Origin of the sequence: Brucella sp. MAB-22, from assembly GCF_025908475.1 — a bacterium.
Taxonomy (GTDB): Bacteria; Pseudomonadota; Alphaproteobacteria; order Rhizobiales; family Rhizobiaceae; genus Brucella; species Brucella anthropi.
This window is the reverse complement of the sequence record NZ_CP109782.1, coordinates 1,828,074-1,884,309: the sequence shown is the minus strand read 5'-3', so window position 1 is coordinate 1,884,309 and position 56,236 is coordinate 1,828,074. Positions and strand designations below refer to the sequence as shown.

Sequence of the window (56,236 nt, the reverse complement as noted above, 5' to 3'; positions counted from 1 at the left end):
GTGGTTGGATTCTCCGGTTACAACGGCCGTGGCATCGCGCCGGGCACGGTCTTCGGAAAACTGCTTTCGCAGCTTGTTTCAGGCGAGATCAACGAAGACGATCTGCCGCTGCCGGTCAGCGATCCGAAGGAACAGAATTTCCGCGGTCTGCGTGAAGCCTATTATGAGGCGGGTGCGCAGGTTGCGCATGTCGCCGAGATTGTTATCTGATCTGTTGATCTTTTTACCGAGAATGCGTTTGCGGTTGTCATAAAACCGCATTGCAATTCCTCTAATGCCATCCGCATCTTCTCCATACTTGGAGATACGGATGGCTGTTCGGCAAAACATTCAATGTCTTACAAGCCTTCCGATGGTTATGATTCCGCCGGGAGGCTTTTGCTTTTCCGGGTTCACGTTGCAGGATGTTTGACAGGTGCACCATGAATGGAAATGATCGTGCCTATCGCCATGGCAGTATCTGCGCGCTATCACTTCGCACGCGTCAGGATTGTACCGGCATCGCTGGTCATGCTGGCGAACATTATACAGAAATTCGAGGAGCGAATCCCATGAACAAGATGCTGAAGCGGGCTGCCGTCGTACCTGCGCTTCTTGCTCTTTCCATTGCCGTGGCACAGGCTGATACACTGACGCTCTATACGTCACAGCCGGAAGCGGATGCGACAAAGACGGTTGAAGCTTTCCGCAAGGCCAATCCGGACACCGATGTGCAGATTTTCCGCTCTGGTACGAGCGAACTCCTCACCAAGCTTGCCGCCGAGTTTTCGGCTGGCGCGCCGCAGCCTGACGTTCTGCTGATCGCTGATGCGGTGACGATGGAAGGTCTCAAGAAGGACAAGCGCCTGCTCGCCTATCCGGAAGCCAAGGTTGATGGTTTTGCTGCGGATAGCTATGACGCCGACAAGACCTATTTCGGCTCCAAACTGATCACCACCGGCATCGCCTACAACACGGGTGCCGCACAGAAGCCGGAACATTGGGCCGATCTCGCCAAGGCCGATTACAAAGGCCAGGTGGTCATGCCAAGCCCGCTTTATTCGGGCGCTGCCGCCTATCTCCTGAGCGGCTTTGCACTCAATAAGGATATTGGCTGGGATTACTTCAAGAACCTCAAGACCAATGAGCTGGCAAGCGTTAAAGGCAATGGCGCCGTGCTGAAGTCGGTTGCGAGCGGCGAAAAGCCATATGGCATCCTCGTTGACTTCATGGCGCTCAATGCCAAGGCCAAGGGTTCGCCGATCGAGTTCGTCTTCCCGTCGGAAGGTGTGCCTGCCGTGACCGAACCGGTTGCGATCATGGCAACCGCCAAGAACGTCGACGGTGCCAAGAAGTTCGTCGATTTCATCCTGTCGGATGATGGCCAGAAGCTGGCATTGGAGCAGGGCTATCTGCCTGCCAAGGAAGGCGTTGGTCGCCCGGCATGGCTGCCGGAAGGCACCAAGATCAATATCATGTCTATCGACACCCAGAAGGTTCTCGATCAGACTGATGCCGACAAGAAGCAGTTCTCCGAGCTGTTCGGCGGATAAGGCATTTTAATGCACATGTTTCGAGATCTTCAGGGCCGTGATGCGGCCCTGATTATTGGTGTAACGCTTATTGTTGCAGTGCTGTCGCTTCTGCCAATGGGCAGGCTGCTGGTCGAACTGGTCGCGCCGCAGGGGCAGTTTTCGACCTCGGCGCTGGTGGAAACGCTTGGCAGCCAGTCGACATGGGTTGCCACATGGCATTCCCTGCAGATTGGCATTGGCGGCGCGCTGCTGGCGCTTGTGTTCGGCATTGTTGCGGCGTTGCTCGTCGGTCTCACCAACATGCGCGGGCGCAATGTCTTTGTGCTTTTCTACGTCACCCCCCTGCTGATTGCCCCGCAGGTAACAGCGCTGGCGTGGCTCCAGCTATTCGGGCCTTCCAGCCAGTTCCTCAAGATCATCGGCATGGCGCCGCCGCTTGGCAGCCGCAATCCGCTCTATTCTGTCTGGGGCATTATTTTTCTGCTTGGCGTGCAATATGGACCGCTGGTCTTTCTGATCGTGCGGGCAGGACTGCGCAAACTCCCACGCGAACTGGTGGAAGCGGGCTTGAGTGCCGGTGCCAGCAAATGGACCGTTCTGCGCACCATCATTCTGCCGCTGATGACGCCATCGATCATCGGTGCTGCTGCCTTGGCTTTCGTGTCGTGTGTCGGCAATTTTGGCATCCCGGCGTTTCTGGGGATTCCATCGAATTACCTCGTTTTGCCAACGCTGATTTATCAGCGTCTTGCGGGCGGCGGTCCAGCTGTGCTGTCCAGCGTCGCCGTGCTGTCGGTTCTGATCGGGCTGATTGCAATGGCAGGCATCGCCGCGCAGGAATATGCCTCGCGCCGCCGCGATTTTCGCATTGTTTCGACGTCGCTGCCTGCTGCACCCTTCGCGCTTGGCCGCTGGCGCGTGTTGGTGGAAGCCGCGGCATGGCTCCTGATTGTTATCGTGCTGTTTCTGCCGTTGATCGGTCTTACGTTGTCCGCTCTGGTTCCGGCCTATGGTGTGCCGCTGACATTTGCGACGGCAACAGCCGAGAATTTCCGTTTCGTGCTGCTTGAACATGCTGGTGCTGCGCGCGCTTTCCGCAACAGTGCGGTTCTGTCGCTGGCGGCAGCATTCTTTGCGGTGCTGATAGCAGTTCCGCTTGCCTATATGCTGGCATGGCGTAAACGGCGCTGGACGCCGATCCTCAATTTCGCAGCCGAGATGCCCTATGCGTTACCGGGCGTAGTTCTCGCGATTGCCTGTCTGCTGATGTTCTTGAAGCCGCTGCCAGTGGTTGGTGTCAGCCTCTACAACACGCTCTGGATCATCCTCTTTGCCTATCTTGCACGCTTCTTCGTGCTGGCATTGCGGCCAACGGTTGCTGGCCTCCACCAGATCGACCGTGCTTTGGAAGAAGCAGCGCGCGTTGCGGGGGCGGGGCTTTTCTATCGGCTGCGGACCATTATATTCCCTCTGGTCGCCCCGGCGACGCTTGCAGGCGGCGTGCTCATTTTCATGACCGCCTTCTGTGAGCTGACGGTTTCAGCGCTTCTTTGGGCGTCGGGATCGGAAACGCTGGGCGTAGTGATGTTTTCTTTCGAACAGGCGGGCGATTCCGCCTATGCGGCTGCCATATCCATTCTGGCCGTTGCGGTGACATTCATGCTGATGCTTGCAACAAATCTGTTTGCGCGGCGTCTTCCAAACGGAGTGCTGCCATGGCGCGACTGAAAATCGCTTCTGTTTCCAAGGCCTTCAACGAGTTTCAGGCCCTGTCTGAAGTGTCGCTCGATGTGAAGGACGGCGAGTTTGTTGCTATTCTCGGACCATCCGGCTGCGGCAAGACCACGCTTCTGCGGATGATTGCCGGTTTTGAAGATGTTGATGGCGGCGAAATCCATATCGGCGACAGCCGCGTTTCCCATGTTGATGGTAACGTACCACCTGAGAAGCGGCAGGTCGGTATCGTCTTCCAGAACTATGCGCTCTGGCCGCATATGACGGTCGCAGAAAATGTCGGCTATAGTCTGCGGGTGGCCAAAGTTGCCAAAGCCGAGCGCGAGGCTCGTGTGAAGCAAGCGCTCGCGCTGGTCGATCTCGACGGTTTCGGTGATCGCCGCCCGGCCAATCTTTCGGGTGGTCAGCGGCAGCGCGTGGCATTGGCCCGCTGTCTGGTGGCTGCGCCTTCGCTGGTATTGTTTGACGAGCCACTCGCCAATCTCGACGTGCATTTGCGTGCTTCGATGGAAGACGAGTTTGCGGCTTTCCATAAGCGTACCGGTACGACGATTATCTACATCACGCATGATCAGGCCGAGGCCATGGCGCTTGCTGACCGGATTGCTGTGCTTGATCATGGCAAGCTTCAGCAGTTCGATACGCCGCGCAAGCTTTACGAAGAACCGGCTAGCGAAATGGTCGCGTCCTTCATCGCGCATGGCATGGTTCTGCCTGCTGAGGTCGTGTCCTTTGCGCAAGCGGGACAGTGCGAGGCGCTGGTGCTTGGAAGCCGTGCGCAGGTGCGCTGTTCTGGCATTGAAATGCCGCGTGCCAATGCGCAGCTCTGCGTTCGCGCAGAAGATCTGGCATTGACCGAAACCGGCGGCATCCCTGTGCGGGTCAAGCGTTCGGTCTATCGCGGTGGCGGTTCGCGCATCGAGGCACATCCGCTCACCAAGCCAGATATTCATCTGCATTTTGAAGTGCGCGATCCAGTGCGACTGGAAGAAGGCGATGAGGTTCGCATCGCTATTCGCGGTGGTTGGATCATTCCAACCGATGAAATGCCGGTGAGAAAAGTCTCAACCGGCTTTCCAATCGGCAACAAGATTTAGCTTATTTTTTCTTCATCGCTTCCAAAAGTGCTGCACCGAAACCACCGGTTGATGGCTGCTCCTGTTTGCGCTGTGGAGTGAAGTTTTTGGCAGGCCGCTGGTCGCGGCTTGCAGGATCACGCGGGGCAGGAGCTTCGCCACCGTCCTTGCGCATTGTGAGGCCAATGCGCTTGCGCGGCACATCCACTTCCGTCACGCGCACCTTCACCACATCGCCCGCCTTGACCACTTCATGCGGGTCTTTGACGAAGCGGTCGGCGAGCTGCGAAACATGGACAAGTCCGTCCTGATGCACACCGATATCGACAAAGGCACCAAAAGCCGCAACATTTGTTACCGTGCCTTCGAGCACCATGCCGGGCTTCAGGTCTTTGATGTCATCGATGCCATCGGCAAAGGTTGCGGTCTTAAATTCAGGGCGCGGATCGCGGCCTGGCTTATCAAGCTCGGCGATGATGTCGCGCACGGTTGGCAGTCCAAAACGCTCATCGACAAAGACGCGCGGATCGAGCGCCTTGAGTGCTGCGCTATCCCCCATGAGGCTGCGCACATCGCGACCGCAAGCGGAAACGATCTTCTTGGCAACGCCATAGGCTTCCGGGTGAACGGAGGACGCGTCAAGCGGCTCGGTGCCGTTCGCAATACGCAGAAAGCCTGCGCATTGTTCAAAAGCGCGGTTGCCGAGACGGGCGACTTTCAGCAGTTCCTTGCGGTTCTTGAAGGCTCCGGCTGCATCACGATGCGCGACGATTGCTTCGGCGAGAGACTTTCCGAGACCGGATACGCGCGCGAGCAGTGGCGCGGATGCCATGTTGAGATCGACGCCAACAGCATTCACCGCATCTTCGACCACCGCATCGAGCGAACGCGCCAGACGGGACTGATCGACATCATGCTGATACTGGCCAACACCGATGGATTTCGGCTCGATCTTGACGAGCTCTGCCAGAGGGTCCTGCAAGCGGCGGGCGATGGAAACGGCACCGCGCAGCGATACGTCGAGCTGCGGGAATTCGGCGGCTGCGGCTTCGGATGCCGAATAGACCGACGCACCTGCTTCCGACACGATGACTTTGAGCGGCTTTGGCGCTGGAAGCTCGTTGAGCATATCCACGACAAGACGTTCGGTTTCGCGGCTGCCTGTGCCGTTGCCAATCGCTATCAGCTCGATCTTATGTTTGCGGATCAGGCTTGCAAGCTCCGCCTGGGTGCCGCGCACATCGTTTTTCGGCGGGAAGGGATAGACCGTCGTTGTGTCGAGTAGCTTGCCGGTATCATCAACGATTGCGACCTTAACACCAGTGCGGATGCCCGGATCAAGACCCATGGTGGCGCGCGATCCGGCAGGGGCGGCCAACAGCAGGTCTTTGAGGTTGCGGGCGAAGACGTTGATGGCTTCTTCCTCGGCGCGCTCACGCAGGTCTCGCATGAGATCGAGCGACAAGGACAGCGAAAGTTTGACGCGCCATGCCCAGCCTGCAACTTCCATCAGCCAGCGGTCGCCGGGCAGGGTTGCGCCGATATTGTAAGCGGCTGTGATTTTGCGTTCGACAGGCTTTACCGGTGAAGTGTCGTCGGCGTCGATTTCGATATCGAGCGACAGAAAATCCTCGTTGCGGCCGCGCAGCATAGCCAGAGCCCGGTGGCCTGCAACATTTGCCCAGCGCTCGAAATGGTCGAAATAATCCGAGAATTTTGCGCCTGCATCCTGTTTGCCATCGACCACACGTGAGCGCAGAACAGCGCGTTCCTTGAGATAGTTGCGCAAATTGCCGATCAGTTCGGCGTTTTCGGCAAAGCCTTCTGCGATGATATCGCGCGCACCATCCAGTGCTGCCTTCACATCGGCAACTTCACCGGTGACATATTGCGCAGCAATCTCGGTGGGGACCAGCCTGCGGTCGGTCAGAATGGCTTCGGCAAGCGGCCCAAGACCGCGTTCGCGGGCGATTTCCGCTTTGGTGCGGCGCTTGGGCTTATAGGGAAGATACAGGTCTTCAAGCTCGGCCTTGGTCTGAACGCCTGCGATTTTCAGTTCGAGTTCCGGCGTCAGCTTTTCCTGGCCGCGGATCGATTCCAGAATGGACGAGCGCCGCGCCTCAAGTTCGCGCAAGTAAGCGAGGCGCTCTGAAAGCTGGCGCAGCTGCGTGTCATCAAGGCCGCCGGTGACTTCCTTGCGGTAACGGGCGACGAAAGGCACGGTCGCGCCTTCGTCCAGCAAGCCAATGGCGGCGATTGCCTGTTCGGGCTTTGCATTGATCTCCGCCGCTATAATCCCAGCAATGCGCTTAATATCGTTGGCCATATTCATTCCAATCTCAAATCTTTACGGCAACATAGTCGGATGTGGGTTCGGCGCAATCAAGGCAGTAACGACGTTCCACAGGAAAGGCGTCGGTTTCCTGTTCACGGCGATGTGAACGAACGGCCTCTTTATAAATCGGATTTACTCAATACTTATATCGGGAAATGACGATACGTATCAAAGGATCAGCGAGGTGACTGCGATGTCGGATGTTCAGTCTATACCCTTGGACGAGATACTCAAGGCGCTCGCCAATCCGGTGCGTCTCGACATTTTGAGCTGGCTCAAGGAACCGGAGAACCATTTCTCCGATCAGCACATGCCTCTGGAGATGGGCGTGTGCGCGGGCCAGTTCGAACGGTGCGGTCTCTCCCAGTCGTCCGTTTCTGCTCATTTGTCCGTGCTGACAAAGGCGGGGCTGATCATGCCCCACCGCGTTGGCCAATGGACGTTCTACAAGCGTGATGAGGAGGCGATAGCCGCCTTCATCAAAGCTGTATCCGATCTTTAATTCACCAGTCCAATCTTTCCCATTTGCCCAATCTTTCCCATTTGAAGGAATGTATCCATGGCCACATTGTTCGATCCAGTTACAATCGGCGATCTGAAGCTTGCCAATCGTATTGTTATGGCACCGCTGACGCGTAATCGCTCACCGCGCGCCGTGCCGAATGATCTCAACGTCACCTATTACGAACAGCGCGCCAGTGCGGGCCTCATCATCACGGAGGCAACGCCGATCAGCCATCAGGGACAGGGCTATGCCGATGTGCCGGGCCTTTATTCCGCCGAACAGTTGGCAGGCTGGAAGCGCGTAACGGATGCGGTGCACAGCGCAGGCGGCAAGATCGTCGTGCAGATGTGGCATGTGGGGCGTATTTCACACAACACGTTGCAGCCAAATGGCGGTAAGCCGGTTGCGCCTTCGGCCATCATCGCCAAGTCAAAGACCTATCTTGTGCATCCCGATGGCACCGGCGAATTTGCGCCAACCTCCGAACCGCGTGCACTTGAAAAGAGCGAGCTTCCGGAAATCGTTGCGACCTATGCCAAGGCTGCCAAGGATGCCGTTGAAGTGGCTGGTTTCGACGGCGTCGAAATTCATGCGGCAAACGGCTATCTGATCGATCAGTTCCTGCGTTCGGACAGCAACCATCGTACCGATGAATATGGCGGCTCTATCGAAAACCGCGCCCGCTTCCTGTTTGAAGTGGTGGATGCGATCACCAAGTCGGTCGCGCCAGGCAAGGTTGGCATTCGTCTTTCGCCAGTGACGCCCGCCAATGACGCCTCGGATTCCGATCCGCAGCCGCTGTTCGACTATGTGCTCGACAAGCTCGCCGCTTACGGTCTTGCATATGTTCATATCATTGAAGGTGCGACCGGTGGTCCGCGCGATTTCCAGCAGGGCCCGCAGCCTTTTGACTATGCGCGCCTGAAGCAGGTCTATCGCGATGCTGGCGGTGAAGCTGCCTGGATGGTCAATAATGGCTATGATCGTGAACTGGCGGAAGAAGAGATCGAAAGCGGTCGCGCTGACGTCGTGGCCTTTGGCAAGCCGTTCATCTCGAATCCGGATCTCGTTCGTCGCTTGAAGGATAATTCACCGCTTAATGAGCTGGACCAGCAGCATATGTATGGCGGCGGCGCCAAGGGATATACGGATTATCCGATCCTTGCCTAACAGCGAAAAAGCCCGGCGAATTGCCGGGCTTTTTGTTACAGACGCGCCCGCGTCGAGCGTGGTGTGGCAAGCAGCAGGTTGGTTTCGCTGGCCTTGATGCCCGGCACCAGCCTGATGCGGCGCAGCACGGCATCAAAATCGGTGAGCGTCGCAGCACCCAGTTCCACTACCAGATCGAAGCGGCCATTGGTGGTGTGAACGGCGGAAACTTCCGAGAAGCCGCCGAGCGCCTTGACCACACGGTCGGCGACATTGCCTTCGATTTCGATCATCATGATACCGCGCACCGGCAGATCAACTGCATCGGACCGCAGGATCACCGTGTAGCCGATGATGTCGCCGGACTGTTCCAATCGTTCCATACGGGCGCGGACCGTTGCGCGGGAAACGCCAAGATCGATTGCCACATCCGAAATACTGCGCCGTCCGTTGTGACGTAAAAGCGTGATGAGCTTTTCATCCAGATCGTCCATGTTTTCTCCATTTTGAAAAGCCAATCCGACATTCTGATAAACCAAACCGTTAAAATTGCCAATCCGGTTGCTTCACATCGCCAAGCGTAAATGGTCAATCTAGGGCAATAATTTCTCTGGAGTAGCAGTTTATGCATTGCAAGATTTTGGGATTGCCTGTTCAGGAAGGCACTGGTCGTCTGGGCTGCAATATGGGCCCTGACGGTTATCGCGCTGCTGGTATTGCGGATGCGATTCGTGAACTCGGCCATGAGTTTACCGATCTCGGTAATCTGGCTCCGACCGAACTGCGCCCTTTGACCCATCCCAATCCTGCGATCAAGGCTTTGCCGCAGGCTGTCGCCTGGATCGAAGCAATCAGCGAAGCTGCTTATCGTGAGAGTGCAGACGGTTTTCCGATCTTCCTCGGTGGCGATCATCTGCTTGCAGCAGGCACTGTTCCCGGCATTGCGCGCCGCGCCGCAGAAAAGGGTCGCAAGCAATTTGTGCTGTGGCTTGATGCGCATACGGATTTCCACACGCTGGAAACGACTGGCAGCGGCAATCTGCACGGCACGCCTGTTGCCTATTACACGGGCCAGAAGGGCTTTGAGGGCTATTTCCCAGCCCTGGCAGCACCGATTGATCCCGCCAATGTTTGCATGATGGGTATTCGCAGTGTTGATCCGGCAGAACGCGCTGCAATCAAGCAGACCGAAGTTGCCGTCTATGACATGCGCCTTATCGACGAGCATGGTGTTGCTGCCTTGCTGCGTCGCTTCCTTAAGCGCGTGAAGGACGAAAACGGCCTTCTGCACGTCAGCCTTGATGTCGATTTCCTTGAGCCGTCGATTGCGCCCGCTGTCGGCACCACGGTTCCGGGTGGCGCCACCTTCCGTGAAGCGCATCTCATCATGGAAATGCTGCATGACAGCGATCTGGTGACGAGCCTCGATCTCGTTGAGCTTAATCCGTTTCTCGATGAACGCGGACGCACCGCAACGGTGATGGTTGACCTGATGGCGAGCCTTTTGGGCCGCAGCGTCATGGACCGCCCAACCATCAATTATTGATTTCAGAAACTGCATTCACTGCTGGCGGGATCAAATGGTCTGCCGCTGAATGTTAAGGAGCAAGAATGACCCAACCGAACCTGAATATCGTCCCCTTCGTCAGCGTCGATCATATGATGAAGCTGGTGCTGTCTGTCGGCGTCGAGACTTTCCTCAAGGAACTCGCCGACTATGTCGAAGAAGATTTCCGCCGCTGGGAAAACTTCGACAAGACGCCGCGTGTGGCGTCGCACTCGAAGGAAGGCGTGATTGAGCTGATGCCGACGAGCGACGGAACGCTCTATGGCTTCAAGTATGTGAACGGCCATCCGAAGAACACGCGTGAAGGTCTCCAGACCGTTACGGCATTCGGCGTTCTTGCCGATGTGGGCAGCGGTTATCCGATGCTGCTGACCGAAATGACCATCCTGACCGCGCTGCGCACTGCCGCGACTTCGGCAGTTGCCGCCAAGCACCTGGCCCCGAAGAATTCCAGCACGATGGCCATCATCGGCAATGGCGCGCAAAGCGAATTCCAGGCTCTGGCTTTCAAGGCACTGCTCGGCGTCGACAAGCTGCGTCTCTACGATCTTGATCCGGAAGCGACTGCCAAGTGCATGCGCAACCTGCAGGGCGCCGGTTTCGACATCGTTGCCTGCAAGACGGTCGAAGAGGCTGTCGAGGGTGCGGACATCATCACCACCGTCACCGCCGACAAGGCCAATGCGACGATCCTGACGGACAACATGGTTGGCGCTGGCGTGCACATCAATGCAGTTGGCGGCGATTGCCCCGGCAAGACGGAACTGCACGGCGATATTCTGCGCCGTTCGGACATCTTCGTCGAGTACCCACCGCAGACCCGCATCGAAGGCGAAATCCAGCAGCTGCCGGAAGATTATCCGGTCAAGGAGCTTTGGGAAGTCATCACCGGCAAGATCGCCGGACGCAAGGATGCCCGCCAGATCACGCTGTTCGATTCCGTCGGCTTTGCGACCGAGGACTTCTCGGCCCTGCGCTATGTGCGTGACAAGCTGAAGGACACCGGCTTCTACGAAAAGCTGGATCTTCTTGCAGATCCAGATGAGCCGCGTGATCTCTACGGCATGCTGCTGCGTCACGAAAAGCTGCTGGAAGGCGAAAAGACCAAGCCAGCGGCCTGATCCGGTCTTTTGAACAGCTTCCACTTTTGGAAGACGGGCTCTACCTGTTGCAACCCTGCCGCGCTTGATGCACGGCAGGGGCACGTTTTCGCAGTAGCTGCGATAAATCCTTGGTGCCTTGCGCGATTTCCATTATTGCAGGATGTGATTTCTGTGATGGGGTGCATCAGGCATGGGCGACAGGGTGGAAAACGAAACATCCTACAGGCAACCGGCGAATGTTGTGCGGTCTGCCGCCAGTCCGGTCGTCTTCTGCGACACGCTGGGCCTTTATCAGGCCCCTGTTGGCCCATCTCTTGATACGGTTGTCTTGTTCGCAAGCCCCTGGGGGCTGGAAGAGCTCTGCACGACACGCAAATTCTGGCGCATCATCGCCGACAGACTTTCGGTGCAGGGGATAGGCTCCTTCCGCTTCGATTGGCCCGGTACGGGCGATGGACGCGACGACATCGAATTTTCCAAAGGGCTGGAGCTCTGGCGCAATACGCTTGCTGAAGCTGCCCGGAAGGCGCGTGACCTGTCCGGGGCAAGCCGCGTTATCATCATTGGACAGAGCCTTGGTGCAGCGATTGCTGCCGAAACTGCGGCCCGGATCGAAGGCATCGCAGCGTTGGCGCTTCTGGCGCCGGTCATTTCCGGGCGGTTCTACACGCGTGAACTGGCCGTCTGGTCGAGTATGGTCGATGCCGATCTGGGCCTGACGGACGAGCAAAGGATCAAGAACAGCGTTTCCATCGCATCGCTGACAATGCAGCCGGAAGTGGCCGCCGATGTAAAGAAGATCAATCTTCTGTCGCTGGAGACGAAGCCTGCGCCTCAATGCCTTTTGCTGGCGCGGACGGACCGTCCGAACGATGCCGAATTGGCAACGCATCTGGAAGGGCTGGGCGCCGATGTGACGGTTGAAGCTTTTACCGATTACGACAAGCTGATTTCGAACCCGGTCATCTCGCGCCTGCCGCTGGAAGTCGCGGACCGGCTTGTCGACTGGGCGGCAGGTCTGGCAGGTTCGCAGCCTGCGCAGAACAAGCCGGATGAAAGGGCACTCGGCGGCACTTTGACGGGTGACGGTTTTGTGGAAACGCCGGTGTCGTTCGGTTCCGGCAATCGCCTTTCAGGCGTTCTCTGCGCACCCGTGGGTGAGCGGCGCGGCAGAACGGTCCTGTTCCTCTCCGCAGCCTATGATCGACGTGTCGGGTGGGGGCGTACGACCGTCGATATGGCGCGCAAGCTTGCGCGGGAAGGGACAGCGTCGCTGCGCTTCGATATTGCGAATGCAGGCGACAGCCCGCCCAATCCGGGGATGCCGGAACAGGTGCTTTATACCAATGGGGCAGAGGCCGATGTTGCCGAAGCACTCGACTATCTCGACACTATTGGTTGGGGCCGTCCCATTATCGCAGGACGATGCAGCGGTGCCTTTCTGGGGTTCCACAGTGCCTTGAAAGACGAGCGCATTTCCGGTGCAGTCCTCGTCAATCCGGAGACGTTCTATTGGGCGCCGGGACGCTCTGTGGAAGATGCCGTTCGCGACGGCAAGCGTACGCTGGAGGATTATGGCAGCCGCGCGCTCCGCGCCGAAACATTCCAGCGCTTGTTTCGCGGTGAACTGGATATCCGTGCCATCCTGCGTAACATCTCGCGCGGGGTTGTCGGGCGTATTCGCGGGCTTGCACGCAAGCTTCTGCGCAGCCGCACAGTGGAAGGACGGGCAGTCTATTCGGCTTTTGACGAATTGAAGCAGCGTGAGGTGCTGCTGGCGCTGGTCTATGCCGAAAAGGATATCGGGCGCGAACATTTCAATTTCTATTTTGATCAGGCGGGCACCAAGCTGCAGGGCTACGACAATGCGTCAGTCGCCATCATTCCGGATGCCGATCATAATCTGACGCCGGAACATTCGCGCGAGATTTATATCGGCGCGATCCGCGCAATGGCCTTGCGGGGTTAGAACCAGACGATCCGTGACGAACCGGCGATGCGGATTTCTCCAGACGGTTTTTCGAGTGTTGCCTTACGTGGAGCAAGGGCGATGCGTTTCGTCTCGTTGGGAGCAAGGTGAAACCAGTTCTCGACAGCCCGCCAGTCACCTGCATCGATGCTGACAGATTGGGCCAGAACTGGCGTTTTCAGATCGAGGAACCAGTTTCCGTTCTCTTCGATGGGAGCTACTTCGATAGTGGCGTCGTGAAATGCCTTTGTTCGTCCGAGCGGAAAGTGAAATGCCTCGGCAATCGTAATGTCATTGCGCTTCAGTCGCGCAACGGTCACGTCATGGGCCGGAGGGCCGAAACGATAGGCGTAAGTGACATCGAAGAATGCGCCGAACAAATCCGTTGCGGCAATGGTGATCGCTGAACGACTGGCAATTGAAAGATCACGGCGGCCGGAAACCACCGGCTGCGAACCGGCGCGCAAACAGGTCAGTTCAAGCGAAAGATCAGCGGATTCTGCCTGCTCATTCAGAACATGAATCGCGAGGCCATTGACGCCTTCATCGGTCAAGGCGACCTGCTGTGGACGGAAGGCGCGTTTCAAACCATGCCATGAGGCTTTGGGTTCGCCGGTCGCATCGATCATGCCCCAACCGGCACCGGGCAGCAGGTCTTGGAACATCCAGAGAAGCGCACCGAAACAGGTGCTTCCCGGTCGTCTCCACTCGGCGAATGTCGCTTCCATCACTTCCGCCGTGACAGCGCGGGAAAGGTGGAGATACTGTTCCACATCCTCGCGCCGCAGCCGTGCCGGATCATAGCCGTACAGCATCTCCAGATAGGCGTCCCGCACATCCTCGAAATCCCAGGACACACCACGGTCGCGGGGCACGCGTGCTTTCCAGCGCGGATCGTGAACCGGGGGTACATCGAGATGGGTTTTCAGCGTGCGCGCTTCGGGCACGTTGGAGAAGGCCAGACATTCGGTCGCAAAGCGTACTTCCGCACGTCGCGCATCGTCCAGGGGACGGCAATAAGCGCTGACTCCATAGTAATGGCTGACGCCTTCATTGCTGATGAAGGGCAGGGCGCCATCGCAGGGCGAATTTGGAACATAGGGAATATTCGGGCAAAGTGCATTGGCGACACCGGGCAGAATTTCCTCGGTAAGCGGACCTTTCCACGTCGCTTCCGGCAGGCCCATCATTGCGCCCTGCTGGTAGATTTCGCTGCCGCCGCAAAGGACCGTCAGCGATGGCGCATGCCTGACAGCGGCCAGAAGCTGAGACGCTTCTGCCTGAACTTTTGCGACAAATGCTTCGTCCTTCACCGGATAGTCGAAATTGGCGAACATAAAGTCCTGCCACACCATGATGCCCAGCTCATCGCAGACAGTATAGAAATCCGGTGTCTCATAGGTGGTGATGCCGCTCAGCCGCAGCATGTTCATGCCCGCTTCCTGTGCGAGCTTCAGCCATGGTTCGTAATCGTCGCGGGCGCCGGGAAGGCGGACGATATCGGCAGAACTCCATACCGCGCCGCGGCAGAAAATCTTCTCGCCATTGATCCTGAGTGCAAAGCCCTTGCCGTCTGGCCCGCGATCAACCTTGATGCGGCGGAAGCCGGTGCGCCCGAGCGGGCGTAGTTCGCCGTCAAGTGAGAGTTCGACATTGTGAAGCGTCGGATTGCCATGCGTGTGTGGCCACCATGGTTCAATATTAGGAAGCGTCAGCCTTGCCGTCCAATGATTGTCAGTCTGGCGCTTGCAGGCGATTTGTTGCCCTGCGCAATGGAGAATGGGTGCCTCGGCCTTGCCGCTATAGGTAAAGCTGACCTGAAGTTCGCCATCACCGGTTTCGGCCAGCCTTGCCTGAATGGCGATGTCGGATATGGTCTCCGTATCAGAACGGCTGATGGAAATCGGACGCCATGGACCCACGGCATGCACTTCCGGGCACCAGCCTGGCATATAGCCAAGCGCGGTCGTGCGGATGAGGCGCAGACCTTGCGTGTTCATCAGTTGCGTGCGCCAGCGGGCGCGTGGACCTTTTTGGCTGAGGCAAGGCGCGAGCGCGCGAAAACAGAGGGCAAGCTCGTCCTTGCCGGTCAGTGTAACGGGCAGATCATGGCCGAGAAACATGCTGTCGGTTTGCAGCAGCAACTCGCCATTGAAAAAGATGTCGCAAATCGTGGCAAGCCCGCCAAAATGGAGTGTGGCGGGGCCGGGTGTCTCCTCGATATCAAGGAAATACCAGGCTTGCCTGTTATCGAGCGCTACGGGATTGTTTCGGTCGAAATGCCCCGATTTTTCAAGAGCTTCCGCCACTGTGCCGGGCACCGGCGCGTCATTGATCGCCGCACTGGACTTGGCATCATGCGGCGTTTGCGCCGCATCCGGCCCGATGACAGCAAGCCGCCAGCCGGTCGAGAGCGGTCGGTTGGTCGGGTTTAGTTCAAGCCGCATCGCGACCAAGTTCCGCTGCAAGCGCTGCCGTCATCCGATCCCAGGCATCTGCCGCCGGTTGTAGCGTTCCGGCCAATGTGTCGAATTTCTTGCGCATGACGGCGCGGGCGAGCTGGAACTGAACAGCCTTTGCCGTTTCCGCAATCTGCAAGGCATCTGCCGAGGCCGTTGCAAAGCGCCTGCCTTGTCCGAGCCAGTCAAGATGACTTGCTGCGAGTTCGAAATTCGCGCCGAGCTGGCGCAGCGTGTTGAATGCATATTTATGGAAGAAGCCGAACGGGCGTTCCGCGATTGCTTCAACCTGTCCCGGAAACACGCTGGCAAAGGCACGGATCGGGTTTTCCTTCGGCCTGCGGGCAAAGTGGCGGGGCAGAAGGATTTCGGCAACGCGTCGCTGATGCGCCTCATCCGGCACATGCTTCGGAAACTTGGCAAATTCCGTATAGGGCAGGAAGGGCAGGTCGGTTTCCGTCAGATGACGCTGGAAAACGCCGTCGAAATCCTCACCTTCGAGGTGATAGAAACCGCCATTGTGGAAATAGTCCAGCAAGCGGTTTTCGACGTCCATACGGTTGATGGCGATGGTCGTCTTGCCATGTTCCGTGCGATAGCTGACGCCGTGCGTATCCGGCATGAAGTAGCTGTCCATTTCGATCATGCACAGACGTCCGCGCGCGATCTGCTCGGCGACATGGCTTTCCACATGATCAAAAATCGCAAGCTCCGTCGCCCGAACGCCATAAAGGGCTTCGAGGTCTTCCAGCGGCACCTTGAAGAAGGTGAACTGGTCGCCCTCGAAATCCTGTGTCAGCGTGAAACCGAGCATGGCTTCCGGAGCGACACCCAATGTTGCCAGCACTTCGATCCAAAGATCGACATAGCAGTTTGTTTCCGGCCAGATACGCGTCTGGGCATGCAAAGCGTGCGGCGTGTAACGGTCGGGCGCGATGTTCGGAAAAACTGCCTGCATGGTCGTGATCAGCCCCACAATTCCTTGCGTACGTTTTCCGGCCAGATTTCAACATCCAGACCGTGATGATGGAAGAGCGCCAGCGCGATGCGCTCCAGTCCGAACCCGACGCAGGCCGTGTGCGCCACGGCACCGTCATCGAGGGAGAGGCCCCACTTCACGCCGAACTGGTCCTGATGATAGTTGAAGCTCATGCAAGCGGTCGGCTTTTCGACGCTGGTGATCGGGATCAGCAGCTCGAATTTCAGGTTCTGGTCGCGCTGGTTGTTGACCAGCAACTTGCCTGCGCGTCCGAAGAACGGGTCGTTGGCGACGTCGATTTCGACCGGCAGTCCGACCTTCTTCATCATTTCCGTGCCACGGTCGATCCAGAGCTGGCGGAACGACATCACATCGGCTTCGGTGCCCATGCGCACATACTCACGCATGCGGAAAAGCTGCTGGCGGGCAGGGTCGATCGACGGTTCATGACGGAAGCAATAGGATTGCAGGTCGTAAAGCCCGCCGCCCTGCGGCAGCGGTCCGCGTTTGGCTACAGTCGGATAGAGCGGATAACAGGCCGCAGGCGTCAGCACGATGTCTGTTGCTTTTTGCTCCAGCGTCCAGTCCGTGCCTTCATCCATGCATTTGATGAGATTGACGTGGTCAAGCTCGCAGCCACAGAAGCTGTGCACGGTGCCGGCCAGCTGCGGGAAGCTTTTCATGTAGCCACTTTTCTCGAAAAAAGCGCGGTTCATGCCGGGTGGAAAGCGGATCGCTTCGGCGCCGTCATTGCCTCCGGTACGGTCGATCAGGCGTTCAAACGCCTGGATGACATCTTCGAACTGGCCGGAACGTCCGTATAGGCCTTCCACGCCGGTGTCGATCAGGAGACCGGAATCGAAAAGCCGGTTTAGAAATGATCTCTGAGCATCCATGGCAATTACCCCAAAAGGCTGGTGTTCTGTTTGTGAATGAGCAGCATGGTGGCCGTATTGCCGAGGATGCGCTCGTTTGAAATCATCAACTGCGCCGAATGCGCGTCACGCAGATGGCGGCCGAGGCTGAAAGGCGTACCGTTCTTGTAACCCATGATGCCGCAGACCAGCATGGCATGATTGATGATCTGAAGGATCGTCTGCGATGCGGCAATCTTGAGATTGTTCATCGCAATCGCAAAGCCCATCGAGGCCAGCTTGTCCGGATCGTGCTTTGCTTCGCGATAGGTCTTGAGGCAAGCGACGATTTCGGATTTCAGCATCTGAAGCATGTTGGACGCTTCGGCTACGCGCAGAGCGCCCGGCTGCGGCGCACCCGGATTGCGCTTTGCTGCGGCGCGCACGAATGCCTGCGCGCGGTTGACCGCATCGACGGCGATGCCATACCAGAGCGAACTCCACAGCGTATGCGACTGCGCCAGCATGGATTGGGCTGCGATTTCGGCAAAGGGATGCGGCAGGATCTGCACCTTGTCCGCCTCGCCACGGAATACAAAACCTTCCGAGCAGGTGCCACGCATGCCGAGCGTGTCCCAGTCATGGGTCCTTTCGAGCGTGTACTGGTCCTTCAGGAACACGGTCATCACCTGATCCGACGATGCGGCATCCTTGTGGGAGCGCGATGTGATCAGAATGGCATCCGCATAGGTACCATAGGAAATGACGGTGGCGTTCTTTTCCAGACGGCAGATATCACCTTCGACCTCGATGGCGCAGATCGAGAGTTGCGCAGATCGCCGCCAATGCCGCCTTCGGTCGTAGCCGAAGCAAGCAGTAGCTGGTCCTTTGCGACCTTGCGCATGAAGTCCCGGTGCCATTCAACCGTCTGGCCGTGCTCCACCAGGCTTGAAAGCTTGATGTGATGCATGGCGAAAATCATGGCGCTCGATGCACAAGACTGACCAAGAACACAGCACAGTTCTGCAATCTGGTCGATCTCTGCACTCTCGCCGCCGAATTCGCTCGGCACCTGAATGCCCAGCAGACCTTCGGCCTTCATCGCATCGATTGCTTCACACGGGAAGCGGCCTTCCTTATCGACGCTATCGGAAAATTTACCCGCTATGGCCGCAACGCGGCCCACGCGCTCTGAAAGACTGTTTCCCGCCCCGGCATTCATTATGCGGCCTCTTTGTCCTTGAGAATTTGGGTGATCGTCTGTTCGATGGCCTTGATGCTCGCAAAAGATTTGCGATTGAGATACTGGTCCGGAAATTCGATGTCGAACTTGTCTTCCAGGCCAAGCATGAGCTGGACCGATGCAAAGGAGGACAGGCCCGCGCTGTAAAGGTCGGCATCGTCGGCGATGTCCGTCACCGGGCCCGGCAGGCCGCCGACCTTGGCCAAAAGTTCGCGAATGGATTCATTCATAGTTTAACTCCCTGCATATCCGCTCAAGTCGAAACTTCACGTCTGGGTTGACGCGATACACGATCTATCGAGCTTTCAAAAAAGCTACGGTAACTGTTCGAAATTCTGCCCCTTTATGCAAGTGATATGTTGCGAATATTAGTTAATCCGCAAGCACACCATCGTGCGTCAGGCTTTATCTGCTCCCGCAAGCCTTTATTTTCTATTGACGCAACTGAATTGCGGCCCGGCTATTCTGCGGACGTGCTTATATAGTTAAATATTCGATGACAAGATGGGTGGCATTGCCCGCAAGGGTTGCGTCCTCTTGTGGTTAAAGAGGGCGGTGCGAATGCCGTGGTGCGGAAATCTGTCCCGTATTGGTAGCAATCGCCATTTCAAAACTGTCGGCAATGCGCCGTGCCCGGTCTATGAAAATGATCGCGGCTTCCGGCGGGAAGATTTCGCGTGCGGTTGTCTCAAAAAGGTCGAGCCAACGGTCGAAATGTTCGTTCTTGAGTCCCAGTTTCAGATGTGGCGCCATGGGGCGGCCTTCATAATTGCCGGTCTTGAGAATAACCGACGACCAGAATGCGGCGATCTGTGCGATGTGATGATCCCAATCATGAACCGCATCGGCAAAGATCGGCCCGATGACTTCATCCTCGCGTGCGCGTCCATAGAAAGTGGCCACTAGTTTCTCGATTGAAACCGGATCGATGGACGGGTGAGGCTGGTTGATGAGAACAGTCATGATCGCTTGTCGATTGCCTTTCGCCGGGTAGCGGGCTTTGGGCCGGATATAGTCGCTGCGCCGGCCACAATCCAGTGAAGTGTTGCCGCATGGCCATCAACTTCCCGTTGGCGAAACTGCTGCCACGATTTAATAGTCTAAATGTCTAATATAGTTGAGGGAGAGATGAATGCGGGTGTTTCTGCTTGCGGGTCTGTTGACCCTGGCGACAACTGGGGCAGGCTTTGCTGCTTCGTGCGAACAGAATTTCAAGTCCGAGGGTGTTCCACTCGTAACAGCGATTAGCTATCGCTCGACACAAAGCTTTGCCGGTGTGAAATCATCGACCGCCTTGCAGCGTCTGGCGCAAGCCGTCGCAGCCGAAGGGTTTTCGGGCATCAAGGTCAACAAGCAGCTCGCTTCGATTGACGCGTTTCAGGAAACAACCGGATCGGGTCGCATCCAGACCTTGCGCGTCACTGCACGGGCGCAGGGTAAAGGCACTCGTGTCGATGCGATCTTCAGTATTCAGGCGGGGCAGGCGACCAGCAAGTCGGTGGTACGCGAAGGGCTTTGTCGCATCATCGCAGCTGCAGCGAATTAAAACTTATAGCCTGATGGCCATCGCCGTCAGGCTATCTTTTGCATCAATTCGATACGATTGCCGAACGGATCGTGGATGTAGCAACGCTCATAACCGTGCAGCGGCTCATCCCCGATGGTTTCGATGCCTGCTCGCGTCAGATGCGCGATCGTGTTATGGAGGTTATCGACCAGAAATGCAGGGTGTGCCTTGCGCGCAGGTGCGAAAGGACGTTCGACGCCCAGATGAAGCCTGATTGCTCCATTCTCAAACCAGCAACCGCCACGAGCCGCCAGATTCTCAGGCTTTGGAACTTCCGCAAAGCCGAGGGTCGAACCATAAAAATCGCGCGCTTTCTGCTCCTGACCTTCAGGCATTGCCAGTTGAACATGATCGAGAGCGATGATTTGCATGAATGTGCCGACGTTAAATAATGACGCGCACAACATAAAGCGCATCGATAGCCAGTCAAGCTATAGGCATTTGACACAGATGTCTGGAGAGGGAGAACGATGGTAGCGGAGGAGGGATTCGAACCCCCGACACAAGGATTATGATTCCTCTGCTCTAACCTACTGAGCTACTCCGCCACGCGTCGCTTTACAGAGACAACTTCATGATCGCCGTTTCCGGTGGGACAAATCGTTGTTCCTGCAAGGAATGGCGGCGGTATATGTGCGGAATGAAATGCTGTCAAGCACTCTTCGCATAGCTTTCGTCTTGTTTTCTATCATTTGCACCGATAAGGAACTTGGCATCAGCAAAGGCATAGTTTTATGGCACCTCGTATTGCGGTTTTGGGTTGCGGCTATTGGGGCGGCAATCACATTCGTACCCTGAAGAGCCTCGGTGCCCTTCAGGCAGTCTCGGACTCAAGGGCAGAACAGGCGGAACGCTTCGCGACCGAGTTCAATGTTCCGAGCATTCCCGTCGATGAATTGTTCACGCGTCCAGACATTGATGGCATCGTTCTGGCGCTGCCAGCGCAGTTTCATTCACAATATGCCATTCAGGCAGTGAAAAACGGCAAGGACGTTCTGGTCGAAAAGCCGATCGCGCTCGACATTCCGGCTGCAGAAGCCGAAGTGGAAGCTGCCCGCGAAAACGGTCGCGTGTTCATGGTTGGCCATGTGCTGCGTTTCCACCCGGCCTTCGAGAAGCTTCTCGACATGGTGAAAAGCGGTGAGCTCGGCGACATTCGCTATGTGCATTCGCATCGTGTCGGGTTCGGCAAGTTCCACAACGAGTTCGATGCCCTGTGGGATCTTGCGCCGCACGATCTTTCGATGATCCTGGCTATCACCGGGGAAGAACCGAGCGCGGTTCGCGGAGAGGGTGTTGCGACACTCGATCATCTCACCGACATCGCCCATCTTCATCTCGATTTTCCGAATGGCATCCGCGGCCACCTGTTTGCATCGCGCCTGAATGCTTATCGTGAACGCCGTCTGACCGTTACCGGCACAAAGGGCATGGCTGTCTTCGATGACGGCGAACCATGGGATCGCAAGCTTGCGCTCTACAGCCATGAAGTCTGGCGGGAAAACGACCAGTGGTCTTTCAAATCCGTCGAGCCTGTCTATATCCCGGTTGAGGAAGGCATGCCGCTGACACGCGAATTGCAGCATTTCCTGCATTGCATCGAGACGCGCGAAAAGCCGCGTACCGATGGCAAGGAAGCAATCAGTGTGCTGCGTATCCTCACGGAAGGCACTGTCCGGCACCCGCGCTAAAGGGGAGCCGTGCGATCCGCGTCAACTGCGTCAAGCGGTGTTACAGGAATCGCAAAACTTTGAACGCTCTGGCCATAGCGGGGCAGGGCGCAAGCGAATAAATAGGTTGCCGAGGATTCGCATATCCATTTGTGCGGGCCAGATATATTGGAGCCAACATGCAGTTTATTGATCTTGGAGCGCAGCGCGCGCGTATCGAAGACCGTCTCAATGCCGCCATTTCCAAGGTTGTTGCGGAAGGCCGTTATATTCTTGGACCGGAAGTGGCCGAATTCGAAAAGAAGCTCGGTGAATATCTGGGTGTGGAACACGTCATCGCCTGCGCCAATGGCACCGATGCCTTGCAGATGCCCCTGATGGCACGCGGTATCGGCCCGGGTGACGCGGTGTTCGTTCCGTCTTTCACCTTCGCTGCCACGGCGGAAGTTGTTGCGCTGGTTGGCGCAGAGCCGGTGTTCATCGATGTAGACGCGGACACATACAATCTGAATATCGAACAGCTTGAAGCTGCCATCGCCGCTATCCGTAAGGAAGGCCGTCTGCAGCCGAAAGCGATTATCCCGGTCGATCTGTTCGGTCTGGCTGCCGACTATAACCGCATCAGCGCCATCGCCGACCGCGAAGGCCTGTTCGTCATCGAAGACGCTGCACAGTCGATCGGCGGCAAGCGTGACAATGTCATGTGTGGTGCTTTCGGCCATGTCGGTGCGACGAGCTTCTATCCGGCCAAGCCTCTCGGCTGCTATGGCGACGGTGGTGCCATGTTCACCAACGACGCCGAACTGGCCGATACGCTGCGCTCGGTGCTGTTCCACGGCAAGGGCGAAACCCAGTACGACAATGTCCGTATCGGCATCAACTCGCGTCTCGATACGATTCAGGCTGCCGTCCTTCTGGAAAAGCTTGCGATCCTGGAAGACGAAATGGAAGCACGTGACCGCATCGCCAAGCGCTACAACGAAGCGCTGAAGGATGTCGTCAAGGTTCCCGCCCTTCCGGCTGGCAACCGTTCGGCATGGGCTCAGTATTCCATCGAGAGCGAAAATCGTGACGGCCTGAAGGCGCATCTTCAGGCGGAAGGCATTCCTTCGGTCATCTATTATGTGAAGCCGCTGCACCAGCAGACGGCATACAAGCATTATCCGGTTGCGCCGGGTGGACTTCCGATTTCGGAAAGCCTGCCGAACCGCATTCTGAGCCTGCCGATGCACCCCTATCTGTCGGAAGCCGATCATGACAAGATCATCGGCGCCATCCGTGGTTTTCACGGAAAGAAGGCCTGATCTATCTCAACCTTATTGACGAAAAACCCGGCGAAAGCCGGGTTTTTTATTTGTCATGCCTGTAAGTTCAATTGCCAGGAAACGCCGTATTTGTCCTTGATCCAGGCGAAAAGCTTGCTGAACCCGTAATTGTCGAGCGGCATCAGCGTCTCACCACCTTCTGATAGCTTTTCAAAAACGCTGGTCAGGCTTTCCTCATCATGGAAATCGACGAACAGCGATATGGATGGATTGAAATCGAACTGATGCGGAATGGGGCTGTCGATGACGATCAGCCGGTGTTCGGCAAAGGTCACACGTGCAATCTGCACCTTCCCGGGACTACCGCTCGCTTCGTCATAGATTTTGATCGACTCGATCAGGAAGTCGGGAAAGATCGAACGATATGTTTCCAGAGCTGCGCCTGCACTGCCCTGAAACATGAGATGGGTGCAAACCTGTGTCATTCAGAAAGCGTAACACGGTCCCGCCAGTTTCGGCAATCGGGCTGTTATAGCAGGGCGTTAAGATGCAAATGCATCACGCCCTGAGAATGCTCAATCGCCGCACGGGCTTAACCAAGTCTCGATGAGTCAAACGCAACGAGACTTGGTATTAAAGGTTCTTTTTCATGATCCGCTTATCGATGCGCGCAGCGATGAAGCGGGCGATGGCAGGACCTGCCAGAAGCACGATGAAGAAGCGGCTGGTCTGCATCGCGATGATGAAGGGCAGGTCGACATTGCTTGATGCTGCGATGATTGCAACAGTATCGGCGCCGCCGGGACTGGTAGCGAGATAGGCGGTCAGCGGATCGAGTCCCAGCACGTGACCGAGCGCCATGCCGAAAAGTCCGCAAACGGCAATGAGGAGCAGCGTGGATGTCAGCACCGCTGGAAAAGCCCGCGCGGCATGAGCGATGATGGCGCGTGAGAAGCCAAGGCCGATGCGCCATCCGATAAGCAGGTAGCTGACCGCGAGCAGCCATGGTGGCAGGTCAATGGTGATGAAACCGGTGTCCTGAAGCAATGCGCCCAGTACAAGCGGCACGAGCATGGCGCCGGTGGGGATGCGGAGAATTTCTCCAAGGAACGAGCCGCCGACAATCAGAAGCACTGTCGGGCCGAGGGTGGACCAGTCGATGGGCGGAAACCAGACGATTTCGACAGGCGCAACGGTCTCCACGCCTGTGCTGAGGCGCAGGACGAGCGAAGCGGCTGTGGCGACCAGCACCACACGCAGATATTGCATGAAGGCGACGAGACGAGCATCGGCTCCATGGGCTTCGGCCATCAGTGTCATTGCGGTGGCAGCGCCCGGAGAAGATCCCCATACAGCAGTTGTTCCGGGCAGGATGCGAAACCGCGCGAGCAGATAGCCGATAAAAGTGCTGGTAAACAGCACATAGCCGACGGAGAGCAGGATAACGGGCAGGTGTTGACCCATGCTGGTGAAAAACTCCGCCGTGATCGAACGGGCGATAAGGCAGCCGACAACGCCTTGGGCTAACAGCGACAGCCAGCGATGAACCCGCAAGGTGCTTTCGCCTGCAGCCATCAGGATTGCGCCGAGCATCGCGCCAAGGAGCATGGCGGCAGGTAGCTGCAGCACTTCCCCTGCAAAAATCAGAATAGCGGAAAACACAGCCAGCAAGACCCATTGGATTGGTCTGGCTCTGTTCCTGAAACTGAACTTGCTTTGGGTCGAATTCGGCCCTGAGGGGGAGGTTTTCTGCATTGCCCTTCCTCACTACATCTGGGGAGGAAGCTATGCAAATCCGATTTTACTCGGGAAATATTGATTTCTAAATATCAATATACTGAGGAAAAAGAGGTGCTTGCAGCAAACGGCAAGACGCCGCTTTTCGACAAAAGCAGCGTCTTGAATTTCCGTATGGCCGCTTCGATCAGCCGATCATGGCGCGGCGCTGGTTGACAGGGCGCTCGATCACTTCCCGCGGAGCCTTGCCACCGTCGCGTTCTTCGAGCGCTTCGGCTTTCGTCAGTTCGGTTTCCGCAGCCGACAATTCGGCTTCGGCCGCTTCCTTCTGGGACATCAGGTCGCGAATCGATACGAAGAGATTGTCGCGCCGCTGGCGTGCCGCCTTGGCGAAGGTCGGATAAGCGAAATGATTGATGTCAGTGATGCCAGCTTTTTTCTCTTCCGATAGAATCTGGGCGTCGAGTTCTCCGGCCATCCGTTCGAACTCGCCGATCATCAGGTCGAGCTGGCCCAGTTGACGGCGTTTTTCCTTCACCTGGAACAGTTTCAGCCTGACTAGGCTTTCACGTGGCTTCATACGCAATACTCCTTGAACACCAACCAGCTTCATGTGTTGGGGCGTTCCCCCCGACTTTATTAACAGGTGTAAACGAGCAAAACGCACCCGATCCACCGCCGAATCTCCTTGCGAATCCAAGCCCCTAAAGGGGAAATCATCGCAGCCGTTCTTCCGAAAGGGCTCAACAAGCGAAACAAAAAGTTAAGAATTCGCTCGTTTGGTAACCATTCCTTTACCGGCGAAGTTAATCATACGCGTTAGGACTTAAGGCTCGGTAAACCTCGTGTGGTTTTTCGGCAACAGGCGAAAGCTAGAGTCAGATGAATCGCTTAGCGAAGATTCTTAATGCGATGCTTTAGAGTCATCAGAATGAGAATGTCTTTATGATTCAGGCGCGTAAGAGAATTTTCTAAACAGGGCAGAAATATGCTTGCCAAGCAGAATCATATTTTGTTAACCATTTGCTGGCACCTTCATGCACAGGCAACGATAGTTCCGTGTGCTGCCGTGAGGGACATCGGGTCGGCTGCGGAAAGGGGATAAGAGATGCGCGTCCTTTTGATTGAAGACGACAGTGCTATCGCACAGAGCATCGAGTTGATGCTTAAGTCCGAGAGTTTTAATGTCTACACGACCGATCTGGGCGAAGAAGGCATCGATCTCGGCAAGCTATATGATTACGATATCATCCTGCTGGACTTGAACCTGCCGGATATGTCTGGTTACGAAGTTCTTCGCACCTTGCGTCTGTCCAAGGTGAAGACGCCGATCCTTATCCTTTCCGGCATGGCCGGTATCGAGGACAAGGTTCGCGGTCTGGGCTTCGGCGCCGATGACTACATGACCAAGCCGTTCCACAAGGACGAGCTGATCGCACGTATTCATGCGATTGTGCGCCGTTCCAAGGGGCATGCTCAGTCGGTCATCACGACGGGCGACCTGGTGGTCAATCTGGATGCGAAGACGGTCGAAGTTTCCGGCCAGCGCGTTCATCTGACCGGCAAGGAATACCAGATGCTGGAGCTTCTTTCGCTCCGCAAGGGTACGACGCTTACCAAGGAAATGTTCCTCAACCATCTCTATGGTGGCATGGATGAGCCGGAACTGAAGATCATCGACGTCTTCATCTGCAAGCTGCGCAAGAAGCTTGACGCTGTTTCCGGTAGCCAGAGCTACATCGAGACTGTCTGGGGTCGCGGCTATGTGCTGCGTGAGCCGGATGCGGAAATGCGCGAAAGCGCCTGATCGGCAACAGGCTTCGAAATGTAAAAAGCTCCGCTTCGGCGGAGCTTTTGCTTTTTGGGGACTGCTTTCGGATTTAGGCGGACAGGATGCCTGAAAATTGTTCGGTGAGATAGGCGCGGTCAAACGGCTTCAGGATGTAGCCATTGGCGCCTGCGCGCTTCGCCCGCATGATGCGGGTCACATCGAGTTCATAAAGACACAGGATGATGCGGGGGCGGTCGCCGCCCGGCATGGCGCGGAGCTCGGTTACGACCTCCAGCGCTGTCATGTCCGGAAGGTCATAGTCGAGCAGAACGACGTCTGGCATGCGCGCAAAACAGGTTTCGAGCGCTTCCCGGCCGGTTGAGGCCTCAGCAAATTCTGCAATGGTTTCGGAAAGGACGCGGCGCGCGACTTTGCGAATGACGGAGGAATCGTCGACCAGCAGGCAACAACCTGTCATTGGTTCATTCGCCATGCAGTCCCCCTCCACAAATGCGTGTTGGCTGTCACGCCTTCGCTGAATATTTTCTGACGCATATCTCGCTGGAAATGCGTTGCCTGACTGATAGAGGGTTTTATGACTGTTTGCCAGTGTGAGCGCGGGTCGGCCCCGCGCTCAGGGGCGCTTATTCAGCAGAAAATACGATGTCTTCCGCAGTGGCGTGGATGGAAATCTTCATGCCGGCTTCTTCGGCCAGAAGCAGAGTGTAGTAAGGCTGGACGGAATGGGCGTCGATTGGCTCTTCCGGGGCAGCACCCGAGTGAAGCTCAAGGAACTTCGGTGGAACGCGCAGCATACGACCCTTCACGGTGATGACGAAGCGCGGTTCGGTGTCCCCGCCTTCAAGGCGCACGGCCAGTGAGCCGCCACGTGGTATGGCTGCATTGCCGATCAGAAGCATGTTCAGAAGCAGCTTGACCTTGTTCTTGGGCAGAAGGACACGCGTGCCTTCCCAGGTGAATTCCGGCTTTTCGTTCTTGAAATATTCAGTGGCGACGTTCTGTGCATCGCCTGTGTCTATCTGCACGCCAGCCGAACCTGCAGCGCCAAAAGCGATGCGGGCAAACTGAAGGCGGGCGGAGGCATTGCGGGCGCTCGACTTGATAAGCGCCATGGCGTCTTCGTCGGCTCCGCCTTCTTCCAGCAGTTCCAGACCGTTATTGATCGCGCCAACCGGCGAAATGATGTCATGACAGATCCTGCTGCACAGAAGCGCACCGAGGTCGAGCGCAGAAAGGGTAACGGGCATTGGCATGGCGTTTTCTCCGGAACGCGGATCGATCCTGCTCGTCCCGGCGTGTTGGATGAGCAGACCGTTATCGGTTGACGAGACAGTTCGCAAAGCCAGAGTTTGCGCGCTGCATGAAGGTGGGCGAATCGCCCGGAATATCGATTTAACTGGATACACGCGCCGTCGGACCGCCGCAACAAAGCTCTCTTTCCGGTTCTTTCGGGCTCCGGCATTCCCTCACATCAGTGTGAAAAGCTGGAAATCGTATGCCTTCGTAACGCCAATTTCGATGCTTAAAGGTTTGGACAATAAATTCGGGTCTAAAATAGGTGCGATTCGACCGAAATGTCCGTAAGAGACGTGGTCTGGCTTTTAACAGGGCCGTCAGACAGAGGAGCGGAGAGCCAAAAGGAATTTTACATGGCCATACAATCCCTGTCGCAAATCAGATTCCGCAATGCGGCGTGCTTCGTTGCGTTTTTTGCGGCGCTGTTTGTTTCTTTCATCGCTCTGCCAAATCAGGCCAGAGCACAGAACACATACACTGCCGAGGAAATCGTCGAATCTGGTCACAGGTTCTTCGGGTCGACTTCGGGTGGCATCGCAAGCGCGGTCGAAAAGGCGTTCCAGAGTTTTGGTCTGCCCAACGGCTATATTCTTGGTGAAGAAGGCTCCGGCGCTTTCATCGGCGGCCTGACCTACGGCGAAGGCACGCTCTATACCAAGAACGCAGGCGACCATAAGACCTACTGGCAAGGCCCTTCACTTGGCTGGGATTTCGGCGGGCAGGGTTCTCGTGTGATGATGCTCGTCTACAATCTCGACGACATCCAGAACCTTTACGGTCGTTATGCCGGTGTTGCAGGCTCTGCCTATGTCATTGCGGGTGTCGGCTTCAACGTCCTGAAACGCGAGAACATCATGCTGGTGCCGATCCGCACCGGTGTGGGCGCGAGGCTAGGTGTGAATATCGGTTATCTGAAGCTGTCCGCTGCGCCGACGTGGAATCCGTTTTAAGGATTAGTTGCGCATGGGTGTCTTTTCAGCCGGAGATTGTTTTAGCTGGCTGGAAAGACGGTCGATTGCGCACTATGAATAGGAAATACTTGTCTGAAACCGTTCGGGCCTATTTGAAATCGTGATCCAGTCCGCTCTCTTTTTCATATTCGGCGTTCTTGTGACAGTTTTCGTCGTGGTTCTGCTCGGCCCTTCGGTCTGGCGCCGTGCCTTTTTTCTGGCGCGACGGCAGGTTCAGGCGGAACTGCCGATAACGCTGGCCGAGATACGTGCCGACCGCGACGGGTTGCGCGCCGAACACGCCGTTGCGGTCAGCCGTCAGGAACAATTGCTGAAGCTCGAACGCCACAAGAACGCGGAACAGAAGGTGACGCTCGCCCGACAATATGAAGAGCTGAAACGCATTCCGCTCCTCGAAGGAAGCCAGGCGGAGATCGAGAAGCAACTGGAAGAGCACGAGCGGGTGACGAAAGAAGCCGAGACAGCGCGTGACACGGCGCTGGAAAAGGCAGAAATCCTCCAGGCGGAACTGGAACGGATGCAAAGCCACTACAGCGCGCTCGAGGGACTGGCCGATACCTTGCGTATCGAAATAAGTGGAAGCGAGACGGAGTACAGCCGTCTGACAAACGAGATGACTGAAATGCGTCGAGATCGCAAGGAAGCCGCAGCACGTTACAACGAAGTTTCGACCCAGTTGACCTCTGCACAAACGGAGCTGAAAAGCGAAAAGCGGCGCAATGGTGAACTGCAGCAGAAGCTTGAAAAGCTGATATCCGAGCTTTCCGACGCGCAGGAAAAAATCGAGCGCTATAGCCGTAAGAATGCTGGCGCGAGTGACAACCCCGAGTTGGCCGAAATCGAACGCGAGAATGCAGCGCTTCGTGAAGAAATGGCCGTGCTCGCCGCCCGTATGGTGGCTGCGACCGCTGAAAAAGAAGGACCGGAATCTCCGATCCATTCAATTCTTGAAGCGGCAGAAAAATCTGACACAGGAAAAGACAAGAAATCCGGCCCCAAAAGTCTGGCGCGCCGCATTCGCGACCTGCAATAGAGCATTTCCAGTTTAAATCGAATCGTTGGAAATACTCTATCTCTTTGTTTTTACGCGCGTCTTTATCCCATTATAGCGGAATCAGAAATCAGTTCAGTGGACTGATTTCCTCGCGAAGGCGGTTCCCACTTTTGGGAGACATGCTTTAGTTCAGCGATTATTCCTTGCCGAAAACATCCGACCAGTCAGGATGACGCATCGCCTGCGCGTGCATGAAGCTGCAGCGCGGGATGATTTTCCATCCGCTGCGCCGCGCGTCCAGAACGGCATTCTTGGCAAGCGCCTGCGCGACGCCTTTGCCACGCATCGTATCCGGCACGAAAGTGTGGTCGATGGAAATCAATGAGGGACCAAGCTTCGTATAGGTCATTTCGGCTTCGCTGCCGTCAAGAACAGCCGCATAGCGTCCGCCGTCGGAGCTGTCTTCCTTGCGAATCTCGATAGTCCCGCTCATGCCATCCTCCTGAACAAATACGTGTTCTGATCAACGCATCAAGTTCACAACATAGGAACGGAATGTGCAAATAAAAACCGGCCACGTGGGCCGGTTTTCGATTTGTCGATCCATGACAAGCACGGAAGATATTGTTCCACCGAGGCCATGATCCCCGTCCTTCCAAAACCTGTCCCGGTTTTGGCGAGACAGGTCTTAGTGACGATATTGTTGTATTCTGGTGGTCCTGAGACCGGCGAGACCATGCTCGTCGATCGAGGATTGCCAGCCAAGGAACTCCTCCACCGTCAATGTATAACGCTGGCATGCCTCCTCAAGGCTCAGAAGTCCGCCGCGAACAGCAGCGACAACTTCGGCCTTGCGGCGGATGACCCAGCGCCTTGTATTGGCGGGGGGAAGGTCCGCAATGGTCAGCGGGCTGCCATCGGGACCGATAACATATTTTATACGCGGTCTTACCAGATCGGTCATTGTACTCTCTACACAACACTCAAGGACCTAATCGAGTGTGAGACTAACGCGACAGCTTTAAAAATTACCTAAGCAGCTGGTAACTCTCTGGTAAGACTTGGAAAAATTTTCGTTTTCGCCCTATTGCCGGCGTTTTTGCGACATATGTCTGGAAAACCTCACGGGGAAGTGTGGCTTGCCTGTCGCAATCTGGACAATGATTGTTCCCGGACCCTTGGCAAATTGCCGCACTTTAGCCTATATAGGGCGCAGAAATCTAAATTTTGAGAAGCAGGGCGTATGCCCGGAAGCTGGAATCAATCATGAGCCTGAACAGCCTCGATCTGCCGGGAAAGCCGGAAGACACGCGCGTTGTCGTCGCCATGTCGGGCGGCGTCGATTCATCTGTTGTGGCCGGGATTCTCAAACGTGAAGGTTACGATGTCGTTGGCGTGACGCTGCAGCTTTATGATCATGGCGCAGCCGTTCATCGCGCTGGTTCCTGCTGTGCGGGACAGGACATCGAAGATGCCCGCCGCGTTTCGGAAAGTCTCGGCATTCCGCATTATGTGCTCGATTACGAAGCACGCTTCCGCGAAGCTGTGATCGATCCATTTGCGAATTCCTATGTCAGCGGCGAAACACCGATTCCATGCGTCTCCTGTAACCAGACGGTCAAGTTCGCCGATCTTCTCCAGACCGCACGCGATCTTGGCGCCGACGCGCTGGCGACAGGACATTACATTCGCAGCCGCGCCAATGGTGCGCACCGTGCGCTTTATCGTCCGGTCGATACGGATCGCGACCAGAGCTATTTCCTGTTTGCAACCACGCAGGAGCAGATCGATTATCTGCGCTTCCCGCTCGGTCATCTGCCGAAGGCACAGGTGCGTGAAATTGCAGAGGAAATGGGCCTGACTGTCGCCAAGAAACAGGACAGCCAGGACATTTGCTTCGTGCCGCAGGGCAAATATTCCGACATTATCTCCAAACTGAAGCCGGAAGCGGCCAATCCCGGCGATATTGTCCATATCGATGGCCGCACGCTCGGCCGCCACGATGGCATTGTACACTACACCGTTGGCCAGCGCCGTGGCATTGGCGTTGCCACAGGTGAACCGCTTTATGTCGTGCATCTCGATGCCGCCAATGCGCGGGTTATCGTCGGTCCGCGTGAAGCGCTGGAAACGCACAAAGTCTTCCTGCGTGACATCAACTGGCTGGGCGATGCGCCGATCAGCGATTTGCCTGAAGGCGGAATGGAAGTATTCGCGAAGGTTCGCTCGACTCGACCGCCACGCCCTGCCGTGCTGCGCCATGCCGATGGCCAGACTTGGGTTGAGCTGGTCGATGGTGAAAGCGGTATCGCTCCGGGACAGGCCTGCGTGCTTTATTCCGATGAAAGCAACACTGCGCGCGTCTTTGGCGGCGGCTTTATTGGCCGTTCGGAACGCGAGCCGCAGGCAGAAGAGATGTTGCGCCGCCTTGTCGCCAACACGGCAAGTGCCTCGGCAGCTTGAAGCTTTTTGTGATCGATGAATGAAAAGCGGGTGCGAGAGCATCCGCTTTTTTTATGTGTGTCAGCAAGATGCAATCTCAGTTAGAGCATTCGTTGTTATGCATGTCTTTATTCCGAAACCGGTTTCCACTTTCGAGATACATGTTCCAGAGTTTGAAAGCGACAAACGGGAAGTCAATTGCACTGGCTGCGTCTAAGCTCATAGTGAGCGGTATTTTGAGCGCGTTTTGATCCGGCCGAATCAGATCGGCGCTCCAACTTTTTGTTTTGATGCGCATCCCGAAAACCGTTCCACGCTTTTCGGGATGCGCTCCAAGCTTTGGCTTCAGAGGTCTTGAAGATGACGGCGCAGAAAATGATGGGGTGGAAGGAATGGGCGATGCTTCTTGTTCTTTCCGTTCTCTGGGGCGGTTCATTCTTCTTCAACGGCATTGCTGTTCGAGAATTGCCGCCTTTCAGTATCGTCACGCTTCGGGTGGGGCTGGCTGCGCTCGCTTTGGTCGTATTGATTCGCATGATGGGCCTGTCGCTGCCGAAAGACCGCCGTGTATGGCTGGCGTTTTTCGGAATGGGCTTTCTCAATAATCTGCTGCCTTTCTGTCTCATCGTCTGGGGGCAGACCCAGATTGCCAGCGGGCTGGCTTCCATCCTCAATGCCACGACACCGCTCTTCGGCGTCATTGTTGCGCATTTTCTGACGGCGGATGAAAAGATCACCCGGAACAAAATTGCTGGCGTTTTGATCGGCTTTTGCGGTGTAGCAATCATGATCGGACCCGATGCCATCGGCGGGCTTGGAGGCAATCTGTGGCCGCAGCTTGCGATTCTGTGTGCTGCTTTTTCTTATTCGCTGGCGGGAATTTTCGGTCGCCGCTTCAAAGCGATGGGGGTCGCGCCGTTGATAACCGCTACCGGCCAGGTGACGGCCACGACCGTCATGCTCATTCCGGTGGCTTTGTTGGTCGATCATCCCTGGACGCTGGCCGCTCCGAGCGCGGCAGTCTGGGGAGCGCTGGCCGGTATCGCGCTTCTTTCAACAGCACTAGCTTATGTTCTCTTTTTCCGCATTCTTTCGACTGCGGGCGCGGTCAATCTCATGCTGGTGACGTTTCTCATTCCCGTTAGTGCGATCCTGCTCGGAGTGCTCTTTCTTGGCGAGACTTTGCAAGCCAAGCATTTGATCGGCATGGCAATGATCGCCGCAGGATTGGCAGCCATCGACGGCCGGTTGATAGCAGCGGTATTGCCATCGTCAGGCAAACGAGAAATCTACTGAAACTTGCTGAAGCGCGACAAGGCGATGCCGGATGCGGTTGCAACATTCAGGCTGTCGAACGCAGTGGACATGGGAATTCGCGCTGTTTGCAGCTTCTCAAGCAGGCGTGGCGGTAATCCTTCGCCTTCCGTGCCGAGCAAGAGCGCCTGTCGGCCGTGCTTGGTCGCATCGTAGACACTGAGCGACGATGACGGGCTTAGCGCAAGCAGGTTGAAGTCGGCATCGCCCAGCGCAGCGATGATCTCATCAATGCTTCCACCGTGGAAATAGGGAACTTTCAGCGTGGCGCCGACCGATACCCGAATAGCCTTGCGGTAAAGCGGGTCGCAGCACGTATCGTCCATCAGGACGCAGTCGGCTTCGAAAGCGGCGGCATTGCGGAAGATCGAACCGACATTGTCGTGATTGGAAATGCCGCACAAAACGACGACGAGTGATTTTGCGGGCAGGGTATTCAGCATTGCCTGAAGGCTTGGCGGCGTCTTGCGACGGCCTACTGCAAGAATGCCGCGATGGACATGAAATCCTGCGACCGCATCCATAACAGTTTGTGGAACGGAATAGACAGGAACCTCTGAGGGCAATTGGCTGAGTTGTTCGCCGAGGCCCGCAAGCCGGTTCTCCAGAACGAGCAGCGATTCTGTCTCAAAACGCGCCGAAGATGAGAACAGAACGTTCAGAACCACTTTACCTTCAGCGATAAACCGCTGCTGGCGTCCTACAAGATCCTTCTCGCGAATATCGCGATAAGGGGACAAGCGGATGTCGTTCGGATCGTCGATCTGCTGGACGCAGCCGTGCGAATGAGTGTCTTGGTTCATCGCACGGCTGTGACCTCATGTGATTATGCGTGAGCGACTGCCGCCAGATTATGTCTGCGCGGTGTTGGACTCATATACAGACTTGAAAGTGTCGACAACATCAACTCGATATGCGGCGAAGAGACCATATAATAGATGGTCTGCGCGTCGCGACGGGTAGAAACGAGGTCAAGGGCTCGCAATTTTGCCAGGTGCTGAGACAAGGCGGATTGGCTAAGGTCAATCGCCTTGGCAAGCGCACCTACCGACATTTCATTATGAAGCAACTTACATAAAATTAGTAATCGCTTATTGTTAGCAAGTGCCGACAGGAAGTCGGCAGCCTGATCTACATTTTCAATTAAATCAAAGAAAGTATTCTCGTTGCTCATTTGCCGTCATACCCCCGTAAGACTCGACAAAGTTAAAAATATACATGCGAATTTTCATAAGCATGCATATTGAAAATAATGCCATATGCAGAATTTGAAAAGCCCTTGCTTATATTCAATCCAGTATAAAGACGTGCAATTTCGTCCCAAAAAAAATGCGGTTTTGTTTCAGGGGGCTTTATTTACTGTTTGGTCAGTGCTGTAACAGCTTCCCTTACGGAGGGTGGATTCGAAGGAAAAACGTAACGCAGAACAAGGTCGCCATTGGCGATGTCGACGCCATCCGGATCCAATCCTATCACCTTTTTCTGATCTTTGACGGTTCCCGCTTTTAAAAGCTGTTGAGCAATTTGCGCAATTTTTGGTGCGTGATACTCGTTCATGCTGTCGAGCGCATTTTGCTCGCTTTCGGCAAAGTCCGCGCTGATCGACGCAGCGCAGAGCAAGTCGTCCTGTGTCAGGTTGAATGCCTTGCCAAAGCCACCATTCAAGCTGGCGCTTTCCAGTTCAAGCCGGAAAAAGACAAAGTCTCCAAGATCCACATAAAGCGAACCCTTCGGATTGTGATTGAGATAACGTCGCCGAATGCGGGGGTAGTCAGCGGCTGTTCTCTCAACTTTCCGGGCCTGACAATGAAGCGTGACGCGCGCATGGGCGAGGGGGTCTCCCTTGCCAACCTCGCCGAGCAGAAGCGAGCAGGCCGGGTTTGCCAGCAGCCCCGGTGTGTGTGCCGCCAATCCGGAAACCAGGATGAGAGGCGTTCCGTCCATATCCGTCGCTACGGAGACACGACTTGCCAGTGGCCTGCCGGTCGCAGCGTCGGAAACGGCGATGGCACCGTAGCGCGATGTCCGCAACAGGGTTTTGGCAAGCTGAATGGCTTCAGGCGTGGTCGGGCGAATTGGATTGGTTTCAGGCATGGCTGTCAGACTCAAATATGACTAATATTATCCACTTAATACTGTGCCTTATTCGATAGAGCCAGCGAATTCGGTGGAGTACTTATGCCGGACATTCAAAACTGCAAGCAATTTCCGATTGATCGGCCGCATTGACGTCGCGCCTGAGTCGGTGATGCATAAGTTGCATTATCCCATGCAAAATGCGTGCGAATAATATTATAAATCAAGGGGCTTTAGCGCAATATTTCGAAATTTCGTCGATTGATGGAATAAAAATCTAACCATTGGGGCCAAAACCCGTTGAGAATGTGAACTGGTTCTACAGATTGCGCTTGCAAAGTGACAGTCCACGCGTTTCGATAAGCGCAAGCTGCGGGCAATGGGGTGCGCGCGGCATGCTTTTCCGTGGAGGCGGACAATAATGAAATTCTACCAAAAACTCCTGGCAGCAACCGCGCTGGTGGCTCTGATGAGCGGTGCTGCATCGGCAAAGACCTTTGTATATTGCTCGCCGGCTTCGCCTGAAGGCTTCGATCCGGCTGCCTATACCGGCGGCGATACGTTCGATGCCTCGGCACATCCGGTCTACAACCGCCTTGCCGAATTCGAAAACGGAACGACGAAAGTCGTGCCGGGTCTCGCAGAAAGCTGGGATGTTTCCGCCGATGGTCTGGAATACACCTTCCATCTGCGCAAGGGCGTCAAGTTCCATTCGAACGACTATTTCACGCCGACCCGTGATTTCAACGCTGACGACGTGATCTTCTCGTTTGATCGCATGCGCAACAAGGACAATCCTTGGCACCAGTACACCGCTGGCATCACCTACGAATATTTCGACAGCATGGAAATGGGTGCGCTGATCAAGGAAATCACCAAGGTTGACGATTATACCGTCAAGTTTGTGCTGAACCGTCCAGAAGCGCCGTTCCTCGCAAATATCTCGATGCCTTTCGCTTCGATCATTTCGAAGGAATACACGGACAAGCTTGCCGCCGACGGCAAGAAGGACGATCTCAATCAGGTTCCGGTCGGTACTGGTCCTTTCCAGTTCGTCGCCTACCAGAAGGACGCCGTCGTCCGCTTCAAGGCCAACGAAAACTATTGGGGTGGCAAGCCGAAGATCGACGATCTCGTCTTCGCAATCACGACCGATCCTGCTGTTCGCGCGCAGAAGCTCAAGGCTGGCGAATGCCACCTGATGTCCTATCCTGCTCCGGCAGACATCAAGGGCCTTCAGGCCGATTCCAACCTCAAGGTTGACGAACAGGCTGGCCTCAATGTTGCTTACTTCGCGTACAACACGCTGAAGGCACCTTATGACAAGCCGGAAGTGCGCAAGGCGTTGAACCAGGCTATCAACAAGCAGGCCATCGTCGATGCCGTGTTCCAGGGTCAGGGCCAGGTTGCCAAGAACCCGATCCCGCCGACAATGTGGGGCTATAACGACAAGGTCGAGGACGACAAGTACGATCCGGAAGCTGCCAAGAAGGCTCTCGAAGCCGCTGGCGTCAAGGATCTGAAGATGAAGCTGTGGGCCATGCCTGTCAGCCGTCCGTACATGCCGAACGCACGTCGTACTGCTGAACTCATGCAGTCCGATCTGGCCAAGGTTGGCGTCAGTGCCGAGATCGTTTCGATGGAATGGGGCGAATACCTCAAGAAGTCGTCCGACAAGGACCGTGACGGTTCCGTCATCCTCGGCTGGACCGGTGACAACGGCGATCCGGACAACTTCCTGGGCACGCTTCTCGGCTGCGCCGGTGTTGGCAATAACAACCGCGCCCAGTGGTGCTACAAGCCGTTCGAAGACCTGATCCAGAAGGCCAAGGTTTCGACCAGCCAGGAAGAGCGCACGAAGCTTTACGAAGAAGCACAGGTAATCTTCAAGGAGCAGGCTCCTTGGAATACGCTTGCTCACTCGACGGTCTTTGTGCCGATGTCGGCCAAGGTTACGGGCTTCAAACAGAGCCCGCTCGGCGATTATCGCTTCGAAGACGTTGATATTTCCGAGTAAAATCTGACAACACAAGCGGCCGGGTGTAGGGTGATCCCCTGCACCCGGTCGGAGTTTTTGTATGTTCCGTTTCATATTCAACAAACTCGTCTATCTGGTTCCGACCTTCATAGGCATTACAATCGTAGCCTTCGCCTTCGTCCGGGTTCTTCCCGGCGATCCTGTGCTACTGATGGCCGGCGAACGCGGCGTAAGCCCTGAGCGCCACGCCGAACTGATGGCGCAACTTGGGTTCGATCGCCCGATCTGGCAGCAATATCTGGACTATGTCTGGAACCTGCTGCATGGCGATTTCGGTCAGTCTCTGGTGACCAAGAAGCCTGTTCTCGTCGAATTTTTCGCGCTGTTTCCTGCAACTGTCGAATTGTCCATCTGCGCGATCATCGTGGCTATTCTCCTTGGCATTCCTGCCGGCGTCATCGCTGCTGTCAAGCGCGGCTCGTGGTTCGATCAGGGCCTGATGGGCATTTCGCTGGTCGGTTATTCGATGCCGATTTTCTGGTGGGCGCTGCTGCTCATCATTTTCTTCTCGGGCGTGCTGCAGTGGACACCGGTTTCCGGTCGTATCTCGCTGCTCTATTTCTTCCCGCCTGTGACCGGTTTCATGCTGATCGACAGTCTGCTGTCGGATCAGAAGGGCGCTTTCGCCTCGGCGGTCTCGCATCTCATCCTGCCGACCATCGTGCTTGCGACCATTCCGCTCGCCGTTATCGCGCGTCAGACCCGCTCCGCCATGCTGGAAGTTTTAGGCGAGGACTATGTGCGCACCGCTCGCGCCAAGGGCCTGCCGGTTCGTCGCGTTGTCGGACTGCACGCACTTCGCAACGCGATGATCCCTGTTATCACGACCATCGGCCTGCAGGTCGGCGTTCTGATGGCTGGTGCGATCCTGACCGAAACGATCTTCTCATGGCCCGGTATCGGCAAATGGATGCTCGATTCCATTTTCCGTCGCGATTATCCGGTCGTGCAAAGCGGACTGCTGCTGATTGCATTCATCATCATGCTGGTGAATCTGGTCGTGGATCTGCTGTACGGCCTTATCAATCCGCGTATCCGGCACAAGTGAGGGTATCATGACACACTCAGCTATTCAGCCGGAAGCCGCGAACGACATTGGCAAGATGCGTGCGCTGAAGGACTTCTGGTTTTATTTCAGCGTCAACCGTGGCGCTGTGATCGGTCTTTTCGTATTCCTCGCGATTATTCTGGTGGCGATCTTCGCTCCATTGATTGCGCCGCACGATCCTACGGAACAGTTCCGTCAATTCGTGAAGGTTCCACCCTTCTGGGAAGATGGCGGTTCGACCCAGTTCCTTCTGGGAACGGATGCTGTCGGGCGTGATATTCTGTCCCGCCTGATCTATGGCGCGCAATATTCGCTGCTCGTGGGCTTTGTCATCGTCATTATTTCGATGTGCCTCGGCATCACCATCGGCCTCATCACCGGCTATTTCGGTGGCGGCGTCGATACGGTGTTCATGCGCATCATGGACGTTATCCTGGCATTCCCGTCGCTCCTGCTGGCTCTGGTTCTGGTGGCGATCCTCGGGCCGGGTCTGATCAATGCCGTTCTGGCGATCACGCTGGTTCTGCTGCCGCACTTCTCGCGTCTCACCCGCGCCGCCGTCATGGCGGAAAAGGAACGCGAATATGTGACCGCGGCCAAGCTTGCCGGTGCAAGCAAGCTGCGCCTGATGTTCAAGACCATTCTGCCGAACTGCCTTGCTCCGCTTGTGGTGCAGGCAACGATGTCGTTTTCCAACGCCATCCTCGACGTTGCGGCTCTGGGCTTTCTTGGCATGGGCGCGCAACCGCCAACGCCAGAATGGGGCACGATGCTTGCCGAAGCGCGTGAGTTCATCCTGAGTGCCTGGTGGATCGTTACTTTCCCCGGCCTTGCTATCCTGATTACTGTTCTCGCCATCAACCTGATTGGCGACGGTCTGCGCGATGCGCTTGACCCGAAACTGAAGAGGAGCTGATCGATGGCTCTGCTTGAAATCAAGAACCTCACGGTTTCTTTCGACACTTCGACAGGCCCGTTCCGGGCGGTCGACGGGATCGACATAAGGGTTGACAAGGGCGAAGTGCTTGCGATTGTCGGCGAGTCCGGTTCGGGCAAGTCGGTCGGCATGCTTGCCGTCATGGGGCTTCTGCCTAAGACGGCAACTGTTACCGCAGACACCATGACCTTCGATGGCAAGGACTTGCAGGCAATGTCCGACAAGGAGCGCCGCAAGATCATCGGTCGTGATATTTCGATGATTTTCCAGGAACCTGTTGCCAGCCTAAACCCGTGCTTCACGGTCGGGTATCAGCTTGAGGAAGTGTTGAAGCAGCATATGGGCATGAACGGCTCGGCGAGCCGTGCGCGTGCTATCGAGCTTCTGGAACTCGTCGGCATTCGCGATGCAGCGGAACGCCTGAAAAGCTTCCCGCATCAGATGTCGGGTGGCCAGTGCCAGCGCGTCATGATCGCTATCGCGATTGCCTGCAACCCGAAGCTCCTTATCGCCGACGAACCGACAACAGCTCTCGACGTTACGATTCAGAAGCAGATTCTCGATCTTCTGATGCGGCTTCAGGTGGAACACGGCATGGGCCTCATCATGATTACCCATGATATGGGTGTCGTGGCTGAAACGGCGGACCGAGTGATCGTGCAGTACAAGGGCCACAAGATGGAGGATGCCGACGTGCTGTCGCTGTTCTCTGCGCCCAAGCACCCTTACACCCGTGCGCTGCTCTCGGCCCTGCCGGAAAATGCGACCGGTGATCGTCTTCCGACGGTTTCCGATTTCGTCTTTGAAAATAATGGTGCGGGAGAAGCGCGATGAGCGAGATTGTTCTCGAGGCGCGCGACATCAAGCGCGATTATCATGTTGGCGGTGGTCTGTTCGGCAAGGCGAAAGTGGTTCATGCCGTCAAGGGCGTGAGCTTCAAGGTCGAAAAAGGCAAGACGCTGGCGATCGTTGGTGAATCGGGTTGCGGCAAGTCCACGCTGGCACGTATTCTCACCATGATCGATCCGCAGACCTCTGGCGAACTGAAGATCGGCGGCAAGGATGTGGATATCGCTCGCGATGGCCTGACGCCCGAAATGCGCCAGAAGGTGCAGATCGTTTTCCAGAACCCGTATGGCTCGCTCAATCCGCGCCAGAAGATCGGTGACGTTCTGGCCGAGCCTCTGCTGCTGAATACGAACATGTCAGCCGAGGAGCGTCGCGCGAAGGCTATGCAGATGTTGTTGAAGGTCGGCCTCGGTCGCGAACACTTCAACCGCTATCCGCATATGTTCTCCGGCGGCCAGCGCCAGCGTATCGCCATTGCGCGTGCGCTGATGCTCAACCCGAAGCTGCTCATTCTCGATGAGCCGGTTTCCGCGCTCGATCTGTCCGTTCAGGCGCAGGTTCTGAACCTGCTGTCCGATCTGCAGGAAGAGTTCGGTCTCACCTATGTTTTCATCAGCCATGACCTTTCGGTCGTGCGCTACATCGCCGATGAGGTGATGGTGATGTATTTCGGTGAGGTGGTTGAATACGGCTCGCGCGACGACGTTTTCAACAATCCGCAGCATGACTATACGAAGAAGCTTTTTGCTGCGACGCCGCGTGCGGATGTCGATGCCATCAAGGCTCGCGTTGAAGCACGCGCTGCTGCCAGACAGGCAGCGCATAGCTGATCTACATCTATATGCAGTCTGAAATGAAAAAACCGCACATGAAAATGTGCGGTTTTTTGTTTTGAGCATCTCCAGCAAAAGCGCGAACGAATATAAGCGCATTCCGCTCTAGCTGGACGTTCCGCGTTGCTGATGCCAGGCGAGGGCGCGCACGATGTCATCTGCTGCAATCTTGCCGACGATGGCGCCGTTTTCGATGATGCCAACATCGCCGCTGCTGTCTGCCACCGCATTCATCAACTCGCGCACCAGCGTTTCGCGCCGGGCAGTGGCCGCAAAAGGACGTGGCGCTGCTTGGCGATCGAAGGGCACCATAATGTCGCCTGCCCGAAGCACGCCGAGCGGGTTCATATGGGCAACGAAGTCAGCGACATAATCGTCGGCAGGCTGCAGGAGAATCTCCTGCGGCGTGCCGCACTGAACGATACGCCCGCCTTCCATGATGGCGATGCGATTGCCAATTTTCATGGCTTCGTCGAGATCGTGGCTGACGAAAACGATGGTCTTTTTCAATCGTGACTGGAAGGCCAGCAACTCGTCTTGCAAGCGCGTGCGGATCAGCGGGTCGAGGGCCGAGAATGGCTCATCCATCAGCAGAATCGGTGCGCCGGTTGCAAAAGCGCGGGCAAGCCCGACGCGTTGCTGCATGCCGCCGGAAAGTTCTCCAACCTTGCGCTTGGCCCAGTCCTGCAGGCCGACAAGTTCAAGCTGGTCGCGCGCTTTGGCAAGGCGCTCTTCCTTGCCCATACCGGAAATTTCCAAGCCGAAAGCGACGTTTTCTTCAACCGTACGCCAAGGCAGCAGGCCGAACTGCTGGAACACCATGGAGACGAGTTCGGTGCGCAGATGGCGCAGGGTTCCGCGATCGGCCTTGCCGACATCTATGGCGCGCTCGCCTTCCCGTACGAGAACGCGCCCGCGCGAAATCGGATTGAGCCGGTTGATTGCGCGAAGAAGGGTGGATTTGCCCGAGCCTGACAGCCCCATCAGAACGAGGATTTCACCTTCCTCAATGTTGAGTGTGCAGTTGTGCACGCCCAGCACGAGATTGGTTTCAGCCTGAATCTGGGAACGGGTAGCGCCGCGATCCGCAAGAGCAAGTGCGTCATCGACATTGCTGCCGAAAATGATGCAGACGTCTTCGAGTGCGATGATGGTCATCCGCGTGCTCCTGATCTTTGTTGGAGCATGATCTGTTCCGAAAACCGGTTTCCACTTTTCGGGATCATGCTATTTCTCGCGTCCGGCGCGGAAGATACGGTCGAGCACGATGGCGACCACGACGATGACAAGTCCAGCCTCGAAACCGAGTGCGGTATTGACCGAATTCAAGGCCCGGACAACCGGTACGCCAAGGCCGTCGGCGCCGACAAGGGCTGCAATGACCACCATCGAAAGCGACAGCATGATTGTCTGAGTCAGACCGGCGAGAATTTGCGGCATGGCATAAGGCAGCTCAATCTTCCACAAGAGCTGAGAACGCGACGCACCGAACGCTTCACCCGCTTCGATCAGCGATGAGGGTGTGGACGATATGCCGAGGTGGGTCAATCGCACCGGCGCAGGCAGAACGAAGATTGCCGTTGCAAGCAGGCCCGGCACCATACCGATGCCGAAGAAGACAATGGCCGGGATCAGGTAGACGAATGTCGGCAGGGTCTGCATCAGATCGAGCACAGGACGCATTGCGGCGTAAAGCGCGGGGCGATGGGCTGCGGCGATGCCGAGCGGCACGCCGATGGCCATGCAGAGAAAGCAAGCTGACAAAACGAGGGTCAGGGTTTCGAGCGTTCGATCCCAGTAACCCTGATTGATGATGAACAGGAAGCCGATCACGGTCAGCACGACCACCGAGATACGACGCTGGATCAGCCACGCGATGACAGCGAAGATTGCGATGAGAAGCAGAGGGTGCGGGAGCTTGAGAAGAAAAAGCAGCCCGTCAATGAGGCTCTGCATGACGGCGGCGAGGGTATCGAAAAAGCCGCCCATATTGTCCGTCAGCCAGTCCACCACGGATTTGGCGGTCGGTCCGACAGGGATCTTGTAGTCCGTCAGCCAGTTCAACGATCAAGTCTCCTGCTGCGTGCTAGAGCATTTCCGGCAAAGGTGCGATGCGATTTGCGTAGGATAATGCGTAAAAACAAAGAGAAAGGGTGCGGGCATCCTTGAAACTGCCGGGCCGCGTTTGTCGCCGCCCGGCAGCATGTCGGGATTAAAGACCGAGTGCCGCCTTGACGGCTGGCAGGCCTTCCTTGCCGTCGACGGTGGTTACACCGGCGAGCCACTGGTCGAGTGCGCCCGGATTGGCTTTCAGCCAGTTGGTTGCAGCCTTCGAAGGCTCTTCGCCATCATCGAGAATCTTGCCCATGATGTCGTTTTCGATATCGAGCTTGAATTCCAGATTGGTGAGGAACTTGCCAACATTCGGGCATTCCTGCGTGTAGCCGGTGCGAACGTTGGTTTCGACCTTGGCGCCGCCGAGATTGGGGCCGAAGAAATCGTCACCACCGGTGAGATACGCGATTTCGAAACGCTTGTTCATGGGATGAGGCTCCCATGCCAGAAAGACGACCGGTTCCTTGCTCTTGATGCTGCGCGCGACCTGCGCCAGCATGCCCTGCTCGGACGATTCCGCCAGCTCGAATGACTTGAGGCCGAAGGCATCCTTGTTGATCATGTCGAGGATCAGGCGGTTGCCGTCATTGCCCGGCTCGATGCCGTAGATCTTGCCGCCGAGCTTGTCCTTGAACGTGGCGATATCCTTGAAGTCCTTGAGGCCTTCGTCATAAGCATATTTTGGCACGGCAAGCGTGTATTTCGCGCCGGTCAGATTGGTGCGCAGCGTCTCGACGGTCTTGTTGTCCAGATAGGGCTGGAGGTCGGCGGTCATGGACGGGTTCCAGTAGCCGAGGAAGACGTCGATGTCCTTTTTGCTCAGCGATGCATAGGTCACCGGCACGGAAAGAACCTTGATGTCCGTCTTGTAGCCGAGACCTTTCAGGATTTCTGTCGCCACCGCGGTCGTCGAGGTGATGTCGGTCCAGCCGACATCCGAGAAACGGACGGTCGAGCAGCTTTCAGGTTCGGCGGCGAAACCGGTTGCAGGCGCGCTCAGCATTGCCGTTCCCGTGGCAAGCCCACCCAAGGCAAGCGTAAGCATATAGGTCGATACGGACTTCATTGTTCTCTCCATTTACCGGGCCGTTTTGACGGATTGATTGTTTTTCCGGTTCCAGCTTTAGCAAACACCAAAGATTGCGCCATTCAAGTACCACAGCGGCGAAAATGTTCTCGATTGCGACGTTGGTCGCAGTTTCCGGCGGAAAACCGTTTCGCACCTGACTTGAAACTGCTGTCACTCATCATTTTCCGGAACCGTCGGCCAAGGGGAAACGGGCTGGATTGCCACGCATTTGGCCGAAGCGAGTTGGCGCCATGTTACGGATCGGCCCTCGGGATTCAACCCTGTCAGCGGAAAATGACGGATAAAATCAGTTGGATGACCGTTCCAGGTTGTCGAAAAGATGAGCACACTCTATTTGAGAGCGTGAAGCCTTTTCAGGTTTGGCTGCTTGCTAACAGGACTTGTAATGCATAGGTCCATGGGCGATGCAGAAGCGATGGAAAGCCCGGATTTTCGGGCAAAAGGAAGGATTTTTTACAGTGTGGAATGCAGTAAAGGGCGTTTTTTCCTTCCTGGGCCGTTTCATCGCCGCGCTTGCTCGCCTGATTGCCATTCCGCTCGGCGGTTTGTGGCGGCTTTTCCTGCGGCTCGGAATTTTGTGGAAAGTTGCGGTTGCGGTCGTCGTGATCGGTCTTGGCGGTCTTTACGTCTATTTCATCTGGCAGACTCAGGTGTGGACGAATTTCGATCCCGACTATCCGGCCAAGTACAGCTATCAGGATGCGACTACGCCCGGTGAAGAGGTAAAGGCGCAGGCCGTACCGGCTGCGCCGTCCACCACAGCACCCGCGGAACAGCCTGCTGCCACGCCTGAAACCAATCAGACTGGCGATGCCGCTCCCGCGAATCAGCCGGTTCAGGCGGCACAAATCCCGTCTTCGGCCCGCAAATGCTCACGCTCGGCGATAGCGGAAGTTGCCGCGGATCTCACCGATTTCAACGTGAACCAGAACGCGTGGATTTCATCCATGCTACTCTACAAGACCGGTCTTTTCGGGCTGGACTGGGATCGCACGCCATTCCTCGACAATAAGGCGTCGTTCCAGCGCGGCATCAATGCAGCGGTACGCCGTACCGCGATTGAGCTCGTCGACAATATCGGCCGCCTGCGCGGCACATCGCAGATCGACGGCGATCTGCAAAAGGCGCGCGGTAATCTGCAGTTTGCCGAAGATTCCTGGTATTTCGGCCTGAGCCCGTTCGGTCCGAAGACACCGACACCGAGCTATTACCGTTCGGCGATCAAGGATCTACGTTCCTTCAACGGACGGCTTGAAAACTGTCAGGCGACCTTCGATGCCCGTGCCGACAATCTGATCCAGTTTGTCGACCGTATCGCAAGCGACCTCGGTTCGACTTCGGCCATCCTCAAGGACCGTGCCGAGAATTACCACGCCGGCTGGTTCGATACGCGTGCAGATGACCGTTTCTGGTTCGCCTATGGTCAGCTCTATGCCTATTACGGCCTGCTGCGCGCCGCACATTCGGATTTCCGCGGTGTTCTGGCCGAGAAGCACCTCGACGGTGTGTGGGACGAGATGGAAAAGCAGATGCGTGCTGCGCTCGACATGCAGCCTTTCATCGTTTCCAACGGTAGCCCGGATGCATGGTTCACGCCGTCGCATCTGACCACGATGGGTTTCTACATTCTGCGTGTCCGTTCGAATCTGGTCGATGTGAAACAGGTTCTGGAGCGCTGACCGGCAATGGAACTGCCAGCTTCATTGCGACAGGCGGTGGATGCTGCGCTTGAGGGCGTAGCATTGGCCGATCTGAAGCGCGCATCTGAAATGCTTTCACGCCGTTACCGCGCCGAGACGCGGGACGGACGCATGCATATTTCCGATGATCTTGCCGCGAAGGCCTATCTGGCAGCACGTTTGCCTGCGACCTATGCGGCGGTTCGCGCCAGTATGGACAGTGCAGCAGAGGTTTGTCCCGATTTCACGCCGCAATCCATGCTCGATGTGGGTGCAGGACCGGGAACCGCCCTTTGGGCGGCAAAGCAATGCTGGCCCATGCTTCATTCGGCAACGATGATCGAGGCCAGTCCTGCGATCAGAGCTGTGGGCAGCGATCTTTCGCAAAATTGCGGATTTTCCGACCTCGACTGGCGGGCAGGGGATGTGGTTCGGGAGAAACTTGATTTTCCGCAAGCCGATCTCGTGACCATTGCCTATGTGCTTGACGAGCTTGCTCCTGAAAAGCGGCAGGCACTGATTGAGCGCTTGTGGGCGTCGGCACGGCAAATGCTGGTGATCGTGGAACCCGGCACACCGGCAGGCTGGCAGCGCATTCTCGATGCACGCCGGGCGCTTATTGCGGAAGGCGCAATCATTGCGGCGCCTTGTCCGCACCAGCTCGATTGCCCGCTGGTCACCCCTGACTGGTGCCATTTTTCGCGCCGCGTTGCGCGCTCGCGTATTCATCGTCTGACCAAGGAAGCCGAAGTGCCGTGGGAGAATGAGAAGTTCATCTATCTTGCTGCGGTGCGCGAGACGGTCGATGAAGTGGAAGCGCGGGTTATCGCGCCGACACGGGTTGGCGGCGGCAAAGTTTCGGTTAAACTCTGCAAGGATGACGGCAGGGCGGAAGAACGTCTTCTGACCAAGCGCGACGGCGATCTGTTCCGTTGGGCACGTCGCGCCGACTGGGGCGATGCATTATTGAAAGATTGAGCTGGAACCAAAGCCCGGAACCAAAGCGATGAAGATCAGTCTGGTCCAGTTACGTTTGCTTGAAGCTGTCGCGGAAACCGGCAGTGTCGGTGCTGCTGCGCGGCGCTTGCGGCTCACGCAATCGGGAGCCAGTCAGGCGATTGCGACATTGGAAAAAATCCTCGGGGTCGATGTGCTGGCGCGAAAGCGCGATGGAGCCGCCCTGACGGCGTTCGGGCATTCGATCCTTGCCGATACCAAGGCCGCCCTCGCGGCAGTCGACCGGATAGAGCAGCAGGCACGGTGCAGTGCTTCCGGCGCGCCCGAACGGCTGCGCGTCGCGGCAATTCCAAGTCAGCTTGAATATGTTCTGCCCGGTCTGCGAAAGACGTTTCAGCAGCTTTATCCCGGCATTGAATTCAGCGCTTTCGAGGGCGGGCACGACGATGTGAGCCTGTGGGTGCGCGATGGTATTGCCGATCTCGGCATTACATCGCTGCCGACGCCCGAGCTTGAAGCACGGGAAGTTGGCCGCGAAGAACTTGTCGTGGTGGGGCGGCGTGACGATCCCTTTATGCGCAACGACACAATCACTGCCGGGGACCTGCGGGATCGCCAGTTGATCGCCGCAGCAGGCTGCGAAATGATTATCGACAGGATCATTCATGGCGATGGCGAAATGCGCAGCGAGCAGGTGCGCACCCGCGACGTTGCCACGGTGCTGGAAATGGTGCGCCATGGCATCGGCACGACGCTTCTGTCAGAAATCAGTCTGCCGGGGGCCGATCTGCATGGATTGCGGGCGCGCCGCCTCAATCCGCCGACGTTTCGTACCGTCTATATTGTTTTTCGGGCCGACAGTCCGGTCCGGCATCTGGTCGAACGGTTCTGCGACGTGGCGCAGGACGCCAGAAGCAGAGCGGCATAAGAAACTCTAATATCTCATATCTCGCTTATCCGTGACGCTCGCGCATATCAGGGATGCAATAGTCTGCGCTCTTCCCTCATCCTGCAGCGAGTGACCATGACGGCAATTACCGAAACCACCCCGACAAGCTCGACTTCCGATACCATACGCGGTCTGGCCTGGGGACTGTCCGGGGTTCTTGTGTGGTCCGGTTCGTTCGTCCTGACCCGTTTCGGGTTCAAGACCGCACTGACGCCTTTCGACATCATTGCGTTGCGTTTCGGCGTGGCGGGGCTGGTGCTGTTGCCCGTGGTTCTGATGAAAGGGTTCGGCTTTCGCAAACTCGGTCCGCTCGGCTTTGTGCTTCTGGTTTCCGGAGCAGGTGTTCCCTATGCGCTGCTGACCACCTGTGGTCTACAATATGCTCCGGCATCCCATGCAGCAGCGCTCATTCCGGGGCTGATGACAGCAATGGTTGCCGTTCTGGGTATGGCGCTTCTCAAGGAACGTCTTGCGCCGTCGCGCTGGTCCGGGGTCGTGCTGATCCTGATCGGCGCCATGCTGATCGCCGGTCTGTCGCAACTGGGCGGACCGGAAATGCTCGGGCACTTTTTCTTTTTCGTCGCGGCACTCGTGTGGGCGATTTATGTCATGGTGTTTCGCAGAAAGGGAATGGACGGGCTGCATGCGACGGCCATCGCGGCTGTCACCTCGGCAATTGTCTATTTGCCGATCTATATGCTCTTCCTGCCCAAGGGGCTTGGCGCGACATCCTGGGGTGATATTGCCTTGCAGGGTTTTTATCAGGGCGTACTTACTTCGGCCTTTGGCGTCTTTGCCTTCAACCGTGCCGTTGTGCTGCTGGGAACGGCGGCAGGGGCAGCGCTATCAGCACTGATCCCTGTCATCACTCTGGTTCTGGCGCTTGTTCTTCTGGGCGAGGTGCCCGGTTGGACCGACACGCTCGCCGCCTTCCTGATCAGTCTCGGCGTGCTGGCACTGAACAGGAAGGGCAGGAAGCGTATAGCATCATGAAGCCTGCAGGACTGGCCTTGCAGCAGGACGGTTGATGATGAACACCATGGCCGCAGCGGCAAAACACATGGCACCGGCGAGGATCAGGGCAGGGGTGTAGCTGTCATAGTCGGTGCGCACGAGCCCGGCGAAAGCGGCTGCGGCTGCGGCTCCGATCTGGTGGCCGGTGAACACCCAGCCGAAAACCAGCCCGGCCTTTTCCGGGCCGAAACGTTCGGCGGCGAGCTTGACGGTTGGCGGCACGGTCGCCACCCAGTCCAGCCCGTAAAAGACGGCGAACAATGCCAGTTCGTAGACGGTGAAGTCGGTGAAGGTCAGATAGATCAGCGAGAGACCGCGCAACGCATAGAACCAGAACAGAAGCCAGCGATTGTCGAACCGGTCGGAAAGCCAGCCGGACATAATCGTGCCGATCAGGTCGAATGCGCCGATCACGGCAAGGATGCCAGCCGCACCGACCGGCGCAATTCCGAAATCACCGCAAAGCGTGATCCAGTGCGTCTGGATCAGGCCGTTTGTGGAAAAGCCGCAGACGAAGAAGGTCAGGAACAGGACCCAGAAAGTTGCCGTTGAAGACGCTTCGCGCAACGTGACGAGGGGTGAGGCCAGCATGGTGCTGAAGCTCATTCTGGGTCCGGGTGCCGGGAGCGGTGCCGTGCGGCCGTAAGGCTTCAAGCCGATATCCGCCGGATGGTCACGCATCAAAGCGAGAACCAGCACAAGCGCGGCAACAAGGAAGCAAACGACGATGGTGAGCGACGTTCGCCAGCCGATGGTCTGGCTGACACTGGCAAGGATCGGCATGAAGACGAGCTGGCCGGTGGCATTACTGGCTGTCATCAGGCCGACGACCAGACCGCGCCGCTTTTCGAACCAGCGTGCTGCAACGGTTGCACCGAGCACGAGCGCCGTCATGCCGGTGCCAAGGCCGATCACCACGCCCCAGAGCGCAACCATCTGCCATTCCTCGGTCATAAAAATGGAACCGACAAGCCCTAGTGAAATCATGATGAGAGCGGCTGCAACCACACGACGCAAGCCGAACTGGTTCATGAAGGCTGCCGCAAACGGCCCCATCAGGCCGAAAAGAACGAGGCGAAGCGCCATTGCGAAGGAGATATTCGCATTCGTCCAGCCGAATTCACGCTGGAGCGGTTCGATCAGGATACCCGCAGACCCCATGGCTGCTGCTGTCGCCAGCATGGTCAGGAAGGTAATGGCGGCGACGACCCATCCGTAATGGATGTTCCTCTGGGCGAGAAAGCTGGCAAGGCGGGCAGAAATCATCTTTGGCGCTTTCGGGTTCAAGCTGGTTTCAAGCTGGCTTTTGGCCAGCCATACGTTTGATGGCGAAACCGTTCGCTCCATAACGGGCGCGTGGCTTCAGGTCATTGTTTTCAGTCAAGGGACAACCGGTCTCCGGTCAATCGAGGCTGCGTAACAGGCTTTCCAGCTGTTCCACGCCGTCCTCTCCCAGCCTGGCTTCGATTTCTTCCTGCGCCTGATCCCAGAGCGGGCCGCCGCGTTCCACAAGATCGCAACCGTCTGCCGTCAGCGTTACGCTGGTCTCGCGATGGTCGTCGCTGGCCGCAGGCTCGATCAGCCCCATGCGCTGCAGAACCTTCGCATTACGGCCCATGGTCGACCGATCCAGCTCGGACAGATGTGCAAGTTCGGTCAGCGAGATGGAACCCGCACGACGGATTTTTCGCAACGTACTGAACTGCGCGACATTGATGCCAAGCGGCGCCAGAGCGTTGTCATAGACGCTCGATGTCTTGCGGGCTGCCTGGCGCAGAAGGATACAAAAACACGGATGTGACATATTGCGGGTATATACCCGTAAATAAGCGATGGCAAGTTGGAAGTGAAAAGTAGGGAGTTCGTTGCTGCCATTCTGCTGACAGCAACGATGTCTTCAGGAAGGGCTTGTCGCCGGTTCAGACGGCGATATAGGCGGTTTCCTTCACTTCCTCCATCACGGCGTAAGTGTGCGATTCCCGCACGCCGGGCAGAGAAAGAAGCGCCTCCGAAAGGAAACGCCGATAGTGATCCATGTCGGATACACGGGCTTTGACGAGATAATCGAAGCCGCCCGCAACCATGTGGCATTCCAGAATGTCGGGATTGTTGCGGGTGAAGGTCGAGAAGGTTTCAAAGACTTCCGGCGTGGTGCGATCAAGCTTGATCTCGATAAAGACCAGCATGGCCCGGTCGAGCATCTTGGGTGAAAGCCGTGCCGAATAGCCGAGAATATACCCTTCACGGGTCAGTCGTTTGACGCGTTCTGCAGTTGCCGTCTGCGAGAGATTTATGCGATCGGCCAGTTCGGTATTGGTCAGGCGCCCATTCTCCTGAAGGGCGCGCAAAATACTCCTGTCCATCGCATCGAGATTCTTCATCAGTTGTCCCCAATGGCCGCTTATGTGTGACGGCTCTGTTCTTGATTTTTGCATATGTGTTTGAGTTGCCACGGAAATCAATCCGAAATCGGTCCCCGACGCAAGATGAAACTTGTTGGGTGGTCCTACAAATTTTTGAACTACTCGGATGAATTCGGCTTAAACGTAAGCATATATGCAAATAACAATCACAGGTTGTAAATTATGCGCAACCTGTGATAAGGATAGTGCGCATACTGAAAGTTATATTGCACCTGTAAATTTTGGCATGGGGTAAGGGGGCGTTTGAAACTGGAGGAATCGTCCCATTCCTTCCGTTTCGTTTATCCCGGTTCTGAGGAAATCCGGACAGCCCCAAACTGTCCGGATTTTCTTTTGCGAGACCTGTGGAACTCTGTCCCGAAGATGGCCTGCGTGGCACATTTGGGTGGCTGAATTTTCCGGTTGCAAGCGGACACATTGAACGCTAACAGTACGTCCATGAACATTTCGCGCAATATCGTCATCAACGGTTGGTGGTGGGCCCGCTAAAAGCGGCCACGCAGGCGTTTGTGCATTTGCGTTTAGAAAACAGGCCGCTGGGATTATCCGGGCGGCCTTTTTGTTTGGCTGTTTGAATAAGACTGGCGGGGAAACCGGGTTCTGGAAATATTCGGAAACAGTTGAGATTTGGGATAGCCGATCATGAATGCGAAGATTGCGGATAGCGAGATATTCCAGCACGAGACGGCAGGCGGCATCGTCGTCGAGCGCGTGCGTCACCTCACGGCCTATAAGGGCGCGATCGAGACCTATATCGATGCGCTGAACGAACGGCGTGGTGCGGTATTTTCGTCGAACTACGAATATCCGGGCCGCTATACGCGATGGGACACGGCTATCGTCGATCCTCCGGTGGTCATCACCTCACGCGCCCGCACCATGCGCATCGAAGCGCTGAATGCCCGCGGCGTCATTCTCCTGCGACCTATCCTGGACACAGTGAAGGCGCTTGCCGAGGTGACGGTCGACAAGGCCGAAGAAAGCCGCATTGAGCTGACCATTGCCGAGCCGAACGGAACCTTCACCGAGGAAGAGCGCTCGCGTATGCCTTCGGTCTTCACCGTTCTGCGTGCCATTGTCGGTCTGTTCTTTTCTGAGGAAGACGCCAATCTCGGTCTTTACGGTGCCTTCGGTTACGATCTGGCGTTCCAGTTCGATCCGGTTCAGTACAAGTTGAAGCGCCCCGACGATCAGCGCGATCTGGTGCTGTTCATCCCCGATGAAATCTTCGTGGCCGATCACTATGCGGCACGTGCCTGGGTGGATCGTTATGAATTCACCTGCGGTGGCTCATCCACGCATGGTCTCGCACGGGCAACGCCTGCACAGGCCTTCAAACCATCGGAAGCCAAGCTTGCGCGCGGCGATCACAATCCGGGCGAATATGCGAAGCTCGTAGAGCGCGCCAAGGAAAGCTTCAAGCGCGGCGACCTCTTTGAAGTGGTCCCGGGCCAGACCTTCTATGAGCGCTGCCATACCGCGCCATCGGAAATCTTCCGCCGGTTGAAGACGATTAATCCGTCGCCCTATTCGTTCTTCATTAATCTGGGTGACAACGAATATCTGGTCGGCGCATCGCCGGAAATGTTTGTGCGGGTCAACGGACGGCGTATCGAAACCTGCCCCATCTCCGGCACGATCAAGCGCGGCGAAGATGCGATTTCGGATTCGGAACAGATTCTGAAACTGCTGAATTCCAAGAAGGATGAATCCGAGCTGACGATGTGCTCGGACGTGGACCGCAACGACAAGAGCCGTGTCTGCGAGCCGGGTTCGGTGCGCGTCATCGGTCGCCGTCAGATCGAGATGTATTCGCGCCTGATCCATACGGTCGATCATATTGAAGGGCGGCTTCGCGACGGCATGGATGCTTTCGACGGGTTCCTCAGCCATGCATGGGCGGTTACCGTGACCGGCGCACCGAAGCTGTGGGCGATGCGTTTCCTCGAGGAAAACGAACGTAGCCCGCGTGCATGGTATGGCGGCGCCATCGGCATGATGCACTTCAATGGCGACATGAACACCGGCCTGACGCTGCGCACCATCCGCGTGAAGGATGGCGTGGCCGAAATTCGGGCTGGTGCAACGCTTCTGTTCGATTCCAATCCGGAAGAGGAGGAAGCCGAAACCGAATTGAAAGCATCTGCGATGATCTCGGCTGTGCGTGAAGCGCAGAAGAGCAATCAAATTGCGGAAGAACGCGTGGCGGCAAAGGTGGGTGAGGGGATATCGATCCTGCTCGTTGATCATGAAGATTCCTTCGTGCATACGCTCGCCAATTATTTCCGCCAGACCGGCGCTACGGTCTCGACGGTGCGTTCGCCTGTTGCCGAAGATGTGTTCGACAGGGTCAAGCCTGACCTCGTGGTTCTGTCACCCGGACCGGGCACGCCGCAGGATTTCGATTGCAAGGCGACCATCGACAAGGCGCGCAAGCGGGAACTGCCGATCTTCGGTGTCTGTCTTGGATTGCAGGCACTGGCAGAAGCCTATGGAGGTACGCTGCGCCAGTTGCGTATTCCGATGCACGGCAAGCCGTCGCGCATTCGCGTGTCGAAGCCGGAGCGGATATTCTCGGGTCTGCCAAAGGAAGTGACGGTCGGGCGCTATCATTCGATCTTCGCCGATCCTGAACGTCTGCCGGACGATTTTCTGGTCACAGCGGAAACGGAAGACGGTGTCATCATGGCTTTCGAGCACAAGAAGGAACCGGTTGCCGCCGTTCAGTTCCATCCGGAATCCATCATGACCCTTGGTCATAATGCCGGAATGCGCATGATCGAGAATGTGGTGACGCATCTGGCGGGCAAGAACAAGGCGCGCCGTACCAACTACTGATCGAACGCTTTTCGTTCCGATTTCGAGCCAGCCGCAGCCATCGCTGCGGCTGGCTTTTTTGTGCGTTTGCTATGCTTGCCCATTGCCTGCTTTGGCAACTCATTTGCAACTGTAATGCCTTGCATTTGCAGGAGAAAATTAAATGCCGTAACTGAAAAAACAGGGGTACGAAGTTTCGCTTTTCTGGGGTATAGAACGGCGGTGAATTGCTGCTGCATATGCCAGATGCGTTGTGGATGTGTCCCGCGCGCTGGAGCGTATCCCGAAAAGTGTGAAACGGTTTTCGGATCAGATGCGCGGTTCAAAACAAACACGTAGAGCACCGATCTGATTCAATCAGATCGAATCGCGCTCTAGTAAATGAGTGAAGGGCTGTGCGTAGGCCCGTCTCGATTTCGGGACAAGATAACGATATTCAAAGGTTCATCATGGACGCGAGTGCAAAGGTTCGGCGGCTTGCCGCTTGGTCTATTCCCGTTGCTTTTGGTGTGATGGGTCTGAAATATCTGGCCTATGCATTGACCGGTTCCGTGGCCCTTTATTCGGATGCGCTGGAATCCATCGTCAATGTGATCGCGGCAATCGGCGCTTGGTGGGCCATTCGCGTCAGCTATCTGCCCGCCGATGACAATCATCCCTTCGGTCATCACAAGGCCGAGTATATTTCGGCTGTCGTGGAAGGCGTTCTGATTACGGTCGCCGCACTTTTGATCTTCCGCGAAGCCTGGTTTGCGCTTCAATCACCGCGAACGCTCGATGAACCCTGGCTTGGCCTTGGCATCAACACGGTAGCCGCAGTCATAAACGGCTTGTGGGCATCATTGTTGATTCGCACTGGTCGCAAGTTCCGCTCGCCTGCGCTGGAAGCCGATGGCAAGCACATCATGACCGATGTGTTCACCTCCGTGGGCGTTCTGGTCGGTCTTGTCGGTGCGGTCGTGACCGGTTGGGCCATACTCGATCCACTGCTTGCTATTCTGGTGGCAATCAACATTCTCTGGCAGGGCTGGCATGTCATCAATTCCTCGGTGCAGGGATTGATGGATATCGGCGTCGAGCCAACCGAGGAAATGCGCATTCGCGATGTGATTTCGGCCAATGCGGGCGGTGCTATCGAAGTTCATGACCTGAAGACCCGCATCGCTGGCCGTGTAACCTTCATTGAGTTTCATCTGGTCGTTGCGGCGGAAATGAGCGTCGGCGATGCCCATGTGATTTGCGACCGTATCGAAGATGCCCTGAAGAAGCAGATCGACAGCGCGCGCGTGGTGATCCACGTCGAGCCGGAGGATGAGGCCAAGCTGCCGCCGGGAACCAGCGCGGTGCCCTTCGCCTGAATGAAATACTGTCTTGCACAGTACAAATCGCGCGTGTAAAAGCTTTTCCATGACGATCAGAAACGCAACATCCTTGGAACATTCCGCAGCTGCCTTCGGCGCGCGCGTTGATGTTTGCGTTCTAAACTCGCTTCTTACCCTCGGCCTTAGCGGCGATCGCCGGGCTCGCTGAAAGGAGCGTCCGGCGGTCGATCTTCGGTCGCAGGCCTGTGCTCCTTTCCAGAAAACCCTTATAATCGATCAGTAGTATCCGCGCTTGACGGGCTTGAATGCCGTCGAAAGCCGGGAGGAAACGAAAATGAATCAGTCCGTCGCCACGCCGCAATCGAAATCCATTTCCGAGCGCAAAGGCATGCCTACTGCAGGCAGCAAATATTCGCCTTTTCCGGTTCCGCAGCTCGATGACCGCACCTGGCCGTCCAAGCGTATCGAAAAGGCACCGATCTGGTGTTCGGTCGATCTGCGTGATGGCAATCAGGCCTTGATCGACCCCATGGGCCATGACCGCAAGGAGCGCA

54 protein-coding genes, 1 tRNA gene and 1 pseudogene (2 of these 56 only partly in view) are annotated in these 56,236 nt (G+C 56.5%); 29 read left to right on the top strand and 27 right to left on the bottom strand.

The features are described 5' to 3' along the window. From OHI65_RS18625 to OHI65_RS18610, 4 genes are all read left to right on the top strand, one after another. Positions 1-210 carry the 3' end of an NAD(P)/FAD-dependent oxidoreductase gene (locus OHI65_RS18625; protein WP_125300028.1) on the top strand. Its footprint begins 1,074 nt before the window's first position, so the window shows 210 of its 1,284 coding nt (coding positions 1,075-1,284); its start codon lies beyond the left edge, outside the window; the stop codon is at positions 208-210. A gap of 341 nt (positions 211-551) precedes the next feature. Next, complete coding sequence (locus OHI65_RS18620; RefSeq protein WP_012091521.1) at positions 552-1,532, top strand: ABC transporter substrate-binding protein; 981 nt, start codon at positions 552-554, stop codon at positions 1,530-1,532. Between the two features lie 9 nt (positions 1,533-1,541). After that, positions 1,542-3,242, top strand: coding sequence for an ABC transporter permease (locus OHI65_RS18615; RefSeq protein WP_012091522.1), 1,701 nt, complete (start codon positions 1,542-1,544; stop codon positions 3,240-3,242). Next, positions 3,230-4,345, top strand: a complete 1,116-nt coding sequence (locus OHI65_RS18610; RefSeq protein ID WP_012091523.1) for an ABC transporter ATP-binding protein — start codon at positions 3,230-3,232, stop codon at positions 4,343-4,345. The genes OHI65_RS18615 and OHI65_RS18610 overlap by 13 nt, the downstream gene beginning before the upstream one ends. A 1-nt stretch (position 4,346) precedes the next feature. On the opposite strand, the gene OHI65_RS18605 is transcribed toward OHI65_RS18610, so the two are convergent. Beyond that, positions 4,347-6,650 carry a Tex family protein gene (locus OHI65_RS18605; protein ID WP_125300029.1) on the bottom strand — a complete coding sequence of 768 codons (2,304 nt, stop codon included), beginning with the start codon at positions 6,648-6,650 and terminating at the stop codon, positions 4,347-4,349. A 202-nt stretch (positions 6,651-6,852) separates the two neighbouring features. On the opposite strand from OHI65_RS18605, the gene OHI65_RS18600 reads away from it, so the two are divergent. Both OHI65_RS18600 and OHI65_RS18595 read left to right on the top strand, forming a co-directional pair. After that, on the top strand, positions 6,853-7,161 hold the full coding sequence (locus tag OHI65_RS18600; RefSeq protein WP_012091525.1) for an ArsR/SmtB family transcription factor: 309 nt from the start codon (positions 6,853-6,855) through the stop codon (positions 7,159-7,161). A 57-nt stretch (positions 7,162-7,218) separates the two neighbouring features. Beyond that, on the top strand, positions 7,219-8,334 hold the full coding sequence (locus OHI65_RS18595) for an alkene reductase (protein WP_012091526.1): 1,116 nt from the start codon (positions 7,219-7,221) through the stop codon (positions 8,332-8,334). Positions 8,335-8,369: 35 nt separating this feature from the next. Here OHI65_RS18595 and OHI65_RS18590 read toward each other — a convergent pair whose 3' ends face one another. Beyond that, complete coding sequence (locus tag OHI65_RS18590) at positions 8,370-8,807, bottom strand: Lrp/AsnC family transcriptional regulator (protein WP_010659538.1); 438 nt, start codon at positions 8,805-8,807, stop codon at positions 8,370-8,372. Positions 8,808-8,938: 131 nt separating this feature from the next. Here OHI65_RS18590 and rocF point away from each other — a divergent pair, with 131 nt between their 5' ends. From rocF to OHI65_RS18575, 3 genes are all read left to right on the top strand, one after another. Beyond that, positions 8,939-9,859 carry an arginase gene (gene rocF / locus OHI65_RS18585; protein ID WP_125300030.1) on the top strand — a complete coding sequence of 307 codons (921 nt, stop codon included), beginning with the start codon at positions 8,939-8,941 and terminating at the stop codon, positions 9,857-9,859. A 65-nt stretch (positions 9,860-9,924) separates the two neighbouring features. Then, on the top strand, positions 9,925-11,001 hold the full coding sequence (locus tag OHI65_RS18580; protein WP_071633100.1) for an ornithine cyclodeaminase: 1,077 nt from the start codon (positions 9,925-9,927) through the stop codon (positions 10,999-11,001). 172 nt (positions 11,002-11,173) lie between these two features. Further along, on the top strand, positions 11,174-12,952 hold the full coding sequence (locus OHI65_RS18575) for an alpha/beta fold hydrolase (RefSeq protein ID WP_125300031.1): 1,779 nt from the start codon (positions 11,174-11,176) through the stop codon (positions 12,950-12,952). On the opposite strand, the gene OHI65_RS18570 is transcribed toward OHI65_RS18575, so the two are convergent. From OHI65_RS18570 to OHI65_RS18545, 6 genes and pseudogenes are all read right to left on the bottom strand, one after another. Continuing rightward, positions 12,949-15,399, bottom strand: a complete 2,451-nt coding sequence (locus OHI65_RS18570; RefSeq protein ID WP_125300032.1) for a glycoside hydrolase family 2 protein — start codon at positions 15,397-15,399, stop codon at positions 12,949-12,951. The two genes, OHI65_RS18575 and OHI65_RS18570, sit on opposite strands and share 4 nt — an antisense overlap. Further along, complete coding sequence (locus tag OHI65_RS18565) at positions 15,389-16,369, bottom strand: DUF1839 family protein (RefSeq protein WP_125300033.1); 981 nt, start codon at positions 16,367-16,369, stop codon at positions 15,389-15,391. The genes OHI65_RS18570 and OHI65_RS18565 overlap by 11 nt, the downstream gene beginning before the upstream one ends. Positions 16,370-16,377: 8 nt before the next feature. Beyond that, entirely contained in the window at positions 16,378-17,286 is a 909-nt protein-coding gene (locus tag OHI65_RS18560; protein ID WP_125300034.1) for an amino acid--[acyl-carrier-protein] ligase, read from the bottom strand. 5 nt (positions 17,287-17,291) lie between these two features. After that, a pseudogene (locus OHI65_RS18555) lies at positions 17,292-18,466 on the bottom strand (acyl-CoA dehydrogenase family protein). Next, positions 18,466-18,717, bottom strand: a complete 252-nt coding sequence (locus tag OHI65_RS18550) for an acyl carrier protein (protein WP_006467457.1) — start codon at positions 18,715-18,717, stop codon at positions 18,466-18,468. The pseudogene OHI65_RS18555 and the gene OHI65_RS18550 overlap by 1 nt, the downstream one beginning before the upstream one ends. 313 nt (positions 18,718-19,030) lie before the next feature. Beyond that, complete coding sequence (locus OHI65_RS18545) at positions 19,031-19,450, bottom strand: group III truncated hemoglobin (protein ID WP_125300036.1); 420 nt, start codon at positions 19,448-19,450, stop codon at positions 19,031-19,033. A gap of 169 nt (positions 19,451-19,619) precedes the next feature. Between OHI65_RS18545 and OHI65_RS18540 the strand changes: the two genes are divergently transcribed. Next, positions 19,620-20,033, top strand: coding sequence for a hypothetical protein (locus OHI65_RS18540; RefSeq protein ID WP_071633094.1), 414 nt, complete (start codon positions 19,620-19,622; stop codon positions 20,031-20,033). 26 nt (positions 20,034-20,059) lie between these two features. Here the strand turns inward: OHI65_RS18540 and OHI65_RS18535 are convergent, their stop codons facing one another. After that, positions 20,060-20,425, bottom strand: a complete 366-nt coding sequence (locus tag OHI65_RS18535; RefSeq protein ID WP_040129141.1) for a VOC family protein — start codon at positions 20,423-20,425, stop codon at positions 20,060-20,062. 100 nt (positions 20,426-20,525) lie between these two features. Beyond that, positions 20,526-20,602: transfer RNA gene (locus OHI65_RS18530), tRNA-Met, on the bottom strand. A 186-nt stretch (positions 20,603-20,788) separates the two neighbouring features. On the opposite strand from OHI65_RS18530, the gene OHI65_RS18525 reads away from it, so the two are divergent. Together OHI65_RS18525 and OHI65_RS18520 are read left to right on the top strand one after the other, a co-directional pair. Continuing rightward, complete coding sequence (locus OHI65_RS18525) at positions 20,789-21,745, top strand: Gfo/Idh/MocA family protein (protein WP_125300037.1); 957 nt, start codon at positions 20,789-20,791, stop codon at positions 21,743-21,745. Positions 21,746-21,903: 158 nt separating this feature from the next. Then, entirely contained in the window at positions 21,904-23,028 is a 1,125-nt protein-coding gene (locus OHI65_RS18520; RefSeq protein ID WP_012091619.1) for a DegT/DnrJ/EryC1/StrS family aminotransferase, read from the top strand. A 53-nt stretch (positions 23,029-23,081) separates the two neighbouring features. Here the strand turns inward: OHI65_RS18520 and OHI65_RS18515 are convergent, their stop codons facing one another. From OHI65_RS18515 to OHI65_RS18505, 3 genes are all read right to left on the bottom strand, one after another. Then, positions 23,082-23,474: a VOC family protein gene (locus tag OHI65_RS18515; RefSeq protein WP_012091620.1), complete on the bottom strand. Its 393-nt coding sequence runs from the start codon at positions 23,472-23,474 to the stop codon at positions 23,082-23,084. Positions 23,475-23,622: 148 nt separating this feature from the next. Continuing rightward, complete coding sequence (locus OHI65_RS18510; protein ID WP_125300038.1) at positions 23,623-24,744, bottom strand: AbrB family transcriptional regulator; 1,122 nt, start codon at positions 24,742-24,744, stop codon at positions 23,623-23,625. Positions 24,745-24,913: 169 nt separating this feature from the next. Continuing rightward, positions 24,914-25,306: a hypothetical protein gene (locus tag OHI65_RS18505; protein ID WP_006472627.1), complete on the bottom strand. Its 393-nt coding sequence runs from the start codon at positions 25,304-25,306 to the stop codon at positions 24,914-24,916. A 528-nt stretch (positions 25,307-25,834) separates the two neighbouring features. Here OHI65_RS18505 and ctrA point away from each other — a divergent pair. Next, entirely contained in the window at positions 25,835-26,533 is a 699-nt protein-coding gene (gene ctrA / locus OHI65_RS18500) for a response regulator transcription factor CtrA (protein ID WP_010659553.1), read from the top strand. Between the two features lie 73 nt (positions 26,534-26,606). On the opposite strand, the gene OHI65_RS18495 is transcribed toward ctrA, so the two are convergent. Beyond that, positions 26,607-26,990, bottom strand: coding sequence for a response regulator (locus OHI65_RS18495; protein WP_125300039.1), 384 nt, complete (start codon positions 26,988-26,990; stop codon positions 26,607-26,609). A 151-nt stretch (positions 26,991-27,141) separates the two neighbouring features. Continuing rightward, positions 27,142-27,771 carry a histidine phosphotransferase ChpT gene (chpT, locus tag OHI65_RS18490; RefSeq protein ID WP_006467394.1) on the bottom strand — a complete coding sequence of 210 codons (630 nt, stop codon included), beginning with the start codon at positions 27,769-27,771 and terminating at the stop codon, positions 27,142-27,144. Between the two features lie 396 nt (positions 27,772-28,167). Between chpT and OHI65_RS18485 the strand changes: the two genes are divergently transcribed. Both OHI65_RS18485 and OHI65_RS18480 read left to right on the top strand, forming a co-directional pair. Beyond that, positions 28,168-28,764: a DUF1134 domain-containing protein gene (locus tag OHI65_RS18485; RefSeq protein ID WP_010659556.1), complete on the top strand. Its 597-nt coding sequence runs from the start codon at positions 28,168-28,170 to the stop codon at positions 28,762-28,764. Between the two features lie 145 nt (positions 28,765-28,909). Next, the gene (locus tag OHI65_RS18480; RefSeq protein WP_185757971.1) at positions 28,910-29,818 is read left to right on the top strand and encodes a hypothetical protein; all 909 of its coding nucleotides are present in this window, start codon (positions 28,910-28,912) and stop codon (positions 29,816-29,818) included. 157 nt (positions 29,819-29,975) lie between these two features. Here OHI65_RS18480 and OHI65_RS18475 read toward each other — a convergent pair whose 3' ends face one another. Beyond that, positions 29,976-30,272: a GNAT family N-acetyltransferase gene (locus tag OHI65_RS18475; protein ID WP_010659558.1), complete on the bottom strand. Its 297-nt coding sequence runs from the start codon at positions 30,270-30,272 to the stop codon at positions 29,976-29,978. 195 nt (positions 30,273-30,467) lie between these two features. After that, positions 30,468-30,743 carry a DUF1153 domain-containing protein gene (locus tag OHI65_RS18470; RefSeq protein ID WP_010659559.1) on the bottom strand — a complete coding sequence of 92 codons (276 nt, stop codon included), beginning with the start codon at positions 30,741-30,743 and terminating at the stop codon, positions 30,468-30,470. A gap of 302 nt (positions 30,744-31,045) precedes the next feature. Here OHI65_RS18470 and mnmA point away from each other — a divergent pair, with 302 nt between their 5' ends. After that, positions 31,046-32,242, top strand: coding sequence for a tRNA 2-thiouridine(34) synthase MnmA (gene mnmA / locus OHI65_RS18465; RefSeq protein WP_012091625.1), 1,197 nt, complete (start codon positions 31,046-31,048; stop codon positions 32,240-32,242). Positions 32,243-32,581: 339 nt separating this feature from the next. Beyond that, positions 32,582-33,517 carry a DMT family transporter gene (locus OHI65_RS18460; RefSeq protein ID WP_012091627.1) on the top strand — a complete coding sequence of 312 codons (936 nt, stop codon included), beginning with the start codon at positions 32,582-32,584 and terminating at the stop codon, positions 33,515-33,517. Here the strand turns inward: OHI65_RS18460 and OHI65_RS18455 are convergent. The 3 genes from OHI65_RS18455 to OHI65_RS18445 all read right to left on the bottom strand — a co-directional run bounded on the left by OHI65_RS18455 (position 33,511) and on the right by OHI65_RS18445 (position 35,629). Then, a complete protein-coding gene (locus OHI65_RS18455; protein ID WP_071633927.1) occupies positions 33,511-34,338 on the bottom strand; it encodes a TrmH family RNA methyltransferase in 828 nt (275 codons plus the stop codon). The genes OHI65_RS18460 and OHI65_RS18455 overlap by 7 nt on opposite strands. Before the next feature lie 23 nt (positions 34,339-34,361). Next, on the bottom strand, positions 34,362-34,709 hold the full coding sequence (locus OHI65_RS18450; RefSeq protein ID WP_010659564.1) for an ArsR/SmtB family transcription factor: 348 nt from the start codon (positions 34,707-34,709) through the stop codon (positions 34,362-34,364). 182 nt (positions 34,710-34,891) lie between these two features. Further along, positions 34,892-35,629, bottom strand: a complete 738-nt coding sequence (locus OHI65_RS18445; protein WP_125300042.1) for a HugZ family protein — start codon at positions 35,627-35,629, stop codon at positions 34,892-34,894. 403 nt (positions 35,630-36,032) lie between these two features. On the opposite strand from OHI65_RS18445, the gene OHI65_RS18440 reads away from it, so the two are divergent. The 5 genes from OHI65_RS18440 to OHI65_RS18420 all read left to right on the top strand — a co-directional run bounded on the left by OHI65_RS18440 (position 36,033) and on the right by OHI65_RS18420 (position 41,313). Continuing rightward, entirely contained in the window at positions 36,033-37,628 is a 1,596-nt protein-coding gene (locus OHI65_RS18440) for an ABC transporter substrate-binding protein (RefSeq protein WP_010659566.1), read from the top strand. Positions 37,629-37,689: 61 nt separating this feature from the next. Next, positions 37,690-38,697 carry an ABC transporter permease subunit gene (locus tag OHI65_RS18435; protein WP_010659567.1) on the top strand — a complete coding sequence of 336 codons (1,008 nt, stop codon included), beginning with the start codon at positions 37,690-37,692 and terminating at the stop codon, positions 38,695-38,697. A gap of 7 nt (positions 38,698-38,704) precedes the next feature. Next, positions 38,705-39,613: an ABC transporter permease subunit gene (locus OHI65_RS18430; RefSeq protein WP_010659568.1), complete on the top strand. Its 909-nt coding sequence runs from the start codon at positions 38,705-38,707 to the stop codon at positions 39,611-39,613. Positions 39,614-39,616: 3 nt separating this feature from the next. After that, positions 39,617-40,468 (top strand): ABC transporter ATP-binding protein, encoded by an 852-nt coding sequence (locus OHI65_RS18425; protein ID WP_010659569.1) that lies wholly within the window; start codon positions 39,617-39,619, stop codon positions 40,466-40,468. Beyond that, the gene (locus OHI65_RS18420; protein ID WP_010659570.1) at positions 40,465-41,313 is read left to right on the top strand and encodes a dipeptide ABC transporter ATP-binding protein; all 849 of its coding nucleotides are present in this window, start codon (positions 40,465-40,467) and stop codon (positions 41,311-41,313) included. The genes OHI65_RS18425 and OHI65_RS18420 overlap by 4 nt, the downstream gene beginning before the upstream one ends. Before the next feature lie 108 nt (positions 41,314-41,421). On the opposite strand, the gene choV is transcribed toward OHI65_RS18420, so the two are convergent. From choV to OHI65_RS18405, 3 genes are all read right to left on the bottom strand, one after another. Beyond that, positions 41,422-42,474, bottom strand: coding sequence for a choline ABC transporter ATP-binding protein (gene choV, locus OHI65_RS18415; protein ID WP_125300043.1), 1,053 nt, complete (start codon positions 42,472-42,474; stop codon positions 41,422-41,424). Positions 42,475-42,543: 69 nt separating this feature from the next. Beyond that, positions 42,544-43,380, bottom strand: coding sequence for a choline ABC transporter permease subunit (gene choW / locus OHI65_RS18410; protein ID WP_012091632.1), 837 nt, complete (start codon positions 43,378-43,380; stop codon positions 42,544-42,546). Positions 43,381-43,528: 148 nt separating this feature from the next. Continuing rightward, positions 43,529-44,497, bottom strand: coding sequence for a choline ABC transporter substrate-binding protein (locus OHI65_RS18405; RefSeq protein WP_010659573.1), 969 nt, complete (start codon positions 44,495-44,497; stop codon positions 43,529-43,531). Between the two features lie 428 nt (positions 44,498-44,925). Here OHI65_RS18405 and OHI65_RS18400 point away from each other — a divergent pair, with 428 nt between their 5' ends. The 4 genes from OHI65_RS18400 to OHI65_RS18385 all read left to right on the top strand — a co-directional run bounded on the left by OHI65_RS18400 (position 44,926) and on the right by OHI65_RS18385 (position 49,099). After that, complete coding sequence (locus OHI65_RS18400; RefSeq protein ID WP_125300044.1) at positions 44,926-46,200, top strand: DUF2333 family protein; 1,275 nt, start codon at positions 44,926-44,928, stop codon at positions 46,198-46,200. 6 nt (positions 46,201-46,206) lie between these two features. After that, on the top strand, positions 46,207-47,178 hold the full coding sequence (locus OHI65_RS18395; protein ID WP_125300045.1) for a small ribosomal subunit Rsm22 family protein: 972 nt from the start codon (positions 46,207-46,209) through the stop codon (positions 47,176-47,178). Between the two features lie 28 nt (positions 47,179-47,206). Next, positions 47,207-48,085 carry a LysR family transcriptional regulator gene (locus tag OHI65_RS18390; RefSeq protein WP_125300046.1) on the top strand — a complete coding sequence of 293 codons (879 nt, stop codon included), beginning with the start codon at positions 47,207-47,209 and terminating at the stop codon, positions 48,083-48,085. Between the two features lie 96 nt (positions 48,086-48,181). After that, positions 48,182-49,099: a DMT family transporter gene (locus OHI65_RS18385; RefSeq protein WP_125300047.1), complete on the top strand. Its 918-nt coding sequence runs from the start codon at positions 48,182-48,184 to the stop codon at positions 49,097-49,099. Here the strand turns inward: OHI65_RS18385 and OHI65_RS18380 are convergent. The 3 genes from OHI65_RS18380 to OHI65_RS18370 form a co-directional block, all read right to left on the bottom strand. After that, complete coding sequence (locus OHI65_RS18380) at positions 49,094-50,386, bottom strand: MFS transporter (RefSeq protein WP_040130084.1); 1,293 nt, start codon at positions 50,384-50,386, stop codon at positions 49,094-49,096. The two genes, OHI65_RS18385 and OHI65_RS18380, sit on opposite strands and share 6 nt — an antisense overlap. Positions 50,387-50,522: 136 nt before the next feature. Continuing rightward, complete coding sequence (locus OHI65_RS18375) at positions 50,523-50,924, bottom strand: MarR family winged helix-turn-helix transcriptional regulator (protein WP_125300048.1); 402 nt, start codon at positions 50,922-50,924, stop codon at positions 50,523-50,525. 115 nt (positions 50,925-51,039) lie between these two features. Continuing rightward, positions 51,040-51,501 (bottom strand): Lrp/AsnC ligand binding domain-containing protein, encoded by a 462-nt coding sequence (locus tag OHI65_RS18370; RefSeq protein ID WP_006472719.1) that lies wholly within the window; start codon positions 51,499-51,501, stop codon positions 51,040-51,042. Between the two features lie 684 nt (positions 51,502-52,185). Between OHI65_RS18370 and OHI65_RS18365 the strand changes: the two genes are divergently transcribed. Then, positions 52,186-54,381 (top strand): anthranilate synthase component I, encoded by a 2,196-nt coding sequence (locus tag OHI65_RS18365; RefSeq protein WP_264358758.1) that lies wholly within the window; start codon positions 52,186-52,188, stop codon positions 54,379-54,381. Here the strand turns inward: OHI65_RS18365 and OHI65_RS18360 are convergent. Then, the gene (locus OHI65_RS18360) at positions 54,375-54,695 is read right to left on the bottom strand and encodes a hypothetical protein (protein WP_264358757.1); all 321 of its coding nucleotides are present in this window, start codon (positions 54,693-54,695) and stop codon (positions 54,375-54,377) included. The genes OHI65_RS18365 and OHI65_RS18360 overlap by 7 nt on opposite strands. Before the next feature lie 114 nt (positions 54,696-54,809). On the opposite strand from OHI65_RS18360, the gene OHI65_RS18355 reads away from it, so the two are divergent. Together OHI65_RS18355 and leuA are read left to right on the top strand one after the other, a co-directional pair. After that, positions 54,810-55,718 (top strand): cation diffusion facilitator family transporter, encoded by a 909-nt coding sequence (locus OHI65_RS18355; RefSeq protein WP_010659582.1) that lies wholly within the window; start codon positions 54,810-54,812, stop codon positions 55,716-55,718. A gap of 298 nt (positions 55,719-56,016) precedes the next feature. Continuing rightward, positions 56,017-56,236, top strand: partial view of a 2-isopropylmalate synthase gene (leuA, locus tag OHI65_RS18350; RefSeq protein WP_125300051.1) — the beginning only. It continues 1,502 nt past the right edge of the window; the window shows 220 of its 1,722 coding nt (coding positions 1-220); it begins with the start codon at positions 56,017-56,019; its stop codon lies off the right edge, out of view.

Excerpts from the sequence above, each read along its gene's own strand:
- OHI65_RS18495 (WP_125300039.1), bottom strand. The coding sequence starts at position 26,990 with ATGGCGAATGAACCAATGACAGGTTGTTGCCTGCTGGTCGACGATTCC.
- OHI65_RS18590 (WP_010659538.1), bottom strand. The coding sequence starts at position 8,807 with ATGGACGATCTGGATGAAAAGCTCATCACGCTTTTACGTCACAACGGA.
- OHI65_RS18615 (WP_012091522.1), top strand. The coding sequence starts at position 1,542 with ATGCACATGTTTCGAGATCTTCAGGGCCGTGATGCGGCCCTGATTATT.
- OHI65_RS18370 (WP_006472719.1), bottom strand. The coding sequence starts at position 51,501 with ATGAAGAATCTCGATGCGATGGACAGGAGTATTTTGCGCGCCCTTCAG.
- OHI65_RS18365 (WP_264358758.1), top strand. The coding sequence starts at position 52,186 with ATGAATGCGAAGATTGCGGATAGCGAGATATTCCAGCACGAGACGGCA.
- OHI65_RS18375 (WP_125300048.1), bottom strand. The coding sequence starts at position 50,924 with ATGTCACATCCGTGTTTTTGTATCCTTCTGCGCCAGGCAGCCCGCAAG.
- OHI65_RS18610 (WP_012091523.1), top strand. The coding sequence starts at position 3,230 with ATGGCGCGACTGAAAATCGCTTCTGTTTCCAAGGCCTTCAACGAGTTT.
- OHI65_RS18355 (WP_010659582.1), top strand. The coding sequence starts at position 54,810 with ATGGACGCGAGTGCAAAGGTTCGGCGGCTTGCCGCTTGGTCTATTCCC.
- OHI65_RS18545 (WP_125300036.1), bottom strand. The coding sequence starts at position 19,450 with ATGACTGTTCTCATCAACCAGCCTCACCCGTCCATCGATCCGGTTTCA.
- OHI65_RS18620 (WP_012091521.1), top strand. The coding sequence starts at position 552 with ATGAACAAGATGCTGAAGCGGGCTGCCGTCGTACCTGCGCTTCTTGCT.
- OHI65_RS18460 (WP_012091627.1), top strand. The coding sequence starts at position 32,582 with ATGACGGCGCAGAAAATGATGGGGTGGAAGGAATGGGCGATGCTTCTT.
- ctrA (WP_010659553.1), top strand. The coding sequence starts at position 25,835 with ATGCGCGTCCTTTTGATTGAAGACGACAGTGCTATCGCACAGAGCATC.
- OHI65_RS18505 (WP_006472627.1), bottom strand. The coding sequence starts at position 25,306 with ATGAAGCCACGTGAAAGCCTAGTCAGGCTGAAACTGTTCCAGGTGAAG.
- OHI65_RS18550 (WP_006467457.1), bottom strand. The coding sequence starts at position 18,717 with ATGAATGAATCCATTCGCGAACTTTTGGCCAAGGTCGGCGGCCTGCCG.
- OHI65_RS18395 (WP_125300045.1), top strand. The coding sequence starts at position 46,207 with ATGGAACTGCCAGCTTCATTGCGACAGGCGGTGGATGCTGCGCTTGAG.
- OHI65_RS18485 (WP_010659556.1), top strand. The coding sequence starts at position 28,168 with ATGGCCATACAATCCCTGTCGCAAATCAGATTCCGCAATGCGGCGTGC.
- OHI65_RS18445 (WP_125300042.1), bottom strand. The coding sequence starts at position 35,629 with ATGCCTGAAACCAATCCAATTCGCCCGACCACGCCTGAAGCCATTCAG.
- OHI65_RS18440 (WP_010659566.1), top strand. The coding sequence starts at position 36,033 with ATGAAATTCTACCAAAAACTCCTGGCAGCAACCGCGCTGGTGGCTCTG.
- OHI65_RS18535 (WP_040129141.1), bottom strand. The coding sequence starts at position 20,425 with ATGCAAATCATCGCTCTCGATCATGTTCAACTGGCAATGCCTGAAGGT.
- OHI65_RS18510 (WP_125300038.1), bottom strand. The coding sequence starts at position 24,744 with ATGCAGAAAACCTCCCCCTCAGGGCCGAATTCGACCCAAAGCAAGTTC.
- OHI65_RS18450 (WP_010659564.1), bottom strand. The coding sequence starts at position 34,709 with ATGAGCAACGAGAATACTTTCTTTGATTTAATTGAAAATGTAGATCAG.
- mnmA (WP_012091625.1), top strand. The coding sequence starts at position 31,046 with ATGAGCCTGAACAGCCTCGATCTGCCGGGAAAGCCGGAAGACACGCGC.
- OHI65_RS18520 (WP_012091619.1), top strand. The coding sequence starts at position 21,904 with ATGCAGTTTATTGATCTTGGAGCGCAGCGCGCGCGTATCGAAGACCGT.
- OHI65_RS18475 (WP_010659558.1), bottom strand. The coding sequence starts at position 30,272 with ATGAGCGGGACTATCGAGATTCGCAAGGAAGACAGCTCCGACGGCGGA.
- OHI65_RS18605 (WP_125300029.1), bottom strand. The coding sequence starts at position 6,650 with ATGGCCAACGATATTAAGCGCATTGCTGGGATTATAGCGGCGGAGATC.
- OHI65_RS18595 (WP_012091526.1), top strand. The coding sequence starts at position 7,219 with ATGGCCACATTGTTCGATCCAGTTACAATCGGCGATCTGAAGCTTGCC.
- OHI65_RS18405 (WP_010659573.1), bottom strand. The coding sequence starts at position 44,497 with ATGAAGTCCGTATCGACCTATATGCTTACGCTTGCCTTGGGTGGGCTT.
- OHI65_RS18380 (WP_040130084.1), bottom strand. The coding sequence starts at position 50,386 with ATGATTTCTGCCCGCCTTGCCAGCTTTCTCGCCCAGAGGAACATCCAT.
- OHI65_RS18525 (WP_125300037.1), top strand. The coding sequence starts at position 20,789 with ATGGCACCTCGTATTGCGGTTTTGGGTTGCGGCTATTGGGGCGGCAAT.
- OHI65_RS18560 (WP_125300034.1), bottom strand. The coding sequence starts at position 17,286 with ATGGATGCTCAGAGATCATTTCTAAACCGGCTTTTCGATTCCGGTCTC.
- OHI65_RS18575 (WP_125300031.1), top strand. The coding sequence starts at position 11,174 with ATGGGCGACAGGGTGGAAAACGAAACATCCTACAGGCAACCGGCGAAT.
- OHI65_RS18540 (WP_071633094.1), top strand. The coding sequence starts at position 19,620 with ATGCGGGTGTTTCTGCTTGCGGGTCTGTTGACCCTGGCGACAACTGGG.
- OHI65_RS18385 (WP_125300047.1), top strand. The coding sequence starts at position 48,182 with ATGACGGCAATTACCGAAACCACCCCGACAAGCTCGACTTCCGATACC.
- rocF (WP_125300030.1), top strand. The coding sequence starts at position 8,939 with ATGCATTGCAAGATTTTGGGATTGCCTGTTCAGGAAGGCACTGGTCGT.
- choV (WP_125300043.1), bottom strand. The coding sequence starts at position 42,474 with ATGACCATCATCGCACTCGAAGACGTCTGCATCATTTTCGGCAGCAAT.
- OHI65_RS18515 (WP_012091620.1), bottom strand. The coding sequence starts at position 23,474 with ATGACACAGGTTTGCACCCATCTCATGTTTCAGGGCAGTGCAGGCGCA.
- OHI65_RS18420 (WP_010659570.1), top strand. The coding sequence starts at position 40,465 with ATGAGCGAGATTGTTCTCGAGGCGCGCGACATCAAGCGCGATTATCAT.
- chpT (WP_006467394.1), bottom strand. The coding sequence starts at position 27,771 with ATGCCAATGCCCGTTACCCTTTCTGCGCTCGACCTCGGTGCGCTTCTG.
- OHI65_RS18435 (WP_010659567.1), top strand. The coding sequence starts at position 37,690 with ATGTTCCGTTTCATATTCAACAAACTCGTCTATCTGGTTCCGACCTTC.
- OHI65_RS18430 (WP_010659568.1), top strand. The coding sequence starts at position 38,705 with ATGACACACTCAGCTATTCAGCCGGAAGCCGCGAACGACATTGGCAAG.
- OHI65_RS18455 (WP_071633927.1), bottom strand. The coding sequence starts at position 34,338 with ATGAACCAAGACACTCATTCGCACGGCTGCGTCCAGCAGATCGACGAT.
- OHI65_RS18390 (WP_125300046.1), top strand. The coding sequence starts at position 47,207 with ATGAAGATCAGTCTGGTCCAGTTACGTTTGCTTGAAGCTGTCGCGGAA.
- OHI65_RS18600 (WP_012091525.1), top strand. The coding sequence starts at position 6,853 with ATGTCGGATGTTCAGTCTATACCCTTGGACGAGATACTCAAGGCGCTC.
- OHI65_RS18470 (WP_010659559.1), bottom strand. The coding sequence starts at position 30,743 with ATGACCGATCTGGTAAGACCGCGTATAAAATATGTTATCGGTCCCGAT.
- OHI65_RS18400 (WP_125300044.1), top strand. The coding sequence starts at position 44,926 with ATGCAGAAGCGATGGAAAGCCCGGATTTTCGGGCAAAAGGAAGGATTT.
- OHI65_RS18570 (WP_125300032.1), bottom strand. The coding sequence starts at position 15,399 with ATGCGGCTTGAACTAAACCCGACCAACCGACCGCTCTCGACCGGCTGG.
- OHI65_RS18580 (WP_071633100.1), top strand. The coding sequence starts at position 9,925 with ATGACCCAACCGAACCTGAATATCGTCCCCTTCGTCAGCGTCGATCAT.
- OHI65_RS18425 (WP_010659569.1), top strand. The coding sequence starts at position 39,617 with ATGGCTCTGCTTGAAATCAAGAACCTCACGGTTTCTTTCGACACTTCG.
- OHI65_RS18565 (WP_125300033.1), bottom strand. The coding sequence starts at position 16,369 with ATGCAGGCAGTTTTTCCGAACATCGCGCCCGACCGTTACACGCCGCAC.